This is a genomic window from Phytobacter sp. V91 (assembly GCF_965644225.1).
GTDB lineage: Bacteria > Pseudomonadota > Gammaproteobacteria > Enterobacterales > Enterobacteriaceae > CBFFRJ01.
The window spans coordinates 1-40,949 of the sequence record NZ_CBFFRJ010000037.1; the positions used below are offsets into that span (position 1 = coordinate 1).

Sequence of the window (40,949 nt, forward strand, 5' to 3'; positions counted from 1 at the left end):
ACAGCTCAGCTAAGGTAAGGCTAATACAGATAAGGACTCCACTGAACCCCACCGATTAAATCGCACCTTCCTTAAGCTTACATTGAAAACAGATTTCCCCATAGCTAATTAACCATGTGACCTGTATTATTCATTCTCGTTTCACCCCATACAATCGTGGGTGATTTCCAAAAATGTTCTCCATCATAAATGGTCTGCCAGCAGAGGTTACTATATTATGGATAATGAAGTCGATCAGAGCCCAGTAATCTATCAGCAACTAATGACCTTTTTAGAAGGTGATACTTCATTAGAAGTTTATCGTAAAATAATAGTGCCAGAAAAAAAATTACCAAGTAAAAACTTCGCTAATTTAGCATTTGGAAATTATCAAATCATTACATTATTAAGCGATGAAGACCATATCAACATTAATGACTTCAATACACCAGACGAAATAAACATACAAATCCCAGACATCATAAAAAAACACTTAAACACTCTAACATGCAAACTTGATAATATCTGTGCTTCAGGTTGAGTTGTCTGCAAACATTATAACCGCGTAGATACTAAAACAAAAAAACCTTAACATCGATAATGAAAAGAAATGGAAACCCCATGTCAAAACATGATTTAGTCAGTATATTGATACCTGCATACAAGGCAGATTTCTTTGAAGAAGCACTTTTGAGTGCACTTAACCAAGATTGGGGTAATATTGAGATCATTGTTTGTGACGACAGTGACAATGATAGTATCCATTATTTATGCAAACACTATTCATCCTTACAAAAAAGAGATATATTCTATTATAAAAATGAACGCCGACTACTTAAAACAGGCAATATTTTACGTTGCCTAAGTTTTTCTCGTGGTAAATATATTAAATTTTTGTATGATGATGATACGCTACAAGCCCACTGCATTACCCGCCTGGTTGAAGCCCTACAAAATAACCCCAATGTTGTTTTAGCCTCATCACGCAGGACTCGTATTGATGAAAAGGGGAATAAACTACCTGATATTGCTGCCACCGCATTTCCATTTAATCAAGATGCCATTATTAATGGTCATGATCTCATTTCATTCCTTTGCGACCATAAAGTTAACTTCATTGGAGAACCCAGTGTTTTCCTGTGCTACCGTGATGACCTCATAGAATTAGGCGATCAAATATTCAATATTAATAACGAAGAGATGCCTTACTTCACGGATGTCGCTTTAATGGTTAAATTATTCAGAAAAGGTGATCTTGCGTTTCTCTGCGAATCACTGTCTAGTATTAGGATCTTAGCGGGGAAAACCAGTCAGATGGCTACCTCTCAACAAAGTCAAGTAGATCGTACTTATAGTCTGATGCCTAAGTTGATTAAAGAATTAGGATGGTATAAAGGCAATAAAGAAGATAATCAGTTCGTCCGTGTTACACCGATGAGTACACCTGACAAAGTTCTGACTGAAAACCTGTTCCAGGCATTATTAGCATCAAGACATCAATCATTATTTCAGCACCAAAGTGACCAGTTTACCCAATGGTTGGGTAATCGTCATTTGCCTGAACAGCTCAAACCCTTTGCTGATGAATTTCAAAAAACGCGAAAAACTCAAAATAATTTATTCATTTTTATAGAGAAAAATACTCATTCATATGAGGCCGTGCATAAAACACTGGCCAGTATAAATAACTATTCTGGATATGGACTGATTATCACACCATTGATAATTGAGAAGAATAGTAACCTGGTTCCGACGATCAACCAATACCTCGCAGACAATCCAACCGACTGGGTAATGTTTTGTGAAGCTGGCGAAACGATCCTTGCTAGCGGGATGCTGATGTTTGACCTGGCGCTGGAAGATGCGGCTAACTGTGATGCTATTTATGGTGATGAGTTTTATCAGTTCGAAAATTACATAAACGGCACCGCCCTGCGTCCTGATTTCAACCTCGATATGCTATTGAGTTATCCGTCGGAAATGGCGCGTCACTGGATTTTCCGGGTAGGTACTCTTCTGGAATCAGGAGGTTTTGATACAAGGTATAGCCAGGCATGGCAGTTTGAATATATTGTTCGTTTAATTGAGATGAAAGGCACCCAGTTTGCAGGACACCTACCTGAACCCTTTGTCATTGCGCACTCACCGCAAATAGAAACTCACCAGGAAGAATTACACATTCTTACCCGTCATTTGCACAACAGGGGCTACCCAAATGGACAGGTGGAAACAACAGGTAGTGGTATGTATGCGTTGTGTTATCAACATGCCGAACAACCCCTTGTTTCGATTCTTATTCCGACCAAGGATCAACTCGATATCCTGATCCCCTGCGTCACAACGCTTCTGGAAAAGACACGCTATCAGAATTACGAAATCATCATTATAGATAATAACAGTGAAACTATTGAAGCCCAGGAGTGGTTAGCCAGTATTGCAACAAAATATCCTGAACGTCTTCAGGTACTGGCCTACCCTCATCCTTTTAACTACGCAGCCATCAATAATATGGCAGCTCGAGTTGCGAAAGGAGAATATTTATTACTCCTTAATAACGATACCGAAATTGTCAGCAGCACATGGCTGGACAATCTAATGAACCATGCCCAACGGCCTGAAGTCGGAATTACTGGAGCAAAACTTTTATATCCTGGTGGCGCAATACAACACGCAGGTGTTGTCATGGGTTTACATGGTCCGGCATCACACCCGTTTAATAGCTACGAGCAGGATACTCCTGGTTATATGAATAGACTGCATATAGATCAAAACTATAGCGTGGTCACGGCGGCATGTTTACTTATTCGCAAGAGTGTATACGAACAAGTTGGCGGAATGGATGAACATAATTTCAAAGTCTCTTACAACGATGTCGATTTATGCCTGAAAGTGCGGGAGGCTGGCTATCTGACAGTGTGGACACCCCATTCTGTGGTTATCCATATCGGCAATGTCAGCCAGATACATGTTGATAAAACGAAACATGAACAAAAAATTATCCGTCTGAAAGGTGAACAGGATGTAATGTATAGCAAATGGCTACCTATTATTACTAACGATCCTGCTTATAATCCGAACCTCTATTTAGGTGGTGATGGATATGAGTTTATTCTTGATAGCATAAGCACATGGCAGCCATTGCACTGGAAACCTTTACCCACGGTGCTGGCGTTTCCATTATCGAATAATTCGGACAGTGCTAAACGGATAATATATCCGCTGGAACTAATGAAAGCAGCCGCTATGGTTGATGGTTTGTCTATGCCTAATCCACAAAACTACCCAGAACTTGCTCGCTATGCTCCGACGACAGTGATAGTGCAACAACAAATTACCCCATTAGTTCAGGAATGGCTCCACCGGCTTAAAACTATTGTTCCTACATTTACTGTCTTCGATATGGACGAGTATCTTCCGGCAATGAAGCCCGCTGCCGCTTTAAAAGCCAATCTACCGAAAGATATATTGAGCATACTGGAAACAACTCTGCAAAGTGTACATCGGGTTATTGTGCCTACTGAGGTAATGGCAGAACATTGCAATAAGCTGCATGATGATGTCTGCGTGATGGAAACATTACTCTCACCGACTCTATGGTCAAATCTAAATAGCCTTCGTGGCATAGGGAAAAAGCCACGTGTATGTTGGGCTGGCAGCGCCGAAAATAATGCCGAACTGGAGATAATCCATAAAGTTATTGCACAAATGGCCAACCATGTTGAATGGATATTCCTCGGCTACTGCCCACCTTCGCTGCGCAGATATGTTACGGAAATACATGCCAGAGTTACACCTGAGCGTTATCCGCATATGCTGGCTTCTCTTAACCTGGATCTTGCTATCGTGATCCGGACAGATAATCCATGGTCTAACACATTAGGGTATACACAACTGCTTGAATTTGGTGCCTGTGGTGTCCCTGTTATTTGCAGCAATGTCATCGGTTTTCGCAATGACCTTAAAGTCACTCGCGTCGAAAACAGGGCTAAAGAATGGTATGAGGCTATTGAGATGCATATAGGAGATCTTGATGCTACGTGGAAGCTCGGAGATATATTAAAATCACAGGTTCAGCAGCGCGGTATGTTGCAAGGAGAACAGTTGCTTAAACTTGCGCAGTACTGGTTGCCGGTCTAATCTCACATCATCATGGCGAGGTCATACTCGCCATGATGATGTCGTTCTCATTAAGCCTTGCGCATGAAACTTATTTTACTGTCGATAACCAACTATGGTGCCATTCATCCAGCCCATGATCGCGTAAATACCAGTCCCTTTGAATTGCATCACGAAGCGCATCCCCCTGCGCAACACGAAATTGTGCATCATGGATGTGCATCTGAATGGCTTTCATCCAGTCTTTAAATCGATTATCGACTAATGTAACTGGCAAATCGCAGCGATATGGCACGATGTCTGTTGCAATAATTGGTACACCACAGGTCCCAATTTCCAGCAAGCGCAGATTGCTCTTACACTCATTGAATTGATTGATTTCAAGGGGTACCAGTGCAAGATCCAAATTAAGGCTGGCTAATTTTTCAGGGTATAGCTCGAATGGTACGCCTGGATGGAACTCGCATTTTACCCCTTCAGGTTTCATCCCCATAAAGACCCACTGCACCTGATCTTCTAATTCTTTGATAATTGGACGCAGTATCTCCAAATCGCCTGCATGGCTATTGCCGCCGGCCCAGCCAACGCGAATTTTTTTGCTGGTATCACGTTCACTCCAAAGATGTCCCCACTGACTCACCGACAATCGGTTTTGTGCCACCCTGATATCCGGGTGGAAATCACGATAGGCTTCAGCCAAAGGGTGTGTGGATACCACTATCCAGTCAGCATTTTCGATAACTCGCCGCAGGTTTTTAATGATGTGCTGAGGAAAGTTGTGCCTGTTTTGGTTTTTGATCGGCAGGTTGGGAATATAATCGTCATATTCCACAACTATTTTAGCATCTGAAACCTTACGGTATTGCTCCATGATGTAGGGCACACTTGGGCTGGTAAGTAACTCCAGCAGCACAATATCCGGTTGCTGCAGAGCAACTTCCATTACTCCTGGCACACCATGGAGCAATCCACCTTCACAGAGTAATTGTTCTTCCAGCGCTTTAAAGGGCTGAATAACGCGGTGGTTGCCACAGCCAAACCAGTTAACGTGGTTGGCAAGAATAACAGGTAGCGGCCGCCCGGGTAATGGTTCAAAGAAACGCCCGGTATTCGGTGAGAGAGTAAATGGCGTCCCCATCTTATGTAGCGCCGGATGATACGCAGGATCATGTGCCAATGCCCCGCCCCAGGTCTCACGTAACTTGTCATAATCAACCAGACCTGGTCGTGGGGAAACATTAAATTTATCCGTCAACAAGCGCGTCGCGCCGCCCATATGTTTCAGACGGGCATAAGGCGTCCAGACATTCAGATAGCCTTGTTTTTGTAGCTTCAGGCCCAAGTCAGTATCCCCTAAGTAGATCGGGAATTTATCAGCACTGAAACCACCCACATCATCGAATACTGCTTTTCGAACCATCATGCAGGCACCGCTGACAGAGGCCAGATTGTGCGCACTTTGTAGATAGTAGAGATAGCCCAACTCCGTTGGCGTAGCGCCTTCGAATACAGTGGCAGACCCCATATGGATACCGGTGAGGATCCCTCCGCCCTGAACGCGCCCGTCATCGAACTCAAGACGCGCGCCGACCAGCCCGACCTCTCCGCGCAGAACATGCTCCATCATTGCGCTAAGCCAATCAGACTCGAACACTTCAATATCATTATTAAGGAATAACAATACCTCGCCGCGAGCCTGTGTTGCGGCAAAATTGTTGATTGCGGCATAATCGAAGGGATGCGGATAACGCAAAACGCGCAACTGGGGCAGATTGAGCTTCTCTAGCTCATCCAGGAACTGGCAGGCATCGGGTTCGACAGACTGGTTATCGACAATCAAAATCTCATACTGATGCCAGCTGGTTTTTTCCATCAAAGATTCAATGCAACGTTTGAGCAGGGGCAGATGGTCGCGGGTGGGGATAATGATTGATACCAGAGGCTGTATATCCCAATGATAGCGCACGCGCTGAGCAACATTGATGAGTCCTTTTTCAATAGTCGCAGTAATACCCAGTCGCTGTAGATGACCAGTGACAATGGTTGCCATCTCTTGCTGAAGCTGTGGATTATCGAACCACTGCTGTAAGGTTTGAATCTGGGTATAAAGGACTTCTGACACATGGCCAACCACCGGTACACCGCCACGCTCAATAAAGCGCCAGAGTAAATCAATCAGCGCCAGATGCTGGTACTGTTCATCAAGCCCCCCACAGTCTCTTGCCGCCTGGCTGTTGAACAACAGCACCTGGCCGATATAAGGAATGCTACGCAGGAGATCGATATTACAATCGGGTTTTAGCACGAGATTGTGTTCACCGTCCTCCTCCAGAGTCATCTCATCGCTGTACCATATCAGAACACTGGGATGGCGTAATCGCTGCTCAGCAAAGAGCAGGAGAGCATCGTCCTGGGGTTCCACACCGGCGGGTATTGTCAGAATGGCATCATGCGGGGTCGTGGCAAGCTGCTCGTTCAATATCTTAACCCAGTTGCCCGAGTGTGGTCGGACCTCAATACCTTCTGGCGGGTTCGTAGAGACGCCGGCAGGCGTAAGGAGTGTGATACTTTTGGCCGGTAAACTTTGTCGCATCAACGCCATGATGGTATTTGTCGCCAGAGACGTTGACTGCCCATCATCAACAATCACCACCGCAATATCTGCACTGACAGGAACAGATTCAACAAACGCCGTTAATGTCTCACGACGTGCCCGACTTATCCGCCGATCCGTCAACCATTTGTTTATCGAATACCCTTGCTCCATATCCGACAACAAGGTTTTTCCATGCAGTTCAAAAGCACGAATTTCAGCCTCATCAAGGGTAAAAGCTTGCGGTTGCAGATCGCTTTCCAGAAGAGAGTCCAGAACCGTTCTCGCATCCCACTTAGCCTGAATACGTGACTGTACGCCAGCAACCCAGCTTACCGCTTGTTCATAGCCTTCGGTAAGTTGCTCGACCAATTCGCACGCTGCCGGGCTGGCCCCTCCAGAGACGCAAGAAAAGTGATAATCATCGCAACGTTCAAAATTGTCTTCGGTGATGTACCCCTCACTGCGGCCTTCAGCAGCGAGGAATACCGGCACACCAGCGCATAATGCTTTTGGGACTATCTCGTCAGCCCCGATGACCACGTCATAATTCTGTAGCCACTCGGACGTAATACGTTCCTGCAAGTTGCTCAAATCCAGCCATTCGAGCGTAAGGCCATTGTCCAGCAGTTTTTGCTGGACCTCCTGCATCTCAAATGCAAATGTTGCGCTGGCATAAAGGATCTGCTTCAGGGCTGCGGTTTTTTTGGTATCTACAGGTGAGTTTTTTCGGCAGATATAAGGTAGCAGCGTAAGTTTTTCAGCCTGAATACCCTGCTCGACCATCTTTCTGTTTACGCCGGTGGACAAGCTCAACGCTTTTGCCGCCATCCTGTTTTCAAGTTCAGCACCGTAAGGAAGGTAAATGTCGGCGTAATTAAAGAAATGGCGAAATACGATAGGGCCCTGAACGCGTTGATGAACAAGCAAGTTCAGTAACGATGAGGACAGATAGCCTTTATAAATCCAGATAAGATCGTAGCTGGCATGGAAGGTGTCATCTTCCTGGCTCAGACGGCGAAAATCAGTGTTTCTCTGGTAATTATTAATGCAGGGCTGCATGTTTCTATTGATACGACCGGCAGAAAGGTCTATAGCCCAGCCCTTTTCTACAAAGGTATCAATCACATCCAACATCTCGGTAATTGTAGCACTCAGCATGTCAACTTTATCGATACTGATTAGCAACCTTTTCATTACGCTGCTCTCTCCATTTTCTGCCTTTCTTATATGCACAGCACTGCGCTGATAATGACTTTGATTATCTACACTCGGTTGGGAAACGAGAGCAGAATTAACTCTAACAAACAGTCTCTGTTCGTACGATTAGCAGTAAATTATCTGTCAGTATCGTCAATAACTTTTCGCCTTTAAGATACGATTCTGCCTGTTCATGCGGTTTTTGAATCGCCACGGATTCTCTGTCTATCTTGTTCATGTAACAGGTACGTCTCAGGTGCATGTCATCATTTGTATCTGCTGTTGCCATATAATGTCCTGTCGTCCAGTATTGATGTCGTGCTACGAAAAAATCGTTATTAGGATTAGCACTGGATATTTCGACGCTGTACTTTGGGGCATCCGAAAAATACAGGCAAAGAACGGATTGGATGTAGGAAGCAAGGCCATACCTTCTCATGCGATTGGCTAACAAACCATCGCAGTATTAAACATGATATGAGTCTTGAGAATAAAAAACGGGCACCAGTGGCACCCGTTTGTCTGTAAGTTACGAAGATTAACGCAGCAGGGACAGCATGGTCTGCGGAACCTGGTTGGCCTGTGCCAACACCGAAGAACCCGCCTGCTGTAGTATCTGCGCTCGAGACATGTTCGATACTTCCGTCGCATAGTCAGAATCCTGAATTCGGCTACGTGCAGCCGTCAGGTTGCTGGTCGTGTTATTCAGGTTGGTGATTGCAGACTCAAAACGGTTCTGAGATGCACCCAACAGGCTGCGCTGAGAATCCACTTCTTTGATTGCCGCATCAATTTTAACTAACGGACCATCACTAACTACTCCGCTTGCATCAGTAGCAATTGCGCTCAGAACATCAAAACCACTTGCTTCAACTTTACGGGTGCCAGTAGCGCCCGTGTTATCGCTCAACGCACCTGTAGCAACGTAAGCACCGCCGTTGTTAGCATTATTATCGGATGTCTGATACAAGTTCCAGCCCTTGCTCGCACCGACGGAGATGCTGATGGTTTCAGCATCTTTGGAGCCAACCTGGAAGGAATAGCTGGTATCGGTATCAGAGCCGGTATTCAGGACTTTGATGCCGTTGAAGTCGGTCTGTTTTGTTACACGGTCAACTTCAGCCAGACGCTGGTTAACTTCAGACTGGATGGAGTCAAGGTCAGAAGCTGAGTTGGAGCTGTTCTGCGCCTGAACAGTCAGGTCACGAACACGTTGCAGGTTGTTGTTGATTTCGCTCAGCGCACCTTCAGCAGTCTGCGCCAGAGAGATACCATCGTTGGCGTTACGGGCTGCAACGGTCAGACCGTTGATGTTAGAAGTAAAGCGGTTTGCAATTGCCTGACCCGCAGCATCATCTTTTGCACTGTTGATACGCAGACCGGAAGACAGGCGCTCAATCGAAGTACCCAGAGAAGACTGAGATTTAGTCAGGTTGTTCTGAGTTGTCAGCGACAGGGTGTTAGTATTAATAACAGCCATAGGATTTATCCTTCATTGGTAAATTAATATTCCGGTATGCGCCATCGGCTTCATCACCGTCATAATAGTTATCGACGCAAGGAACAAACACTTTAGCATTTTTTTTATTTTCATTTTTCCAGCCTGTCGTGGCATAAAAAGTTCACTAACATTCTGTTTAAGAAACAGTTAAAACAGAATGGCCAAAATCTTTCGCCAAACGTTGCCTGCACAAGGCTGACATTGTTTTCATCTTCACAGCAGAATGGTGTCGATTGACAGCCCCCCCCCTGAGTCAGGGGGCTGTAAAAACCCTCGCATTTAAACGCGTAAACTACCCATCAATCGCCCTCTTTATTTGCCCATTGTTTTTTTCAAAAGCCTCTAATCTTTTCTCATTCGCTGCCGATAATCCATCCAGTGATTGTCTCAGATGAAAGGATGATATTTATGGCAACAATTAGTTCTCTTGGCGCTGGCACCAGCATGAGCTCCACCCTCAGCACATTATATGATGGTCTGGAAAACGCTGAAAAAACCAAACTGACGCCGATTACCGCCCAGCAAACCTCTTATAAGGCCAAGCTGACGGCATGGGATGTGGTAAAAACCGCGTTAAATAAGGTTCAGACGGCTTCTGATGCGCTAAAGAATACATCCGCCATTGCCACGGCTAAGGTTACCAGCACCAACAGTGCCTTTACTGCAACGTTGGGCAACAGCGCCACCGCCGGCACCTATTCTATTGAAGTCACCGCCCTGGCGGCGTCTCAATCGTTGTTGAGCCCGGTTGTTGCCAGCAAAGACACCGATCTTGGCAACAGCAACATGAGCTCGCGCACCATTACTATTGCGCAGCCGGGTCAAACCACGCCAATGACGGTGACGCTTGCTGCGGATAAAACCAGCCTTGCCGATGTGCGTGATGCGATCAATGCCAAACAAGGCAGCGTCACCGCCAGCATCATCAAAGCCGATGACAACAGCTATTACCTTGCGCTGACGTCACGCGACAGCGGCACCAAAAATGCGATGACCGTCTCCACTGATGACGCCGAACTGGCAAAATACATCAGCTATGACGCCACGGGCGCCGGCACCAGCAAAATGACGCAGCAGGTTGAAGCGGCAGATGCGAAGCTGGAAATTAACGGGATCGAAATCACCCGTAGCAGCAATACCATTACCGATGCCACCGATGGTCTGACCTTAACACTGACCAAAACCAATGTCGGTAGCCCGGAAACCCTGACCGTTGCCAAAGACAACACGGCAATGACAGCCGCTATTCAGGCCTATGTTGATGCCTATAACTCATTGCAGACGACAATTTCCAGCCAGACGAAGTATACGGCTGTCGATCAGGGTACGGATAGTCAGGATTCCTCAAACGGCGATCTGCTGGGCGACGGTACGCTGCGTAACATCCAGACCCGTCTGCGCTCCATGCTCTCGACCTCTCAGGGTACAGGCTCGCTGAACACCCTCTCACAGATGGGTATCACGCAGGATGTGAGCGGCAAGCTGACCGTAGACAGTACCAAACTGGATAAAGCGCTGACGGAAAACTCTGCCGACGTGGTTTCATTCCTCTCAGGTGATGGTTCAACGACTGGTTTCGCTACCCAGACCAGTGCGCTTCTTACCAGTATTTTAGGTACCGATGGCTCCTTACAGAACGCCACCGACGGTATCAACAAAACGCTGAAAAAGCTGAATGACGATTACGATCGCGTTAACGCGCAAATTACGGTCACGATGGCGCGTTATAAAACGCAGTTTACGTCGCTGAGTACGCTGATCTCTTCACTTGATTCCACGGCAAGCTATTTGACGCAGCAGTTTAATGCAATGAGCTCAAGTTCATAAGTTATTGATTGAGGTTTGACATGTATACGAAATCGGGGATCCAGGCCTATGCCACGGTCGGCGTTGAAAGCGCCGTCCTTAGCGCCAGCCCGCATCAACTTGTGGTTCTCCTTTTTGATGGCGCATTAAGCGCAATGAAAAAAGCGGCCATCTTGATTGAGCTGGGAGACATTCCCGGTAAAGGAAAGGCGCTGTCACATGCCATCAATATCATCAGCAACGGTTTGCGCGCGGGCCTCAACCACGATGTCAGTGGTGAGCTCTCGGCAAACCTTGACAGTCTTTACGACTACATGACACGGCGTCTTTTGCAGGCAAATCTCCACAATGATCTTAGCGCCATTGAAGAAGTGACAATGTTGCTGACTAACATTGCGGATGCCTGGAAAGAAATTGGTCCAAATAATCCCAATGCGCAGGACACATACTAATGGAAGCAAATTTCGGGTTGCTCCACCACTACCAACAACTGCTCATGACCAGTTGTACCATGCTCAATCTCGCGAGAGAGGCCCGCTGGGATGACCTGATTCAACATGAACTGGCCTATGTTACAGCGGTAGAGAAACTGACTCAGTCTCAGGGTGCAAGTGATATTGCACCCCATGTACAGGCGCAAATACGCCCGCTACTTAAGCAAATCCTCGATAACGAGGTGGAGCTTAAAACGTTATTACATCAGCGCATGGAAGAGTTACGGACTCTGGTTGGACAAACATCCCGACAACATAACCTGAATTCAACATATGGACGTCTTTCTGGCAATATTCTGTTCCCCAGCGAGCTGTAATCTCGCCCGATAAAGCGGGTGATTTTTTAATCCCCTCACCCGCTTTATTTTCTGCTTTCAGCCATACTTAGGGTGTTCTTAATCAGGAGCACGGAAGATGAAAAATCCCACCTTATTGCAGGCTTTTCACTGGTATTACCCGGATGGCGGGAAACTGTGGCCGGAAATCAGCGAACGCGCGCCCCACTTAAATGATATCGGCATCAACATGGTCTGGCTGCCCCCGGCATATAAAGGTGCGTCCGGCAGCTACTCCGTAGGTTATGACAGTTATGATCTTTTCGATTTAGGTGAGTTTGACCAGAAAGGGTCGATAGCCACCAAATATGGCGATAAAAGCCAGCTGCTGGCCGCCATTAACGCCCTGCGCGAAAATGACATTGCCGTCCTGCTGGATGTGGTGGTGAACCACAAAATGGGGGCCGATGAGAAAGAAGCTATCCGCGTTAACCGGGTCAATGCCGAGGATCGCACGCAAATTGATGATGAGATAGTCGAGTGCGAAGCCTGGACGCGTTACACCTTCCCGGCACGCCAGGGTCAGTACTCGCAGTTTATCTGGGACTTCAAATGCTTTAGCGGCATCGACCATATCGAAAACCCGGATGAAGACGGCGTGTTTAAAATTGTCAATGATTACACCGGTGAGGGCTGGAACGATCAGGTCGATGATGAAATGGGTAACTTCGATTACCTGATGGGTGAGAACATCGATTTTCGCAACCACGCCGTCACCGAAGAGATCAAATACTGGGCGCGCTGGGTAATGGAACAGACCCATTGCGACGGTTTTCGCCTCGATGCGGTGAAACATATTCCGGCCTGGTTCTATAAAGAGTGGATTAACCACGTGCAGGAGGTCGCGCCAAAACCGCTGTTTATCGTGGCGGAATACTGGTCGCATGACGTTGAGACCTTAAAGCAGTACATCCATCAGGTGGATGGCAACACAATGTTGTTCGACGCGCCGCTGCATCTGAAATTCCACGAAGCCTCTCGCCAGGGACGCGACTACGATATGAGCCAGATTTTCAGCGGCACCCTGGTGGAAAGCGACCCCTTCCATGCCGTGACGCTGGTGGCAAACCACGATACCCAGCCTTTGCAGGCGCTGGAAGCCCCGGTGGAGCCCTGGTTTAAACCCCTTGCCTACGCCTTAATCTTGCTGCGGGAAAATGGCGTACCTTCGGTTTTTTACCCTGACTTATTTGGCGCCAGCTACGCGGATACCGGGGGCGATGGTGAAACATACTCTATCGATATGCCGGTGATTGAAAATCTCAGTCAGTTGATCCTTGCCCGTCAGCGTTTTGCCCATGGCGTGCAGACGCTGTGGTTTGATCATCCCAATTGTATTGCCTTTAGCCGCAGCGGTACCGATGAGGATCCGGGCTGCGTGGTGGTGATGTCCAATGGCGATGAGGGGGAGAAGAGGCTTAATCTGGGGGAAAACTACAGCAACAAACGATGGCGGGATTTTCTCGGCAACCAGCCAGAGACCATCGAGACAGATGAACAGGGTGAAGGCCTCTTTACCTGCCCGGCCGGCAGCGTCAGCGTGTGGGTAATCGAGGACGTTATCTGAACATCGCGCTGAGTGGCGCACACCACTCAGCGCAGGTCCGTCAGGGTTTTAACCCCAGGGCCGTTTTTTTAGCTAACGCATCGGCGCATTCGACACTCGGCTTTGCTACCCGCTTGAGGGTCATCCCGGCATATTCCAGCCGATCGCCAGTGCGATTAATACGGTAGATGTCGCGCTGCTGGGTAATGTTGACCAGCTTATCGCTGCGCAGCGTCAGCTTACCCGGAATGGCAATAACCCGCTGCCACTGGCGGCAATCCAGGGTGTCGCCTTCGGGCGTAACAATCAGAGTGGCAATAGCCTGCGGGCTGACCATTTCGCTTTGCGGCCCGTCTGACTGCCAGTTTCCGGCAAGCCCTTCCGGGGCCGGACGCTTAACCACGGACTCGTAATTCTCAATTTGCGCACAACCGCTCAGCAGCAATAATGCGCCAATAACCCAACGTTTTTTCATCATTTTTCCTGCCTCAAGAAACCCAAAGAGTGTGGCATCAAACAGGGGATGCCACCAGTCTTTCATGGCTGTGATCCGCATTAACCCCACAAATTGTTTGATGCGCGCCGGGGTTCCAGGCAACCGCACTGTGTATTATCCCTTTAGGCCCGCGATCGCCGGGTCGCCCTTATCGATCCTTCTGAGTTCAGAGACGACACTATGACATGGCAGCACTTTAAACAGGTCTTTCTTATTAAGTTCTGGTCCCCGATCCCTGCGGTTATCGCGGCGGGGATCCTTTCCACTTATTACTTTGGCATCACCGGTACCTTCTGGGCAGTCACCGGGGAATTTACCCGCTGGGGTGGGCAACTCCTGCAACTGGCGGGAGTGCATACCGAAGAGTGGGGATATTTCAAATTGATTCACCTCGAAGGCACCCCGCTGACCCGTATCGACGGCATGATGATTATTGGCATGTTCGGCGGTTGCTTTGCCGCAGCCTTATGGGCAAATAACGTTAAGCTGCGTTTTCCTCATAGCCGGAAACGCATTGCCCAGGCCATCGCGGGCGGTATTATTGCCGGGTTTGGCGCACGACTGGCAATGGGCTGTAATCTTGCCGCCTTCTTTACCGGCATTCCGCAGTTCTCGCTCCACGCCTGGTTCTTTGCCATTGCTACGGCGATCGGTTCGTGGTTTGGCGCTCGTTTTACCCTGCTGCCGTTTTTTCGTATTCCGGTCAAATTGCAGAAGGTTTCTGCGGCATCGCCGTTAACCCAGAACGCCGACCTGGCCCGTCGCCGTTTTCGCCTCGGGATGCTGATTTTTGTCGGCATGCTCGGCTGGGCTCTGCTCACCGCCATGAACCAACCTAAACTCGGTCTGGCGATGCTGTTTGGCGTCGGCTTCGGTTTGTTGATTGAGCGGGCGCAAATCTGCTTTACCTCCGCCTTCCGCGATATGTGGATAACCGGGCGTACCGTGATGGCGAAAGCCATTATCTTTGGCATGGCGGTCAGTGCGATCGGCATCTTCAGCTACGTCCAGCTTGGCGTGGAAGCCAAAATCATGTGGGCAGGCCCCAACGCCGTGCTCGGCGGGCTGCTGTTCGGGTTTGGCATCGTGCTGGCTGGCGGCTGTGAAACCGGCTGGATGTATCGCGCGGTTGAAGGCCAGGTGCATTTCTGGTGGGTGGGTCTTGGAAACGTGATAGGTTCAACGCTGCTGGCTTATTACTGGGATGGCCTTGCGCCTGCGCTTGCAACAAGCTGGGATAAAGTCAATTTACTCAACTCTTTTGGCCCGCTCGGTGGGCTGTTGCTGACCTACGCCATGCTGATTATTGCACTTCTGCTGGTGATTGGCTGGGAAAGACATTTCTTTCGCGCTACCCCCGAAACTGCCGTTAAGGAGACCGCATGAGTATTGTTCCTGATTACCGCCTGGATATGACGGGTGAGCCCTGCCCTTACCCGGCTGTCGCAACACTTGAAGCCTTACCGCAACTAAAAAAAGGGGAAATTCTGGAAGTGGTCAGCGACTGCCCGCAGTCAATCAACAACATCCCGGTAGATGCCCGTAACCACGGCTATAAGGTACTGGATATTCAGCAGGACGGTCCGACAATTCGCTATCTGATCCAACGATAGACATTCCCCATCCGGCGGGAAAGAAAAAAATGGCTGCCCCGTTCGGGGCTGCCATCAAAACGTACTAAACCTGCATATTCATAACTTCCTGGTACGCAGAAACTAATTTGTTGCGTACCTGGATGCCCATTTGCAGGGAAATGGATGATTTTTGTAAATCGGTCATTACATCATTCAACGCCACGCCCGGCTCGCCAAGGGTGAATTTTTCAGCCTGAGTGCGCGCCGCGTTCTGCGTATCGCTGATTCGGTCCAGTGCCGCATGCAGTTGCCCGGCAAAACTGACCGTCTGAACGCTGTCAACGCTTTGATTTTTAGCGATTCCTGCCGTTGCTTGCAGCTGGCTGACAACGCTTTCAATACCCTGTATTGCCATGGATTATCCCCGGATGGATTGATACCCGGACAAGGTTACCAGCTTGTCAATGCGATAATGGCGGTAAATAACGATAAAAAACCAGGTTATTTGAGGCATAGAAAATTCTGAATCATCAAATAATGGCACAGCCATGTTAATGGAAAAATGTCGAGTTTGCCGACCCGGGAGTCAGTTTTGCAGCATTACTCAAATAACAACATCCACCCTGAGTTACGAGGTGCACAATGAGTGCGACTTCAGCGACTACACCACAGAATAAATCTCTGGAGTGGATCAACCGCTTACGTGCGAACCCCAAAATCCCATTAATGGTCGCGGGCGCTGCTGCCGTTGCCATTGTTGTTGCGATGGTGCTGTGGGCAAAAAGCCCTGATTACCGTACGCTGTACAGCAACCTGTCCGACCAGGACGGGGGCGCTATCGTTACCCAACTCACCCAAATGAATATCCCTTACCGCTTCGCTGAAAACGGCGGTGCGCTTGAGGTTCCGGCAGATAAGGTCCATGAACTGCGTCTGCGTCTTGCCCAGCAAGGTTTACCGAAAGGCGGCGCGGTCGGCTTTGAACTTCTCGACCAGGAAAAATTCGGTATCAGCCAGTTCAGCGAGCAGGTCAACTACCAGCGTGCGCTGGAAGGTGAACTGGCGCGGACAATTGAAACCCTTGGCCCGGTAAAAGGCGCGCGCGTTCACCTCGCTATGCCAAAACCGTCGCTGTTTGTCCGTGAACAAAAATCCCCTTCAGCGTCCGTTACGGTCAACCTTGCCCCAGGTCGCGCAATGGATGAAGGCCAGATCAGCGCCGTGGTGCACCTGGTCTCCAGCGCCGTTGCCGGTTTACCGCCGGGTAATGTTACGGTGGTCGATCAGACGGGTCGTCTGCTCACCCAGTCAAACACCTCCGGGCGTGACCTTAATGATGCCCAACTGAAATATGCCGCCGATGTTGAAGGCCGCGTTCAGCGCCGCATTGAAGCCATCCTCGGCCCAATTGTCGGTAACGGCAATATTCACGCTCAGGTCACCGCGCAGATCGATTTCGACAATAAAGAGCAGACCGAAGAGCAGTATCAGCCTAACGGTGACGCTGCTCAGGCAGTGTTGCGGTCGCGCCAGACCAATGAAAGCGAGCAGATTGGCGGTCAATACCCTGGCGGCGTGCCGGGGGCACTGTCTAACCAGCCAGCGCCTGCAAATACGGCGCCGATCACTAACCCGCCTGCTAACCAGAATCAGCAGCAGAACCAGCAGCAGAATGGGCAGCAGCAGGCTTCTGCAACCAGTACGGCTGTTCCGCGTAATACCACCCGTAATGAGACCGCGAACTACGAAGTGGATCGCACCATTCGCCACACCAAAATGAACGTCGGCGATATTCAGCGCCTGTCGGTCGCGGTGGTGGTGAACTACCGCACGCTGCCGGACGGTAAAACCGAAGCTCTGACCGCCGATCAGCTTAAACAGATTGAAGACCTGACCCGTGAAGCAATGGGTTACACCGAAAAACGCGGCGATACCCTGAATGTGGTGAACTCGCCATTCAACGGGACAGACGACGTCGGCGGCCAGTTGCCGTTCTGGCAGCAGCAAGCCTTTATCGATCAGATGCTGGCTGCGGGTCGTTGGTTACTGGTACTTATCGTTGCCTGGCTGTTGTGGCGTAAAGCGGTTCGCCCGCAACTGGTCCGTCGCCAGGAAGAAGCGAAAGCACTCCAGGAACAACAACGTGCCCGTGCTGAAATTGAAGAGTCAGTTGAAGTACGCCTGAGTAAAGATGAACAGGTTCAGCAGCGTCGCAGCAACCAACGTCTGTCGGCAGAAGTAATGAGCCAGCGTATTCGTGAAATGTCTGATAACGATCCGCGCGTTGTTGCGCTGGTCATTCGCCAGTGGATGAGTACCGAAAATGACCAATAGTACAGCGACCCTGACCGGGACAGATAAAAGCGTCATCCTGCTGATGACCATCGGTGAAGACCGCGCTGCGGAGGTGTTCAAACACCTTTCGCAACGCGAGGTACAGCATCTCAGTACTGCCATGGCGAGCGTCAAACAGATCTCCAATAAGCAGTTGATGGACGTGTTGCAGGAGTTTGAAAGTGAAGCGGAGCAGTTTGCTGCGCTTAACATCAACGCCAACGATTACCTGCGTACCGTGCTGGTCAAGGCACTGGGCGAAGAACGTGCCGCCAGCCTGCTGGAAGATATCCTCGAAACCCGCGATACCACCAGCGGGATCGAGACGCTCAACTTTATGGAGCCGCAGAGTGCCGCCGACCTTATTCGCGACGAGCACCCGCAGATTATCGCCACCATCCTCGTCCACCTCAAACGTGGTCAGGCTGCCGATATTCTGGCCCTGTTTGATGAGCGCCTGCGCCACGACGTGATGCTGCGTATCGCCACCTTCGGCGGCGTACAGCCAGCCGCCCTGGCCGAGCTGACGGAAGTTCTGAACAACCTGCTCGACGGTCAGAACCTCAAGCGCAGCAAAATGGGCGGCGTAAGAACGGCAGCCGAAATTATCAACCTGATGAAAACTCAGCAGGAAGAAGCGGTTATTACTGCTGTACGCGAGTTCGACGGCGAGCTGGCGCAAAAAATTATCGACGAGATGTTCCTGTTCGAAAACCTGGTGGAAGTCGACGACCGCAGTATTCAGCGCCTGCTGCAGGAAGTGGATTCCGAATCCCTGCTGGTTGCACTGAAAGGGGCCGAACCGCCATTGCGCGACAAGTTCCTGTGCAACATGTCGCAGCGTGCGGCAGATATTCTGCGCGACGATCTGGCCAACCGTGGCCCGGTTCGTCTGTCTCAGGTCGAGAACGAACAGAAAGCTATCCTGCTTATTGTTCGTCGTCTGGCAGAAACCGGCGAGATGGTGATTGGCAGCGGCGAGGATACCTATGTCTAACGAACTGCCGTGGAAGGTCTGGAAGCCTGAAGATCTTGCGCTCCCGGTGTCTGCTTTCGCTCCGGCATTCGACATCAGCGAAGAGCCGGAAGAAGACAACGTCGAAGATGAGCTGTCTGCCGAGCAAAAACAGCAGCAGCAACTGGCGCAGATCCAGATGCAGGCCCACGAAGCGGGTTACAACGCCGGTCTGGCCGAAGGTCGTCTGAAAGGTCAGGAACAGGGTTATCAGGAAGGTCTGGCGCAGGGCCAGGAAAGCGGCCTGAACCAGGCTCGCCAGCAGCAGGCTCCGCTGCACGCGCGTATGCAGCAGCTGGTGAGCGAATTCCAGTACACCCTGGATGCGCTGGACAGCGTGATTGCCTCCCGCCTGATGCAGATGGCCCTCGAAGCGGCGCGTCAGGTGATTGGTCAGACACCCTGCGTGGATAACACGGCGCTGATTAAACAGATCCAGCTTCTGCTACAGCAGGAGCCTTTATTTAGCGGTAAACCGCAACTGCGTGTGCATCCCGACGATCTGCAACGCGTGGAAGAGATGCTTGGCGCGACCCTCAGCCTGCACGGCTGGCGCTTGCGCGGAGACCCTACCCTGCATCCTGGCGGCTGTAAAGTGTCTGCCGATGAGGGCGATCTTGACGCCAGCGTGGCAACGCGCTGGCAGGAACTTTGCCGCCTGGCGGCACCGGGAGTGGTGTAAATGACCACACGTCTGAACCGTTGGCTGAACACGCTCGATAATTTCGAAACCCGGATGGCGCAACTGCCGTCCGTGCGTCGTTATGGTCGTCTCACACGCGCAACCGGTCTGGTACTGGAAGCGACAGGTTTGCAACTGCCGTTAGGGGCGACCTGCATCATCGAACGTCATGATGGCGGCGAGATGATGGAAGTGGAAAGCGAAGTGGTCGGTTTTAACGGTCAGCGTCTGTTCCTGATGCCGCTTGAAGAAGTTGAAGGCATTTTGCCCGGCGCGCGCGTTTATGCCCGCAGTACCAGCGCTGACGGTCTGCATATCGGTAAGCAATTACCGCTGGGCCCGGCACTGCTTGGTCGCGTGCTCGACGGCGCCGGCAAGCCTCTCGACGGTTTGCCCTCACCAGATACCAGCGAAACCGGTGCGCTCATTACCCAGCCCGTTAACCCGCTCCAGCGCACCGCCATCGAACATGTGCTGGATACCGGCGTGCGTTCGATCAACGCCTTACTGACCGTCGGACGTGGGCAGCGTATGGGCCTGTTCGCCGGTTCCGGCGTAGGTAAGAGCGTGTTGTTGGGCATGATGGCGCGTTATACCGCCGCCGACGTTATCGTCGTGGGTCTTATCGGTGAGCGTGGCCGTGAAGTTAAAGATTTTATCGAGAACATCCTCGGGGCTGAAGGCCGTGCACGTTCGGTCGTCATCGCTGCACCTGCCGATGTGTCTCCTTTATTGCGTATGCAGGGCGCTGCCTACGCGACACGTATTGCGGAAGACTTCCGCGATCGTGGTCAGCATGTTTTGCTGATTATGGATTCGCTGACACGTTACGCGATGGCCCAGCGTGAAATCGCGCTCGCCATCGGCGAACCGCCAGCCACCAAAGGTTATCCACCTTCTGTCTTCGCCAAACTCCCGGCACTGGTCGAACGTGCGGGTAACGGCGTAAGCGGCGGGGGTTCAGTTACCGCCTTTTATACCGTGTTAACCGAAGGGGATGACCAGCAGGATCCTATTGCCGACTCCGCGCGCGCCATTCTTGATGGTCATATCGTGTTATCACGCCGCCTGGCCGAATCCGGTCACTATCCGGCGATTGACATCGAAGCCTCCATCAGTCGTGCCATGACCGCGTTGATTACGGAAAAACATTACGCACGCGTCAGAAATTTCAAACAGTTGTTATCCAGCTTCCAGCGCAACCGCGATCTGGTCAGCGTAGGGGCTTATGCCCGCGGCAGCGACCCGATGCTGGATAAAGCCATCGCTTTATGGCCACAACTGGAAGCGTTTTTGCAGCAAGGTATTTTCGAACGTGCCGGATGGGAAGATTCTATGCAAGCCCTTGAGCTTATCTTCCCGACAGTTTAATGCACCTGGAGAGCGACGACCATGACGCAAAATAGTGCGTTAACGACGCTAAAGGACCTGGCAGAAAAAGAAGTTGATGACGCTGCGCTAAAGTTAGGTGAAATGCGCCGCGGCTGTCAGCAGGCGGAAGAGCAACTCAAGATGCTGATGGATTATCAGCATGAGTATCGCAATAACCTGAACAATGATATGAGTCAGGGGATTGACGCCCAGCGCTGGCAAAACTACCAGCAATTTATCCTGACGCTGGAAAAAGCAATTGAACAACATCGCCAGCAGCTGATGCAGTGGTCCCAGAAAGTGGACAGCGCACTGGATTGCTGGCGCGAGAAAAAACAGCGTTTACAAGCCTGGCAGACCCTGCAGGATCGGCAAACCACCGCCCTGCTCCAGGCCGAAAACCGCCTTGATCAAAAGAAAATGGACGAGTTTGCCCAGCGCGCGTCACAGAGGAAATTTGAATGATCAGCCTGCCGAAATTGATAACAACAGATGTGGATGCAACCACCAGCGGACTGACCGGTAAAACGGGTGGCGACAGCGCACAGGATTTCCTCGCGCTGCTTGCAGGTGCGCTTGGCGGAAGCACCGCAGTGGGTGAAGATGCGGATGGCGCATTGTCTCTGACGGGTCTGCAAACGGCTGCCGGTAAGTCTGGCAAAAATCTGCGTACCCTCGCGGCCGATACTACTGAGACGCCGGCACAGAAACTGGCGGACTTACTGGCTCGTCAGACCAGCGACACGGCGACCTTAACCCCGGATGAAACCACCCAGGTACAAAACCTGTTGTCCGGCCTGACGCCAACGGCAAAAAGCGATGTGCTCGCGGCGTTAACCAAAGGCGCAAAAGCCAGTGACGACACGAAAACCGATCTCAGCGATGAAGACTTGTCCAGCCTGAGCGCGCTGATGGCGATGTTGCCGCATCAGCAAGTGGCGCAACTGACGCCCAAAGTACAGGCCAGCGAACAATCCGCCGCCGTCACGCCCTCTGTAAGCCGTACCACGCCGGGCGCAACGCTGTTGGCAAATAACACCGGCGATGTTGACACCCTGAGCAGTAAAGCCAAAACCGACAGTTCATTACCCCAACCCGTCGTAGCAACCGGTGATGACTCGTTCCAGGCCGCGGCGGCGCTGGCGGTAAAAAAAGACGCGGATAATGCCAGCCTGACCGTGAATACCACCACAAGCGTCGCGCCGACCATAAGCCATGCCGCTTCCGCCCAGGCCAGCGCACCGGTTTCCGCCGCTGTACTCAGTGCGCCGCTGGGCAGTAATGAGTGGCAGCAAACGCTGAGTCAGCACGTGACCCTGTTCACTCGTCAGGGTCAGCAAACCGCTGAGCTGCGTCTGCACCCGGAAGATCTGGGTCAGGTGCAGATCTCGCTGAAAATTGACGACAATAATATTGCGCAGTTACAGATGGTCTCGCCGCACAGTCATGTGCGTCAGGCGCTGGAAGCCGCCTTACCGACACTGCGAACCTCTCTTGCTGAAAGTGGCATCCAGTTGGGCCAAAGCAACATCAGTAGCGAAAGCTTCGCCGGACAGCAACAGCAGTCATACTCGGGGCAACAACAGTCATCCGGCTCCACCGGCGGCCAACGTTTTGGCGCTGAAGATGAAGAGCCCCTGATTACGCCAGCATGCTTGCAATCCGCTGCACGAGGCAACAGTGCGGTCGATATCTTTGCCTAAACGCCAGAGGTAGCATGATTATCCCCGTCTTTTCCTCGCTTTGACGCGGACAGGACACGGGATAATCAGTCTATTAGCAGTACTAACAGGAAGCACGTATCAGATGACTGACACCGCTATAAGCAAAAAACGTAAGCGTTCAATCTGGATCCCGCTCTTGGTGTTAATCACCCTTGCTGCATGTGCCACGGCTGGCTACAGCTACTGGCGTATGCAACAGCATCCGGCTGATGGAGCAAAAGCGGAAGCCGAAGCACCACCGCCGCCTGCACCCGTCTTTTTCGCGCTGGATACTTTTACGGTTAATCTGGGCGATGCGGATCGTGTGCTGTATGTCGGCATCACGCTGCGTCTGAAAGATGACCTGACGCGTGCCAGACTGAGTGAGTATCTGCCGGAAGTACGTAGCCGTTTGCTGCTGCTCTTCTCCCGCCAGGATGCGGCCCAGCTTGCGACCGATGAAGGGAAACAAAAACTTGCAGCCGCGATTAAAGAAGCGCTCGCATCACCGTTAGTGCCTGGACAACCGAATCAGGAAGTCACTGACGTTCTTTATACAGCTTTCATTTTGCGGTAAAGACATGGGCGATAGCATTCTTTCTCAGGCCGAAATCGATGCGCTGCTCAATGGAGACAGCGATAAGAGCGATGATCCTAAACCGGGTTCCGGTGGCGATGATAACATTCGCCCCTACGACCCCAATACCCAGCGCCGTGTGGTACGTGAACGTCTACAGGCGCTGGAGATCATCAACGAACGTTTCGCGCGTCAGTTCCGTATGGGGTTGTTTAACCTGTTGCGTCGTAGCCCGGATATTACCGTCGGGGCCATTCGCATTCAGCCATACCACGAATTTGCGCGTAACTTACCCGTTCCAACCAACCTTAACCTGATCCACCTGAAACCACTGCGCGGTACGGGGCTGTTTGTTTTCTCTCCGAGCCTGGTCTTTATTGCCGTGGATAACCTGTTTGGTGGCGACGGACGTTTTCCGACCAAGGTTGAAGGCCGTGAGTTCACCCATACCGAACAGCGCGTTATTAACCGTATGCTCAAACTTGCGCTGGAAGGCTACAGTGATGCATGGAAAGCGATTCACCCTCTGGATGTCGAATATGTGCGTTCAGAGATGCAGGTTAAGTTTACCAATATCACCACATCGCCAAACGATATTGTGGTAAACACGCCGTTCCACGTGGAAATCGGCAACCTGACGGGTGAGTTCAATATTTGTCTGCCGTTCAGCATGATAGAACCGCTGCGTGAAGTGTTGGTTAACCCACCGCTGGAGAACTCCCGTTCTGAAGACCAGAACTGGCGGGATAATCTGGTGCGCCAGGTGCAACATTCTGAACTGGAACTGATTGCTAATTTTGCCGATATTTCACTGCGACTGTCGCAGATACTTAAGCTCAAGCCCGGCGATGTTCTGCCGATCGACAAACCCGATCGCATTATTGCGCATGTGGACGGAGTGCCTGTACTCACCAGCCAGTATGGCACGCTAAACGGTCAGTACGCCCTGCGTGTCGAGCATTTGATAAACCCGATTTTGAATTCGCTGAATGAGGAACAGCCCAAATGAGTGATATGAACAATCCGTCCGATGGCAACAGCAGTTCAATGGACGATCTGTGGGCTGATGCGTTAAACGAACAACAAAACACCACCAGCGCGCCGGGTAAAAGTCCTGTCGATGCGGTTTTCCAGCAACTGGGTGGCGGTGACGTCAGCGGCAATCTCCAGGATATCGATTTGATCATGGATATCCCGGTGAAACTGACCGTTGAACTGGGTCGTACCCGCATGACCATCAAAGAGCTGCTGCGCCTGACTCAGGGTTCCGTGGTCTCACTTGATGGCCTGGCTGGCGAGCCGTTAGATATTTTGATTAATGGCTATCTTATCGCCCAGGGTGAAGTTGTGGTCGTCGCGGATAAATACGGTGTCCGTATCACCGATATCATCACCCCGACCGAACGTATGCGCCGCCTGAGTCGCTAAGTCCTGATATGAAAACGCAGGCTACGGTAAGTCAGCCGTCCGCCGTTCCCGGTTCGCCACTGTTGCAAATCAGTGGCGCGCTGGCGTTGATCATTGGGTTGATCCTTGCTGCCGCCTGGGTGGTAAAGCGCACCGGTCTTGCCGGAAAAAGCGCTGGCGCCAGGGGACTGAAAGTGACGGCCAGCACCTCAGTTGGCCCGCGTGAACGGGTGGTGATTGTCGATGTCGAGGACGCTCGTCTGGTGCTCGGCGTCACGCCCACGCAAATCAATCTGCTGCACAAAATGCCTCCTGCGCCTGTCGAAAGCGACGCCGTTAACGAGAAAACCCCGGACTTTCAGTCCGTGATGAAGAATTTGCTCAAGCGTTCCGGGAGATCCTGATGCGCCCTTTGTTAATGATTGCACTGGCCGCACTATGGCTGGTTGCCCCTGCCGCATTTGCCCAACTCCCGGGCCTGGTGAGTCAGCCTCTGGCAGGAGGCGGTCAAAGCTGGTCTCTGCCGGTTCAGACGCTGGTCTTTATCACCTCCCTGACGTTCCTGCCTGCTATTTTGCTGATGATGACCAGCTTTACGCGCATCATCATTGTTTTTGGCCTGCTGCGAAATGCGCTGGGAACACCGTCTGCACCGCCAAACCAGGTGCTGCTTGGTCTGTCGTTATTCCTGACCTTTTTTATTATGTCGCCGGTTATCGACAAGATTTATACCGACGCCTACCAGCCCTTTACCGAAAGCAAAATATCGCTGGATGTCGCCCTCGAACGAGGCGCTGAGCCGCTGCGTGAATTTATGCTGCGCCAGACCCGTGAAGCCGATCTTGCGCTGTTTGCCCGCCTGGCGAACACCCCGCCGATTGAGGGACCGGAGGCAGTACCCATGCGCATTCTGCTACCGGCCTACGTCACCAGCGAGCTGAAAACCGCCTTTCAGATAGGCTTTACGATTTTCATCCCCTTCCTGATTATCGATCTGGTGATCGCCAGTGTCCTGATGGCGCTGGGGATGATGATGGTGCCGCCGGCAACCATTGCCCTGCCCTTTAAGCTAATGCTGTTTGTGCTGGTTGACGGATGGCAGTTGCTGGTCGGTTCGCTGGCGCAGAGCTTTTACAGTTAGGAGTAAGCGATGACACCTGAATCGGTCATGATGATGGGCACCGAAGCGATGAAAGTGGCCCTCGCTCTCGCCGCCCCGCTCCTGCTGGTCGCCCTGGTGACCGGTCTTATCATCAGTATCCTGCAAGCTGCCACGCAGATTAACGAAATGACGCTGTCGTTTATCCCGAAAATTATCGCGGTATTCGTCGCCATTATTATCGCCGGGCCATGGATGCTGAACCTGCTGCTGGATTATATGCGTTCGTTATTTACCAACCTGCCCTATATCATCGGATAACAGGCTATGTTGCAGGTTTCCAGCGATCAGTGGGTAGCGTGGCTCAGTATGTATTTCTGGCCGTTTATCCGCATTATGGCGCTGATAATGACCGCCCCCATCCTTAGCGAGCGCAGTATTCCCAAGCGGGTGAAAATTGGCCTGGGCCTGATGATAACTTTTATTGTCGCTCCCTCTTTGCCTGCTAATGACACCACCATTTTCTCTGCCAATGCGCTATGGATAATCCTGCAACAGCTGCTTATTGGTATTGCTCTGGGTTTCACAATGCAATTTGCCTTCGCGGCTATCCGTACCGCAGGTGAATTGATCGGCCTGTCGATGGGGCTGTCGTTTGCCACCTTTATCGACCCCACCAACCACCTCAATATGCCCGTGCTGGCGCGTTTAATCGATGTGCTGGTGCTGCTGCTGTTTATGACGTTCAACGGCCACCTGTGGCTGATATCCATCCTGGTGGATACCTTCCATACGCTGCCCATTGGCGGCGATCCGGTTAACAGCAACGCTTATCTGGCGCTGACGCGCGCTGCGGGGATGATTTTCCTCAATGGCTTAATGCTGGCCTTGCCGGTCATTACGCTACTGCTTACTGCCAACCTGGCGCTGGGATTACTGAATCGAATGGCGCCGCAGTTATCGGTATTTGTCATCGGTTTCCCGATTACTCTGGCTGTCGGCATGCTACTTATGATTGCAATGATGCCGCTGATTGCCCCCTTTGCCGAACGTTTATTTGGCGAAATATTCAATCTCTTAGCAGAAATTGTCAGTGAGCTGCCCCGAAATAATATTCCATAAAGTTTGAACGGTCTTTTTAAGGAGATTCCTAAAAACGTTATTGAGGAACATCCACTAACTTATATCCGGCGCGGTTTAATTGTTTTTAACACCCTCACATAACACATTATTTACTTTACTTTAAGATGATTCCTGGCAAATTATACGTAACTTTACGGGATAGTGGTTTCGCCTGAGGTCAGGACACTGTTAATTGTTATTATTTTTTCTGCTGGTGCTGCGACCTCTGGCGAGGGTGAATTATCGTTACGCATTGAGTGAGGGTATGCCATGTCAACGATTATTATGGATTTATGCAGTTATACCCGGCTAGGACTAACGGGTTATCTTGCAAGTCGGGGGGTTAAAAAGCGAGAAATCAACGACGTAACAACTGTCGAAGAACTCGAGTCTGTTTGTGCAACGCTACAGCCCACGGTGGTGTTTATTAATGAGGACTGCTTTATTCACGATCCCGTCAGCAGTCAACACATTAAGCAAATAATTAATCAACATCCTCGCACATTATTTATCGTTTTTATGGCGATAGCGAATATCCACTTTGACGAATATTTATTAGTCAGGAAAAATTTGTTGATCAGTTCTAAATCAATTAAGCCTGAGTCACTGGATATTTTTTTGGCAGATTATTTGGGAAAAGAGAAAAAAAGCATTGGTTTTGGTAATTTACCGACATTATCGTTAAGTCGTACTGAATCCAGCATGCTTAAAATGTGGATGTCGGGTCAGGATACGATTCAGATATCTGATCAAATGAATATTAAAGCAAAAACGGTATCATCACATAAGGGTAATATTAAAAAGAAAATTAAAACGCACAATAAGCAAGTGATTTACCATGTCGTGCGTCTCACAGACAATGTGACCAGCGGTATTTTCGTGAATATGCGATAGCCGTGCAGAACTTCACCCTCCTGTTCAGGAGGGCGAAAAAATCATTCTTCCCTTTCGACAAAAATCCCGTCAGGGCTCTCTTTTTCATTAAAGAACCAGATTCCGAGCGGGTAATCCTCAAGCGAAACAAGGTACATAGTACCTTCACTAAATGCCTCTACAGCCAGCACCGTACCCGGGCGGCGTGGACCACCGTCCGTTTTGACCGTAACCCGATCGTTAACCTTCATAACTCTCCTCCTGTCGCATTTGTGCCAGTGTAGAACAATTCTCATTAACTGGCAGCGTCCTGGCGTTTGGCTGGCTATTTTTTCTACCGTCTATACTCAATACGGGTCGGTCAATGAGGTCATGAAGATGAAAACAGCCAAAGAGTACAGCGACACTGCCAGCCGCGATGTGAACGTCGATGTAGACGCCCTACTGGCTGCGATTAATGAGATTAGCGAGAGTCACGTCCAGCGAGTCGAGGACAGCGACGGGCAACGCGTTAGCGTAGATGGACGTGAGTATCATACCTGGCGTGAACTGGCGGATGCGTTCGAGCTGGATGTTCACGATTTCAGTATCAGTGAAGTGAACCGCTAACAGAAAAAAATCCCGGCCATGGGATGACCGGGATAAAGCTTGCTTGCGCAAGAAGCACTTAAAATTCGTTACATCAGGATATCTGATGCAGGTAGCACTATATCGCCCAAAAAATTGCATGACAAGGAAATATTGATAATTTGAACTATTTGAATTCGAACTATTCTTGTGATTTATACATCCCGATCCAGTTCTGGCAGTCCTTCCCCCGTTTGCGCAGCCAGGCAACAGATCGCCTGACCGCTAAAAAATGGGAATTATCCTGGTCATCAATACCTTATCGGTAAAGGAGCCTCCAGTGCCCACGCTTGACGATACGCTACTGATCTTCTCCGATGTCGATGGCACGCTGATGGACAGCCACACCAGCGACTGGCAACCCGCCGCACAATGGCTGGCGCATCTGCGCGAACATCAGGTGCCGGTTATTCTTTGCAGCAGTAAAACGGCCGCGGAAATGGATGCCATACAGCGTATTCTCGGACTACAGGGTCTGCCTTTTATCGCCGAGAACGGCGCAGTTATCCAGCTTGATAAGCGCTGGCAGGCCGACGTTCACTACCCACGTATACGCCAGGGCACCTCTCACAGCGAGATAGCCCTGCTGCTCGTGCAGTTACGTCAGCAGCACGGGTTTAAATTCACGACCTTTAGCGAACTGGACGATCGCATTCTGGCCGAAGTAACGGGTCTGCCGCTGGCTCAGGCCAGCCTTGCTCGTATGCAGGAGGCTTCAGAAACACTGATCTGGCGTGACAGTGATGAACAAATGTCCGCTTTTACCGCGCTGCTTGCCGATCGCGACCTGCGATTTGTACAGGGGGCGCGTTTCTGGCATGTACTGGATGCGCGAGGAGGTAAAGACAGTGCGGTCAACTGGCTGACCCGCCAGTATCATCATTACGCAGGTAAATTCTTTACCACCCTTGGACTGGGAGATGGCCCTAATGATGCCCCCTTGCTCGACGCCGTCGATTTTGCAGTGGTTGTGAAAGGGCTTAACCGGCACGGGATACGGCTACGTAATGATTCCCCCGAGCGGGTTTTTCATACCACACTTGAGGGCTCCGCAGGCTGGCGGGAAGGACTGGATCATATGCTGGGTTCAGGCTGCTCGTCGTCTGTTGACCGGACCTGATTGCGGCCAGCGCGTTTAGCCAGATACAGGCGGCTGTCTGCCACATATTGCAGATTCTGGAAATCGTAATTCCCGGTTTCCAGCGCGCTGCTCACCCCCAGAGAGGCACTGACGCGAATGGTCTGGCTTTTCTGCACCAGAATCTCTTTGCTGCTGATGCGACTGCGGATCCGCTCGGCAATGCGCACCGCCTCTTCAAGGTTGCTTCCGGGGAGTAAGACGCAAAACTCTTCCCCACCGACGCGTCCGGCGATTTCCGGCTCCCGGATTGAATTACCGATAAGCCTGGCGGCATGGGATAGCACTAAATCCCCCGCCTGGTGACCATAGCGGTCGTTGATCCGTTTGAAATGGTCGAGATCGATTTGAATTACCGAGAAAGCTTGCTGCCGCCGGGCGCACTCGTCAGATAACGCTTTCGCGCGATCAAAGAGCGCGCCGCGGTTTGATAACCGGGTAAGCGGGTCATGCCAGGCCTGCCATTGCAGATCATGCTGGAGGCGATACATATTGGTGACCATCCGGCGAATAACTCCCCAGGCCATGAGCAACATCCCGGTAAAGAGCACCCACAGCAGGGATAAAGAGATGCTGATGGTGCCAAAATCACTTTGCAGCCCCTCCCGCAGGGTATGAATGCGTAGCATCACGCCATCAAAATGCTGGAGTTTCTCCCAGCTGATGAAACGTGTTCCCATGCTCATCCCACCGGCAGTATCCGAACTCATTGCCTGATTCAGTGCCTTGCGATCTTCCGGCGTGAAGGTATGGATACGGTCAACGCTTGTGATCATTGTAGTGGCCAGTAATGACCACTGACTGTCATAGAGTTGATACTCGCCATCCTTCTCGCTCTGCCGCGCCTCAATTAACACCTGGCGTATCGCGGATACCGGGAAGCTCATCGCCAGCACGCCGTACCAGTAACTTTCATAATCCAGCGGCACACTTGCCATCACGACAGAGTCACTGTCAGCGGCTTTGCGGGCCTGATCGGTAAACCAGCGAACGCCACGCTGTTTGTTCTCACGTTCCCGCTGTTGAATAAACCAGGGACGGGCGAGCAACTGGTAATATTCATTGGGAATCACCTCCATCTTCCCGACAGGTTGGGTGGTAAGAAAGAAACCCGCACGGGAAACATACCAGGACTGCCTGGGACGCATAACCGTGGTTGCCGACAGGCGGAACAGATAGCCCAACTCCAGCGCCGCCGTCATTTCATTTTGCAGGCGTGTGTCATCACGACTGAGCAGCGGACTTTGTTCCACAAAGTAGTCTGCAACGCCATTCAGAGGGAGCGTACGACGATTATCGAGCACAATCTGCCAGTAGGGTAAAGACCGCTGACGCGCAAATTTTCCCTGCACGTTGCGCAGCACTTCGAAAGCCAGAGGGGTTTGTAGCGCGGCTTCCATACCATGGCGAAAGAAGAGTAAGCGGTCGATACTGACCTGCATTTGCCTGTCGAGATCGTTACTGACGTTTTCCAGCGCATTACGCTGACTGGCAACATAGGCGTCTTCAAGAACCGCTACTTCACGCCAGGTGAGTACGGTTGAAATGACCAGCACAATAATAAAACAGAGGTTAACAACCCCGCTGGGATCGAACCATTTTGTCATCTTGGCCAGCCGCAATGGGCTACTCACGACCTTATCCTGCCGCACTGAGACTCCCTAATAAATACCCTGCGCCACGTTGCCCTGACGGGGCGTCAGTCAAAATGTGAACGCCCGGGGATGCCGGGCGTTCACATGGTTATGCCTCTTCGCAACCATTAGACCTGCCACCAGGAATCAGTTCATCTTCCCGAAAGGCTTCACGCTGCACGCCGTAGCCGTCATACCAGCGACATTCAACCATGCCGCTGGCAAAGCCGGTAACGACCATGCATGGACCACCGTGTTTCGTGGTAACTTCATCACTGACTACAAAGACCATCATTGCCTCCAGTATCAGAGTGAAACGATTTCACCTTAGCCGAAGATTTGTCCCTTTGCATAACCACCAGGAACTGTTTTACAGTTTCGCCCCGCGCAGGCGGGAAACAGCATTCACTGCCAGCAGCGCGACGGCGCCGACCAGCAGGCCGACAAGCAGATTTGCCAGCACCGGTAAGATAACCAGCCAGAATGCGGGATACTGGGCTGAGAATGTCTCAATGGCATGATGCAGGGGCGCGATACCGTGCGTCACTATCCCACCCCCGACCAGAAACATGGCCAGCGTGCCGACAACAGAGAGCGCCTTCATCAGCCAGGGGGCAACAATCAGCAACGCTTTACCGGCCATCTGCGCCAGCAACGCGCTTTTTTCCACCAGCCAGTACCCCATATCATCCAGCTTGACGATGACTCCAACCAGCCCGTAAACGCCAACGGTAACCACCAGAGCAATCCCCGAAAGCACCAGCACCTGATTGATCAAAGGGGCATCAGCCACAATCCCAAGCGTAATGGCAACAATTTCAGCCGACAGAATAAAGTCCGTACGGATGGCTCCCTTGATTTTGTCACGCTCAAAGATTTGCGGATCCTGCGCGGCGATGGCCTGAAGACGCTGCTGGCGGACTTCAGGGCTTTCAGGATGCCTGCGCGCATGGAGGGTATGGAGAACTTTTTCCAGCCCTTCGTAACACAAAAAAGCCCCGCCAATCATTAGCAGTGGCGTAACAGCCCAGGGAATAAAGGCGCTAATCAGCAGCGCCAGAGGGACCAGAATCACTTTATTGAGAAGCGACCCTTTCGCCACACTCCAGACCACCGGTAATTCGCGATTGGCGCGAACACCAGAGACCTGCTGCGCATTGAGGGATAAATCGTCACCCAGTACGCCTGCGGTCTTCTTTGCCGCCAGTTTTCCCATTACCGAGATGTCATCCAGCAGAGTTGCAATGTCATCAAGGAGTGTTAATAAGCTACTTCCTGCCAAAATATCCTTCCTTATTAAAAGCCTTTCATTACTGTTGAACAGCCTTAGTATGATGTAAAAATGCAGCGGCGAAAATTGTCCGCCGAAAAACAACAAAAATTTAACAGCTACAGCACAATTAACTCCTCGCCAGCACAATAGTTTTAGCGTTAACTATATGCGTCCTTTTTATTTCGCTGTGAGGGAGTATGCGTTTCAGGCAAGTTTTACCACTGATCGGCGCACTGTTTGCGCTGTATATTATTTGGGGTTCCACCTATTTCGTTATTCGTATTGGCGTTGAAAGCTGGCCACCGCTTTTAATGGCAGGTACACGCTTTCTTAGCGCTGGGGTTTTGCTGACGGCTTTTTTATTGCTTACCGGGCATAAACTCCCCTCTCTTCGCCTGATGCTCAATGCCGCGCTTATCGGCGTGCTCTTGCTGGCCGTCGGCAATGGTTTCGTGACGGTTGCAGAACATCAGAATGTTCCGTCAGGTATTGCCGCCGTCGTGGTCGCCACTGTCCCCCTGTTCACTCTGTGCTTTAGCCATTTTTTTGGCATCAAAACCCGCAAACTCGAATGGGCAGGCATTGCCATCGGTCTTTCCGGCATCATTTTACTCAACAGCGGCGGTAACCTCAGCGGCAATCCCTGGGGCGCCGTCATGATCTTAATTGGTTCGATGAGCTGGGCCTTCGGCTCCGTCTACGGCTCACGTATCGCGCTGCCGTCCGGGATGATGGCGGGCGCCATCGAGATGTTAGCTGCCGGTATTGTGCTGATGGTCGCGTCGTTACTTTCCGGAGAACGTCTGACCCGGCTTCCAACAACCGAGGGCCTGCTGGCCGTTGGCTACCTGGCGCTGTTTGGTTCAATTATTGCCATCAATGCCTATATGTTTTTGATCCGCAATGTCAGCCCGGCCGTTGCCACCAGCTATGCCTACGTTAACCCGGTGGTTGCCGTGCTGCTCGGCACCGGTTTTGGCGGTGAATACCTCTCCTTAACCGAATGGCTGGCGCTGGGCATTATCATCCTCGCGGTTGTGCTGGTGACGCTGGGTAAATATCTCTTCCCTGCCCGCCCGGTAATGACGCCCTGCGAGACCCGGAAATAAAAGTGAGTTAATGAATACCCAGAGCGTCGATCTGCGCGCTGCCACCGCCGCCGCAGATCCACTCTTCCAGCCGCTCGCTCAGCGCCATGTCAGACAACTTCTCACGCCCCCGTAGTGCGCACTCCCACACGATAAGCACTCGCCAGCCCTGATCCCGTAACAAAGCCGTATCCCGGTTATCACGCTCAACATTTTTACCAATCTTCCCGAGCCAGAATGCAGTGCGCGTGGCCGGGACTTTAAACAGATAACAGTGATGCTGATGCCAGAAGCAACCGTGAGTGAAAATAACGCACTGGTATGCATCCAGCACAAAATCGGGTTTTCCTGGCAACTCAGCCACCTGAACCCGAAATGTCAGCCCAAGGCTTTCCAGCAACGACGCGATGCGTTTTTCAATCGCCGTATCCCGGGTTGCAATCGCCCGCATATTTTTGCTGCGGGTCGCTTTGTCGTGAACATCCGCCATCAGGCGCCTCGTCTGTTATTCAGGCTGATACGGATGACAAAAGCGCTGTAACACAGTGCTGTCGATAGCATAAAAATCCCCTTTCAGTTCAGCCGCCAGCTTCGCCATAAAGTGCACCAGATAATCGGCATTGTGCTGCGCCAGCTCACGGCCTTTCTCTGTCTGCATGGTTTGCGGCAGGGAGAGGAGCTTGGTACGAAAATGGTCAAGGGCAAAGGCTTTGTCATTTAATTCACGCCCCTCGGCAAAAGGATCGTTGCCATCAAATAATGCAACGCCCAGCGCCCCGGAAACGGCAAAGACGCGGGCCAGCCCAATAGCCCCCAGGGCTTCGAGTCGATCCGCATCCTGAACTATTTTGGCCTCAAGCGTTTGCGGCGGGATCCCGGCACTGAAGCTATGCGCTTCGATTGCATGGATCACGCCGTCATAGCACGCCGCCGGAAAGTCCGGAAAATCGGTGGTAAGAATCTCATGGGCTTTGCGGGCCGCCATCCTCGAGGCCTGCTGCCGCTGCGGATGGTTTTTTGGCAAACTCACAATGTCATGAAAATAGCAGGCTGCCAGAATAACCCGCTCATCGGCGATTTGCCCGTCCAGCAAATGGCGGGCAGTTTGCCATACCCGGCGAAAGTGTGTCACATCGTGTGCGGCATCAGCCTGCTTGTAGTTTTGATGCAGCCAGGCGTCAAATCGCTGCTGCCATAGTGTCAGTGTCATCATGCATCCGTTAAGAAAAACCCAGGCTTCGCCATTGTTATCGCCAGCCACGCATCCGGCATACGGGGCGATAGCGCCGGGGATCGCGCCTGCAATGCCGGAGATGAAAGCGCGCAGTCATCCCTGGCCCCATTCCACGATAGCCGATGCCCACGTATCGTCAACGACAATTACCGCGCAGGCCAGTTCATGAGTCATAAAAAGGGCAAAAAGAAAAAACAGGCGCAACGACAATCAATCAGAATAAAGTCTGAGCAGAAAAAATATTCTTCTGGCAGTTCTCTTGCTCAAGGTAAATAAAAAGACAGCATTTAAAAACACTATATTTCACCGCCTTCCCGTGTCATTATTCCTCCGTTATTATCATTAAATATTTTTTGCTTTATTTAACCTCCCCCTCTTAACAATCAGTATACCCGGCTATCATGCCGGGATTTTTTATCATTATTAACGACAGTGAATGAATAATTCAAATCTGTTTTCACCACAAATAATATGCACCCAAAAAATACAAACCAAGCTATATATCACGCCCACAAAATAAATCAATAAACCCTACAAATACATTAAGTTAATTAAATAACCCCGGCAAATATAAAGGCCAAACAGAAACATATTGCAATATTTTAAATAACTCACTTACATTTACAGAATAAAATAAAATGAACTTTATAGAATAGTATCGTTATGTAACTTCAGATGAAGTTATTGTCATTCATATAATCAATAACTCAAGGGAATATATTATGAAAAGATTAGCATTGGCGACATTAGTTCCTTTCTTATTAACCACTGGCGCTGTAAGTGCAGCTGAAATATATAACAAGAACAGCAATAAAGTTGATTTCTACGGCAAGATGGTTGGAGAGCGCGTCTGGAGTAATACCGATGACAGCAACAGTGAAAACGAAGACACCTCCTACGCCCGTTTCGGCGTAAAAGGTGAAACTCAAATCAATAGCGCACTGACGGGTTTTGGTCAGTTTGAGTACAACCTGAAAGCCAGCAAGCCGGAAGGCAGCCAGGAGTCGAGCACCCGACTGGCTTTTGCCGGTTTGCGCTTTGATGGCAAAAGTTCATTAGACTATGGTCGTAACTATGGGGTCGCGTATGACGCCCCGTCTTATACGGATATGCTCGTTGAGTGGGGCGGCGACTCTCTGGTGGCCACCGATAACTTTATGAATGGCCGTACCAACGGGGTAGCGACTTACCGTGTCAGTGATTTCTATGGCGAAGTTGATGGTTTTGACTTCGCGGTTCAGTATCAGGGCAAGAACAGTAACCGTGTTGTAGAGAAGCAAAATGGCGACGGATACAGTTTGTCTGCGTCATCTAACTTTGATGGTTTCGGTTTTGCCACCAGCTACGGCAAATCGGATCGTACCCATGAGCAGTCGGCTGACCGTAAAGGCGATAATGCGGAAATCTGGACAATCGCGGCCAAATATGATGCCAACAGTGTTTATGCAGCGGTGATGTATGGCGAGACCCGTAATATGACAGTGGAAAATGACGGTCAGTTTGCCAACAAAACCCAGAACGTCGAAGCCGTTGTACAATACCAGTTCGACTTTGGGCTGCGTCCGTCTTTAGGTTACGTCTTCTCTAAAGGGACCGATCTGAGTCGCCGCGGCAACTTCAATGGCGGCGATGCATCGCGTGTCAATTACGTCGAACTTGGCACCTGGTACTACTTCAACAAAAACATGAACGTCTATGCCGCGTACAAGTTCAACCTGTTGGATGATACCGCTTACGTCAAAGAGACCGGTCTGGATAAAGGCGACCAGTTCGCACTGGGTATCGTTTACCAGTTCTGATACCTGACCACCTGCCTCAAGCCCGCAAAATGCGGGCTTTTTTGTTCCCGCGAATCAGTTCGTTACACAAAAAAACCGGCGTACCTGGCTGGCCGCCTCACACATCCACAATGAACCCGCTCACGAGAACTGCTGTTAATAGTAAAAGACGCTAAAGTGAGAAAAGAGTAGATTAGGTAACGTTTATGAGATGTGTGCACATGACAGGATTTTCCATGATGTGTAACATTCATGCGGTACAAACGAGGGGATTTGTGAAAAGAAATCAGTAACAAACAACTGATGGCATGAAGTGGCGGAGAGAGGGGGATTTGAACCCCCGGTAGAGTTGCCCCTACTCTAGTTTTCGAGACTAGTCCGTTCAGCCGCTCCGGCATCTCTCCGTTTCAATAGTTGCCATCATGCCAGGTTATTTGGCATTTTAACAGCCCCGGTACGGTTAAACAGGTTCAAGTGGCGAGTTTGCGAGCGAAGCGATGATAAAGTGGCCCTGGAAAACGAAAGGATCCTCCCATGAGGGTGAATTCCCTTGGGAAGATGCGCTAAACATTCCTCTGTTAGCGAATCTTACGATAGAGGAACAAGCAAAGCTGGTACAACTGGCTGACCGCTTTTTGCAGCAGAAGCGGCTGGTTGCTTTACAAGGTTTCGAACTGGATGCGCTTAAAAGTGCCCGTATTGCACTTATTTTTTGTCTTCCGGTACTCGAGCTTGGGCTGGAATGGCTGGATGGTTTCCACGAAGTACTTATCTACCCTGCCCCCTTTGTGGTGGATGACGAATGGGAAGATGATATTGGTCTGGTGCACAATCAGCGCATTGTGCAGTCAGGTCAGAGCTGGCAGCAAGGCCCGGTGGTACTGAACTGGCTTGATATTCAGGATTCTTTCGATGCCTCCGGCTTCAATCTGATTGTTCATGAAGTCGCCCACAAACTTGATGCCCGTAACGGCGATCGTTGTAACGGGATCCCGTTCATTGCGCTGCGTGAGGTGGCCGGCTGGGAACACGATTTGCGTGCCGCGATGGAGAATATCCAGGACGAGCTTGATCTGGTGGGCGAAAGCGCCGTCAGTATTGATGCCTATGCGGCCACCGATCCGGCTGAATGCTTTGCCGTCCTGTCCGAGTACTTCTTTAGCGCGCCTGAACTCTTCGCACCGCGTTTCCCGCAGCTATGGCAACGATTCTGCCAGTTCTATGGTCAGGATCCCTTAACCCGTCTACGCGACCAGCCATACTCGTCGAATGAGCACCCCAGACGTGTACACTAAAACGGCAGATTGAGGTTTAATTAACCCATTAAATCAGAGAGTTAAATTTAGTGTTGACACATATGAACGTGGCAAGTAGTATGCGCCCCGTTCACACGATTCCTCTGTAGTTCAGTCGGTAGAACGGCGGACTGTTAATCCGTATGTCACTGGTTCGAGTCCAGTCAGAGGAGCCAATTTAAAGAAGCCAGATGTCTACGGACGTCTGGTTTTTTTGCTTTCTATCAATTGGTTATCCCATTCCCAATGTCTACCCACGTCTGTTAAAAAGTACTCAAAGCTACACCTCATTGTTGTTATATTCGTTGGTACAACGGGTTCGATTTGTTTTGTACCATCATGTGGAGGGCTGAAACATGGCGCTTACTGACGTTAAGATAAAAAAATCAAAGCACTCTGATAAGCCCGTCAAGCTCACTGACGGCTTTGGCATGTACCTGCTTTTGCATCCAAATGGCTCAAAGTACTGGCGTATGCAGTTCCGCTTTGCAGGTAAACAGAAAACCCATGCGTTAGGTGTCTACCCGACCGTTTCCTTAGCGGAAGCCAGAGAACGTCGTGACGCAGCCCGTAAGCTACTGGCTAATGGTACTGACCCTTCTGCTAAAAAGCAGGAAGACAGGCTGGAAAACAGTGGCGCGTTCTCTTTTGAGACCATCGCACGACAGTGGCACAGCACCAATAAAAAGTGGTCAGCAGATTATGGAGCCAAAATTCTCCGCACCTTTGAAACCTATATCTTCCCTGTTATTGGCAATCGCCATGTTGCTGAACTGAAAACCCGCGACCTGCTGGTGCCGATAAAAGCGGTTGAGGATAAGGGGTTTAATGAAGTGGCTATGCGTCTGAAACAACGCACTACCGCTATCATGCGTTACGCTGTTCAGCAGGGCATTGTCGACTACAACCCCGCACAGGAAATGTCAGGGGCCGTTAACACGGGTAAACGTCAACATCGTCCTGCTTTGCCGTTTGAACGCTACCATGAGTTTTTAGGACGTGTTGACAGCTATAAAGGCCGGTTGCTCACCCGACTGGCGGTGAAACTCACCCTGCTGATTTTTATCCGTTCCAGCGAACTTCGGTTTGCCCGCTGGTCAGAAATCGATTTTAAAAAATCGTTATGGACAATACCGGAAGAGCGCGAAGCGGTTAAAGGAGTGAAAAACTCACACCGTGGAGCCAAAATGAAAACCCGGCATTTGGTGCCACTCAGTCAACAGGCCGTTACCATTCTCAGAGAAATACAGCAAATCAGTGGTGACCATGACTTCATTTTCATTGGCGATCACTATGCCGATAAGCCGATGAGTGAAAACACGGTCAACAAGGCGTTACGTACAATGGGCTACGATACTCAGAAGGAAGTCTGCGGTCATGGTTTCCGTACAATGGCGTGTAGCTCCCTGATAGAGTCTGGCTTATGGTCAAAAGACGCCGTTGAACGCCAGATGGGGCATCAGGAACGCAATAATGTTCGTGCTGCCTATATCCATCAGGCTGAACATTTGGACGAGCGCAGGGTTATGCTGCAATGGTGGGCCGATTTTCTCGATGCTAACCGGGAAGGCATGGTCAGGCCGTTTGAGTTTGCGCACAACGGATAATGTCAGAAGACCGAAAATGACGTTATATCGTTTAGCCATTAGATGTATTAGCTCAGACTTGATCTGACGGTACTCAGTGGCAAGACCCAATCAAAACTTACGGTCTTCAATTAGCAGGCCTTACAGATAGCGGATAAGATTTATACCATCAGTTGCGGACACGAACGTTTGTGGCAATATTTTCTAACGAGAAGAATTATGAAGTATCAGGAGACATTGCAGGGCTTATTGTTAGATGACCCTATAAGAATGAAGGCCCTTTGCGCCATTCAATCCTTAAAGCTCAATGATGGCTGGATTGGTGCCGGGTTTGTACGAGATGCGGTATGGGATCACTTACATGGTTATAAGCAAGTACAAATTTCTGGTGATGTGGATGTTGTCTGGTTCGATTCAGAACGTTGTAATCCAGCTCACGATAGCGACTTGGAAGAGCGGCTTTGCCAACGCTTTCCTGAGTTCGACTTTTCTGTGAAGAATCAAGCCAGAATGCATCAACGTAACGGTAATCTTCCTTATCTCTCAACAGAGAATGCGCTGCTGTACTGGCCTGAGACAGCCACGGCAATCGCCGTCAGAATAGGAGAGACGAATTTTCTTGAGATTATTGCGCCCTATGGACTTGATGATCTGTTTGAATTGCGCCTGAGACCGACTCCCCCATTTGAGCGTGAAAAACTTAATATTTTTAGGCAACGTGTCGCCAGAAAAGGATGGATGGAACGTTACCCTAAATTGCAGTTTATCATTCCTGAATAACGTTAGTGATATCAGCTACTGGCAAGTTGACCGCCAGATTAAGTTTAGCTCTATGCCGCAGCATTGTCAGATCAGGTCTGAGCTAATACAGCTAATACAGCTAATATGTATTAGTCGCGACTTGATCTGACACTTGACCTTGAAAGGTTGAGAGTTACCGGTTTTGATATGGGTGTCGAATCCTTATACAAAACGCGAGGTAACTCTCATGCTCCATACTAACAATCCCATCATCAAACACAAAGCCGGCCTGCTCAATCTGGCAGAAGAACTCGGTAACGTTTCAAAAGCCTGTAAAATCATGGGCGTATCGCGAGATACGTTTTATCGCTATCAGGAGCTGGCTGAAGAAGGCGGTATTGACGCGCTGATTAATCAAAACCGCAGAGTCCCCAACCTGAAGAACCGCGCCGATGAAGCCACTGAACACGCGGTTGTTGAGTACGCCGTTGAGTTCCCGGCTCATGGTCAGCACCGGACCAGTAATGAGCTGCGTAAAAAAGGCGTGTTTATCTCCGGCAGCGGCGTGCGCTCCATCTGGCAACGACATGACCTGGAGAACTTCCGTAAACGCCTGAAGGCGCTTGAGGAAAAAGTCGCCAGAGAAGGCATCGTGCTGACCGACGCTCAAATCGCAGCGCTGGAGAAGAAGGCCCTCGATGACGAGGCCAGCGGTGAAATCGAGACGGCACA

41 protein-coding genes and 2 tRNA genes are annotated in these 40,949 nt (G+C 50.6%); 32 read left to right on the plus strand and 11 right to left on the minus strand.

Translation table 11 applies throughout. The features are described from left to right. Positions 1–217: 217 nt before the first annotated feature. Both ACSZO4_RS09680 and ACSZO4_RS09685 read left to right on the plus strand, forming a co-directional pair. On the plus strand, positions 218–520 hold the full coding sequence (locus tag ACSZO4_RS09680; protein ID WP_437888715.1) for a hypothetical protein: 303 nt from the start codon (positions 218–220) through the stop codon (positions 518–520). An 80-nt stretch (positions 521–600) separates the two neighbouring features. Then, a complete protein-coding gene (locus ACSZO4_RS09685) occupies positions 601–4,116 on the plus strand; it encodes a glycosyltransferase (protein ID WP_437888716.1) in 3,516 nt (1,171 codons plus the stop codon). A gap of 70 nt (positions 4,117–4,186) precedes the next feature. Here the strand turns inward: ACSZO4_RS09685 and ACSZO4_RS09690 are convergent, their stop codons facing one another. Then, complete coding sequence (locus tag ACSZO4_RS09690; protein WP_437888717.1) at positions 4,187–7,885, minus strand: glycosyltransferase; 3,699 nt, start codon at positions 7,883–7,885, stop codon at positions 4,187–4,189. Between the two features lie 541 nt (positions 7,886–8,426). After that, on the minus strand, positions 8,427–9,368 hold the full coding sequence (locus ACSZO4_RS09695) for a flagellin (RefSeq protein ID WP_437888718.1): 942 nt from the start codon (positions 9,366–9,368) through the stop codon (positions 8,427–8,429). Between the two features lie 429 nt (positions 9,369–9,797). On the opposite strand from ACSZO4_RS09695, the gene fliD reads away from it, so the two are divergent. From fliD to amyA, 4 genes are all read left to right on the plus strand, one after another. Continuing rightward, positions 9,798–11,216: a flagellar filament capping protein FliD gene (gene fliD / locus ACSZO4_RS09700; protein WP_437888719.1), complete on the plus strand. Its 1,419-nt coding sequence runs from the start codon at positions 9,798–9,800 to the stop codon at positions 11,214–11,216. Between the two features lie 20 nt (positions 11,217–11,236). Then, positions 11,237–11,647: a flagellar export chaperone FliS gene (fliS, locus tag ACSZO4_RS09705; RefSeq protein ID WP_437888720.1), complete on the plus strand. Its 411-nt coding sequence runs from the start codon at positions 11,237–11,239 to the stop codon at positions 11,645–11,647. Continuing rightward, positions 11,647–12,006 carry a flagella biosynthesis regulatory protein FliT gene (gene fliT / locus ACSZO4_RS09710; protein ID WP_437888721.1) on the plus strand — a complete coding sequence of 120 codons (360 nt, stop codon included), beginning with the start codon at positions 11,647–11,649 and terminating at the stop codon, positions 12,004–12,006. The genes fliS and fliT overlap by 1 nt, the downstream gene beginning before the upstream one ends. 97 nt (positions 12,007–12,103) lie before the next feature. Then, entirely contained in the window at positions 12,104–13,591 is a 1,488-nt protein-coding gene (gene amyA, locus ACSZO4_RS09715; protein ID WP_437888722.1) for an alpha-amylase, read from the plus strand. A 40-nt stretch (positions 13,592–13,631) separates the two neighbouring features. Here the strand turns inward: amyA and yedD are convergent, their stop codons facing one another. Beyond that, positions 13,632–14,045 carry a lipoprotein YedD gene (yedD, locus tag ACSZO4_RS09720; protein ID WP_437888752.1) on the minus strand — a complete coding sequence of 138 codons (414 nt, stop codon included), beginning with the start codon at positions 14,043–14,045 and terminating at the stop codon, positions 13,632–13,634. 201 nt (positions 14,046–14,246) lie between these two features. On the opposite strand from yedD, the gene yedE reads away from it, so the two are divergent. Together yedE and yedF are read left to right on the plus strand one after the other, a co-directional pair. Then, positions 14,247–15,452, plus strand: coding sequence for a selenium metabolism membrane protein YedE/FdhT (gene yedE, locus ACSZO4_RS09725; protein WP_437888723.1), 1,206 nt, complete (start codon positions 14,247–14,249; stop codon positions 15,450–15,452). After that, on the plus strand, positions 15,449–15,679 hold the full coding sequence (yedF, locus tag ACSZO4_RS09730; RefSeq protein WP_437888724.1) for a sulfurtransferase-like selenium metabolism protein YedF: 231 nt from the start codon (positions 15,449–15,451) through the stop codon (positions 15,677–15,679). Before yedE ends, yedF begins: the two co-directional genes overlap by 4 nt. A 64-nt stretch (positions 15,680–15,743) precedes the next feature. Here yedF and fliE read toward each other — a convergent pair whose 3' ends face one another. Next, positions 15,744–16,055 (minus strand): flagellar hook-basal body complex protein FliE, encoded by a 312-nt coding sequence (gene fliE / locus ACSZO4_RS09735; protein WP_437888725.1) that lies wholly within the window; start codon positions 16,053–16,055, stop codon positions 15,744–15,746. 227 nt (positions 16,056–16,282) lie between these two features. Between fliE and fliF the strand changes: the two genes are divergently transcribed. The 14 genes from fliF to rcsA all read left to right on the plus strand — a co-directional run bounded on the left by fliF (position 16,283) and on the right by rcsA (position 27,844). Further along, a complete protein-coding gene (gene fliF, locus ACSZO4_RS09740) occupies positions 16,283–17,974 on the plus strand; it encodes a flagellar basal-body MS-ring/collar protein FliF (protein WP_437888726.1) in 1,692 nt (563 codons plus the stop codon). Beyond that, positions 17,964–18,971: a flagellar motor switch protein FliG gene (gene fliG, locus ACSZO4_RS09745; protein WP_437888727.1), complete on the plus strand. Its 1,008-nt coding sequence runs from the start codon at positions 17,964–17,966 to the stop codon at positions 18,969–18,971. The genes fliF and fliG overlap by 11 nt, the downstream gene beginning before the upstream one ends. Beyond that, positions 18,964–19,671: a flagellar assembly protein FliH gene (fliH, locus tag ACSZO4_RS09750; RefSeq protein ID WP_437888728.1), complete on the plus strand. Its 708-nt coding sequence runs from the start codon at positions 18,964–18,966 to the stop codon at positions 19,669–19,671. The genes fliG and fliH overlap by 8 nt, the downstream gene beginning before the upstream one ends. Further along, a complete protein-coding gene (gene fliI / locus ACSZO4_RS09755) occupies positions 19,672–21,042 on the plus strand; it encodes a flagellar protein export ATPase FliI (RefSeq protein ID WP_437888729.1) in 1,371 nt (456 codons plus the stop codon). A 21-nt stretch (positions 21,043–21,063) separates the two neighbouring features. Further along, positions 21,064–21,507 carry a flagellar export protein FliJ gene (gene fliJ, locus ACSZO4_RS09760; RefSeq protein WP_437888730.1) on the plus strand — a complete coding sequence of 148 codons (444 nt, stop codon included), beginning with the start codon at positions 21,064–21,066 and terminating at the stop codon, positions 21,505–21,507. Then, the gene (gene fliK / locus ACSZO4_RS09765; protein ID WP_437888731.1) at positions 21,504–22,745 is read left to right on the plus strand and encodes a flagellar hook length control protein FliK; all 1,242 of its coding nucleotides are present in this window, start codon (positions 21,504–21,506) and stop codon (positions 22,743–22,745) included. Before fliJ ends, fliK begins: the two co-directional genes overlap by 4 nt. Before the next feature lie 103 nt (positions 22,746–22,848). Continuing rightward, positions 22,849–23,322, plus strand: coding sequence for a flagellar basal body-associated protein FliL (gene fliL / locus ACSZO4_RS09770; protein WP_437888732.1), 474 nt, complete (start codon positions 22,849–22,851; stop codon positions 23,320–23,322). Between the two features lie 4 nt (positions 23,323–23,326). Further along, positions 23,327–24,331, plus strand: coding sequence for a flagellar motor switch protein FliM (gene fliM, locus ACSZO4_RS09775; protein WP_437888733.1), 1,005 nt, complete (start codon positions 23,327–23,329; stop codon positions 24,329–24,331). Further along, complete coding sequence (gene fliN, locus ACSZO4_RS09780) at positions 24,328–24,750, plus strand: flagellar motor switch protein FliN (RefSeq protein ID WP_437888734.1); 423 nt, start codon at positions 24,328–24,330, stop codon at positions 24,748–24,750. Before fliM ends, fliN begins: the two co-directional genes overlap by 4 nt. A gap of 8 nt (positions 24,751–24,758) precedes the next feature. Continuing rightward, positions 24,759–25,133, plus strand: coding sequence for a flagellar biosynthetic protein FliO (gene fliO, locus ACSZO4_RS09785; protein ID WP_437888735.1), 375 nt, complete (start codon positions 24,759–24,761; stop codon positions 25,131–25,133). Then, positions 25,133–25,870: a flagellar type III secretion system pore protein FliP gene (gene fliP, locus ACSZO4_RS09790; RefSeq protein ID WP_437888736.1), complete on the plus strand. Its 738-nt coding sequence runs from the start codon at positions 25,133–25,135 to the stop codon at positions 25,868–25,870. The genes fliO and fliP overlap by 1 nt, the downstream gene beginning before the upstream one ends. Positions 25,871–25,879: 9 nt before the next feature. Next, positions 25,880–26,149 (plus strand): flagellar biosynthesis protein FliQ, encoded by a 270-nt coding sequence (gene fliQ, locus ACSZO4_RS09795; protein WP_437888737.1) that lies wholly within the window; start codon positions 25,880–25,882, stop codon positions 26,147–26,149. A 6-nt stretch (positions 26,150–26,155) separates the two neighbouring features. Next, complete coding sequence (fliR, locus tag ACSZO4_RS09800; RefSeq protein ID WP_437888738.1) at positions 26,156–26,950, plus strand: flagellar biosynthetic protein FliR; 795 nt, start codon at positions 26,156–26,158, stop codon at positions 26,948–26,950. Between the two features lie 270 nt (positions 26,951–27,220). Next, complete coding sequence (rcsA, locus tag ACSZO4_RS09805; protein ID WP_437888739.1) at positions 27,221–27,844, plus strand: transcriptional regulator RcsA; 624 nt, start codon at positions 27,221–27,223, stop codon at positions 27,842–27,844. Positions 27,845–27,885: 41 nt separating this feature from the next. Here rcsA and dsrB read toward each other — a convergent pair whose 3' ends face one another. Further along, on the minus strand, positions 27,886–28,074 hold the full coding sequence (dsrB, locus tag ACSZO4_RS09810) for a protein DsrB (RefSeq protein WP_437888740.1): 189 nt from the start codon (positions 28,072–28,074) through the stop codon (positions 27,886–27,888). Between the two features lie 127 nt (positions 28,075–28,201). Here dsrB and yodD point away from each other — a divergent pair, with 127 nt between their 5' ends. Then, positions 28,202–28,432 carry a YodD family peroxide/acid resistance protein gene (yodD, locus tag ACSZO4_RS09815; protein ID WP_437888741.1) on the plus strand — a complete coding sequence of 77 codons (231 nt, stop codon included), beginning with the start codon at positions 28,202–28,204 and terminating at the stop codon, positions 28,430–28,432. Positions 28,433–28,730: 298 nt separating this feature from the next. Then, positions 28,731–29,570, plus strand: coding sequence for a mannosyl-3-phosphoglycerate phosphatase-related protein (locus tag ACSZO4_RS09820; RefSeq protein ID WP_437888742.1), 840 nt, complete (start codon positions 28,731–28,733; stop codon positions 29,568–29,570). On the opposite strand, the gene dgcQ is transcribed toward ACSZO4_RS09820, so the two are convergent. The 3 genes from dgcQ to ACSZO4_RS09835 all read right to left on the minus strand — a co-directional run bounded on the left by dgcQ (position 29,525) and on the right by ACSZO4_RS09835 (position 32,504). Continuing rightward, positions 29,525–31,195 (minus strand): cellulose biosynthesis regulator diguanylate cyclase DgcQ, encoded by a 1,671-nt coding sequence (gene dgcQ, locus ACSZO4_RS09825; protein WP_437888753.1) that lies wholly within the window; start codon positions 31,193–31,195, stop codon positions 29,525–29,527. The genes ACSZO4_RS09820 and dgcQ overlap by 46 nt on opposite strands. A gap of 136 nt (positions 31,196–31,331) precedes the next feature. Continuing rightward, positions 31,332–31,514, minus strand: a complete 183-nt coding sequence (locus ACSZO4_RS09830) for a YodC family protein (RefSeq protein WP_437888754.1) — start codon at positions 31,512–31,514, stop codon at positions 31,332–31,334. 78 nt (positions 31,515–31,592) lie between these two features. Then, the gene (locus ACSZO4_RS09835) at positions 31,593–32,504 is read right to left on the minus strand and encodes a DUF808 family protein (RefSeq protein WP_437888743.1); all 912 of its coding nucleotides are present in this window, start codon (positions 32,502–32,504) and stop codon (positions 31,593–31,595) included. Positions 32,505–32,692: 188 nt separating this feature from the next. Between ACSZO4_RS09835 and yedA the strand changes: the two genes are divergently transcribed. Next, positions 32,693–33,604, plus strand: a complete 912-nt coding sequence (gene yedA / locus ACSZO4_RS09840; RefSeq protein WP_437888744.1) for a drug/metabolite exporter YedA — start codon at positions 32,693–32,695, stop codon at positions 33,602–33,604. Positions 33,605–33,611: 7 nt separating this feature from the next. On the opposite strand, the gene ACSZO4_RS09845 is transcribed toward yedA, so the two are convergent. Then, positions 33,612–34,073, minus strand: a complete 462-nt coding sequence (locus tag ACSZO4_RS09845) for a very short patch repair endonuclease (protein ID WP_437888745.1) — start codon at positions 34,071–34,073, stop codon at positions 33,612–33,614. A gap of 15 nt (positions 34,074–34,088) precedes the next feature. Further along, a complete protein-coding gene (locus ACSZO4_RS09850) occupies positions 34,089–34,793 on the minus strand; it encodes a phosphohydrolase (protein ID WP_437888755.1) in 705 nt (234 codons plus the stop codon). Position 34,794: 1 nt separating this feature from the next. Here ACSZO4_RS09850 and ACSZO4_RS09855 point away from each other — a divergent pair, with 1 nt between their 5' ends. After that, the gene (locus tag ACSZO4_RS09855) at positions 34,795–34,986 is read left to right on the plus strand and encodes a hypothetical protein (RefSeq protein ID WP_437888746.1); all 192 of its coding nucleotides are present in this window, start codon (positions 34,795–34,797) and stop codon (positions 34,984–34,986) included. A 553-nt stretch (positions 34,987–35,539) separates the two neighbouring features. Continuing rightward, positions 35,540–36,616: a porin gene (locus ACSZO4_RS09860; protein WP_437888747.1), complete on the plus strand. Its 1,077-nt coding sequence runs from the start codon at positions 35,540–35,542 to the stop codon at positions 36,614–36,616. 293 nt (positions 36,617–36,909) lie between these two features. On the opposite strand, the gene ACSZO4_RS09865 is transcribed toward ACSZO4_RS09860, so the two are convergent. Then, positions 36,910–36,999 (minus strand) — tRNA-Ser (locus ACSZO4_RS09865). 93 nt (positions 37,000–37,092) lie between these two features. Here ACSZO4_RS09865 and mtfA point away from each other — a divergent pair. The 5 genes from mtfA to ACSZO4_RS09890 form a co-directional block, all read left to right on the plus strand. Continuing rightward, the gene (gene mtfA, locus ACSZO4_RS09870) at positions 37,093–37,890 is read left to right on the plus strand and encodes a DgsA anti-repressor MtfA (protein ID WP_437888748.1); all 798 of its coding nucleotides are present in this window, start codon (positions 37,093–37,095) and stop codon (positions 37,888–37,890) included. A 100-nt stretch (positions 37,891–37,990) separates the two neighbouring features. After that, positions 37,991–38,066 (plus strand) — tRNA-Asn (locus ACSZO4_RS09875). 180 nt (positions 38,067–38,246) lie between these two features. After that, positions 38,247–39,497 carry a tyrosine-type recombinase/integrase gene (locus ACSZO4_RS09880; protein WP_437888749.1) on the plus strand — a complete coding sequence of 417 codons (1,251 nt, stop codon included), beginning with the start codon at positions 38,247–38,249 and terminating at the stop codon, positions 39,495–39,497. Positions 39,498–39,695: 198 nt separating this feature from the next. Beyond that, positions 39,696–40,256 carry a nucleotidyltransferase family protein gene (locus ACSZO4_RS09885; RefSeq protein ID WP_437888750.1) on the plus strand — a complete coding sequence of 187 codons (561 nt, stop codon included), beginning with the start codon at positions 39,696–39,698 and terminating at the stop codon, positions 40,254–40,256. A gap of 208 nt (positions 40,257–40,464) precedes the next feature. Further along, the coding region (locus ACSZO4_RS09890) for a helix-turn-helix domain-containing protein (RefSeq protein WP_437888751.1) at positions 40,465–40,949 on the plus strand (485 nt) is incomplete at its 3' end.

Bases quoted from the DNA above. Each gene is read 5' to 3' on its own strand.
- rcsA (WP_437888739.1), top strand. From the start codon at position 27,221: ATGTCAACGATTATTATGGATTTATGCAGTTATACCCGGCTAGGACTA.
- dgcQ (WP_437888753.1), bottom strand. From the start codon at position 31,195: ATGACAAAATGGTTCGATCCCAGCGGGGTTGTTAACCTCTGTTTTATT.
- fliS (WP_437888720.1), top strand. From the start codon at position 11,237: ATGTATACGAAATCGGGGATCCAGGCCTATGCCACGGTCGGCGTTGAA.
- fliK (WP_437888731.1), top strand. From the start codon at position 21,504: ATGATCAGCCTGCCGAAATTGATAACAACAGATGTGGATGCAACCACC.
- yedE (WP_437888723.1), top strand. From the start codon at position 14,247: ATGACATGGCAGCACTTTAAACAGGTCTTTCTTATTAAGTTCTGGTCC.
- fliM (WP_437888733.1), top strand. From the start codon at position 23,327: ATGGGCGATAGCATTCTTTCTCAGGCCGAAATCGATGCGCTGCTCAAT.
- fliN (WP_437888734.1), top strand. From the start codon at position 24,328: ATGAGTGATATGAACAATCCGTCCGATGGCAACAGCAGTTCAATGGAC.
- fliE (WP_437888725.1), bottom strand. From the start codon at position 16,055: ATGGCAATACAGGGTATTGAAAGCGTTGTCAGCCAGCTGCAAGCAACG.
- fliH (WP_437888728.1), top strand. From the start codon at position 18,964: ATGTCTAACGAACTGCCGTGGAAGGTCTGGAAGCCTGAAGATCTTGCG.
- fliT (WP_437888721.1), top strand. From the start codon at position 11,647: ATGGAAGCAAATTTCGGGTTGCTCCACCACTACCAACAACTGCTCATG.
- yedF (WP_437888724.1), top strand. From the start codon at position 15,449: ATGAGTATTGTTCCTGATTACCGCCTGGATATGACGGGTGAGCCCTGC.
- amyA (WP_437888722.1), top strand. From the start codon at position 12,104: ATGAAAAATCCCACCTTATTGCAGGCTTTTCACTGGTATTACCCGGAT.
- ACSZO4_RS09855 (WP_437888746.1), top strand. From the start codon at position 34,795: ATGCATCCGTTAAGAAAAACCCAGGCTTCGCCATTGTTATCGCCAGCC.
- fliL (WP_437888732.1), top strand. From the start codon at position 22,849: ATGACTGACACCGCTATAAGCAAAAAACGTAAGCGTTCAATCTGGATC.
- ACSZO4_RS09685 (WP_437888716.1), top strand. From the start codon at position 601: ATGTCAAAACATGATTTAGTCAGTATATTGATACCTGCATACAAGGCA.
- fliR (WP_437888738.1), top strand. From the start codon at position 26,156: ATGTTGCAGGTTTCCAGCGATCAGTGGGTAGCGTGGCTCAGTATGTAT.
- fliO (WP_437888735.1), top strand. From the start codon at position 24,759: ATGAAAACGCAGGCTACGGTAAGTCAGCCGTCCGCCGTTCCCGGTTCG.
- ACSZO4_RS09680 (WP_437888715.1), top strand. From the start codon at position 218: ATGGATAATGAAGTCGATCAGAGCCCAGTAATCTATCAGCAACTAATG.
- ACSZO4_RS09860 (WP_437888747.1), top strand. From the start codon at position 35,540: ATGAAAAGATTAGCATTGGCGACATTAGTTCCTTTCTTATTAACCACT.
- dsrB (WP_437888740.1), bottom strand. From the start codon at position 28,074: ATGAAGGTTAACGATCGGGTTACGGTCAAAACGGACGGTGGTCCACGC.
- ACSZO4_RS09885 (WP_437888750.1), top strand. From the start codon at position 39,696: ATGAAGTATCAGGAGACATTGCAGGGCTTATTGTTAGATGACCCTATA.
- ACSZO4_RS09830 (WP_437888754.1), bottom strand. From the start codon at position 31,514: ATGGTCTTTGTAGTCAGTGATGAAGTTACCACGAAACACGGTGGTCCA.
- yedA (WP_437888744.1), top strand. From the start codon at position 32,693: ATGCGTTTCAGGCAAGTTTTACCACTGATCGGCGCACTGTTTGCGCTG.
- fliF (WP_437888726.1), top strand. From the start codon at position 16,283: ATGAGTGCGACTTCAGCGACTACACCACAGAATAAATCTCTGGAGTGG.
- fliG (WP_437888727.1), top strand. From the start codon at position 17,964: ATGACCAATAGTACAGCGACCCTGACCGGGACAGATAAAAGCGTCATC.
- fliD (WP_437888719.1), top strand. From the start codon at position 9,798: ATGGCAACAATTAGTTCTCTTGGCGCTGGCACCAGCATGAGCTCCACC.
- fliP (WP_437888736.1), top strand. From the start codon at position 25,133: ATGCGCCCTTTGTTAATGATTGCACTGGCCGCACTATGGCTGGTTGCC.
- yodD (WP_437888741.1), top strand. From the start codon at position 28,202: ATGAAAACAGCCAAAGAGTACAGCGACACTGCCAGCCGCGATGTGAAC.
- ACSZO4_RS09845 (WP_437888745.1), bottom strand. From the start codon at position 34,073: ATGGCGGATGTTCACGACAAAGCGACCCGCAGCAAAAATATGCGGGCG.
- ACSZO4_RS09690 (WP_437888717.1), bottom strand. From the start codon at position 7,885: ATGAAAAGGTTGCTAATCAGTATCGATAAAGTTGACATGCTGAGTGCT.
- mtfA (WP_437888748.1), top strand. From the start codon at position 37,093: ATGATAAAGTGGCCCTGGAAAACGAAAGGATCCTCCCATGAGGGTGAA.
- fliJ (WP_437888730.1), top strand. From the start codon at position 21,064: ATGACGCAAAATAGTGCGTTAACGACGCTAAAGGACCTGGCAGAAAAA.
- ACSZO4_RS09880 (WP_437888749.1), top strand. From the start codon at position 38,247: ATGGCGCTTACTGACGTTAAGATAAAAAAATCAAAGCACTCTGATAAG.
- fliI (WP_437888729.1), top strand. From the start codon at position 19,672: ATGACCACACGTCTGAACCGTTGGCTGAACACGCTCGATAATTTCGAA.
- yedD (WP_437888752.1), bottom strand. From the start codon at position 14,045: ATGAAAAAACGTTGGGTTATTGGCGCATTATTGCTGCTGAGCGGTTGT.
- ACSZO4_RS09850 (WP_437888755.1), bottom strand. From the start codon at position 34,793: ATGACACTGACACTATGGCAGCAGCGATTTGACGCCTGGCTGCATCAA.
- fliQ (WP_437888737.1), top strand. From the start codon at position 25,880: ATGACACCTGAATCGGTCATGATGATGGGCACCGAAGCGATGAAAGTG.
- ACSZO4_RS09695 (WP_437888718.1), bottom strand. From the start codon at position 9,368: ATGGCTGTTATTAATACTAACACCCTGTCGCTGACAACTCAGAACAAC.